Raw genomic sequence first — 57,671 nt, forward strand, 5'->3', positions numbered from 1 at the left:
AAGGGGCCATCACAGGGATGTGATGGATCGCAACGAGATGGAATCTCGGTTCCCCATAAACAGAAAAAGCAGCCTTTCGGCTGCTTTTTCATTAATTTGGAGCGGGATTAAACGCCGGGAGCGTTTAACGACGCGCTAGCGCCCGAAGGGGCCATCACAGGGATGTGATGGATCGCAACGAGATGGAATCTCGGTTCCCCATAAACAGAAAAAGCAGCCTTTGGGCTGCTTTTTCATTAATTTGGAGCGGGAAACGAGATTCGAACTCGCGACCCCAACCTTGGCAAGGTTGTGCTCTACCACTGAGCTATTCCCGCAATTTTTGTCCTACAAACACTAAAGTGTCTTACTTCTGAGCCTTCTTCGAAGGCTGAACTCGCGAGGCTTCCCGCCCAGCCCCAACCTCGTCAAGGTTGCGCTCTACCACTGAGCTATTCCCGCGTTTTTTGTCTCAAGAACACCAGTGCTCTCAAAACAGAAAATGGTATCCCGTAGGGGACTCGAACCCCTGTTACCGCCGTGAAAGGGCGGTGTCCTAGGCCACTAGACGAACGGGACACAGGCTCTCAGCTGGTTGCTGAAAGCGGGGCAAATAATACCAACTCATCATTTGAAATCAAGGATTTTCGGTTATAAATCAACGCCCTACCCTTATGCTTAGGTATTACTTGCTTCAAACGTCTTTTGTTCATGGCGCGAATACAGTGTCTCCCAGCGCTCGCATTGCGGGCAATACCACAACAGGGTGGTTGACTGGAAACCGCAGTGGGTACATTGGTATTGATCCGAGAGCCGCAGCTTGATCCGCTTCAGTGATTCTATCAGTACTGAGCGAGCGCGATCGCCAATGTCCTGACGTTGCTCGATCCAGCGCTGCATTAATTCGAAAGAGGCGCCGGAGTGCACAATTTGCTCGAACTCATTTTGCCATTGCAGGGCCCTGGGATCGTTCGGCCCAACCAAATCGAGCAATTCACTTAAAATGCGATGACTTGGGTGGCGCTGATACAGCGTTTCCAGATACTTGCGAAAATTCGCCTCGCCGCCGGTTAAACGGCTAAGCCGTTTTAACGCCGGGAGTATCACATCGATGCGTCGCACATCCCGGTCGAGACCATCACGCAACCACCGGATCGCCCGGTGATAGTTGCCCTGAGTGGTATCCAGTTCGGCACTGACCAGATAGGTTCTGGCACTGTCGGTAACCCGCCGAGCTTCTTTCAGCGCCTGACGCGCCTCAGCTGTCTGACCTTCATGGCTTAACTTGATCGCCAGTTCGCAATAGAAGTTTGCCAGCCGGATGCTGCCCGACCCTGCCTGGCCATATTTCTGCACCAGTTCGATCGCACGCTCCCACTCTTGCTCGCGCTCCAGCACTGCTAGCCACAGGCGAAATGCCCGGGCTGAATCGAGCATACCATCGCCAACAATCATCGATTCGAGTATGGATTCAGCGTGACCAAGGAAGCCGCCGGAGAAAAAATCCTGCGCCAGCTCTACCCGCACTCTGCTGGTATCCGATTCGGATAAATCGGCTTCAAGCATAGCCTCATGCACACGAATGGCACGGTCGATCTGGCCTCGCTTGCGAAACAGCTCGCCCAAAGCCAGATGGATTTCAAGGGTATCTTCGTCAACGGCCAGCCGTTCCAGCAACACATCGAGCTCACGATCCGGCTGAGCCGACAACGGTTCAAACGGATCCAGCTGAAAGCGGGGGCCGGACATGGGGTTAACCAGGCGCTGAAAGGCCTGTTTCAACAGGGATATCATGCTCTACTTCCGGGCTGCCTTGCGGCCAGCAAGACGTCCGAATACCAGACCGATCAGTATGCCCAGGAATAACGCCAGCACCAGCCAGACAAAGAGGGGCATCGCGGGGGTCATCCAACCCAGGAATGTCAGGGCAACGCTCTGGTTATTACCAAAGGCCAATAGCCAGGACATCACTAGCAGAACCAGCAGAATAATTAGTCGGAGTGATCGGGCGATCATGTTTAACGCAAGCCTCCCGGCTTAGGGATGGGGTACAGGGTAACTCGTTAGTCACTTTCGATGGCTATGTTGACCGATTCGCGCAATTCCTTACCTGGCTTGAAATGAGGCACGTACTTGCCTTCCAGAGTAACGGATTCGCCTGTTTTAGGATTGCGCCCTACGCGGGGTGACCGGTAATGCAGAGAAAAGCTTCCAAACCCGCGAATTTCAATGCGCTCACCATCCGCCAGACTTTCAGCCATGTGATCGAGCATTGTCTTGATTGCGAGCTCGACATCCTTGACTGACAGCTGATTCTGACGGTCGACGATGCGTTCAATTAACTCGGATTTGGTCATCTTCGAACCTCCCCGGTCGGGTCTTCCTTTACGGTCAATATTTAGACTAATTCACCCTTTGAGATAACACAAGTGTTTATTTTTTAACGTTTTTTTACGGCCCATCCTAATTCGAGCGTGCTCCCGGCAACCACGTCACCGACTACGCCCTCCCTTTTTATTCAAACCCTCTTTTTCACAGGCACAAAAAAACCGGCACTGGGCCGGTTTTTTCAGACAGCGCGAGTTATTAGTCGCCCTGCTCCATTTTCTGCTTGATCAGATCACCAATGGTGGTCGGACCAGAGGCTTCAACGGTCTTCTCTTTCAGGTCGCGAACCGCAACTTTCTCGTCCTGGACGTCTTTCGACTTCACAGACAGGGTAATCGCACGGTTCTTGCGGTCAACGCTGATGATTTTAGCTTCAACCGAGTCACCTTCTTTGAGTACGTTGCGAGCGTCTTCAACCTTGTCACGAGAAATTTCGGAGGCTTTCAATGTGCCTTCGACTTCGCCAGACAGCGTGATGATAGCAGCTTTGGCATCCACTTCCTTGACCGTACCGGTCACGATAGCGCCCTTGTCATTTTCGCTGACGTATTCGGCAAACGGATCGCTGTCCAATTGCTTGATACCCAGAGAAATGCGCTCACGCTCAGGGTCGATCGACAGGATGGTGGTTTCCAGCTCGTCACCTTTCTTGTACTTGCGTACGGCATCTTCACCGGATTCGTTCCAGCTGATGTCAGACAAGTGAACCAGGCCGTCAATGCCGCCTTCCAGACCAATGAAGATACCGAAATCGGTGATCGACTTGATTTTGCCGGAGACTTTGTCGCCCTTGTTGTAGTTGTTGGAGAAGTCTTCCCATGGGTTTACAACAGTTTGCTTGATACCCAGAGAAATACGACGACGCTCTTCATCGATGTCGAGAATCATGACTTCGATGTCGTCACCAACAGAAACCACCTTGGACGGGTGAATGTTCTTGTTGGTCCAATCCATTTCAGATACGTGTACCAGACCTTCAACGCCTTCTTCCAGCTCGGCAAAGCAGCCGTAGTCGGTCAGGTTGGTAACGCGAGCCTTAACCACAGACTCTTCCGGGTAACGGCCCTTGATGTCGACCCAGGGATCTTCACCCAGTTGTTTCAGACCCAGAGATACGCGGTTACGCTCACGGTCGAACTTCAGCACTTTAACGTCGATCTCATCACCCACCTGAACGATCTCGCTCGGGTGCTTGATGCGCTTCCACGCCATATCGGTAATGTGCAGCAGGCCGTCAACGCCGCCCAGGTCTACGAAAGCACCGTAGTCGGTCAGGTTCTTGACGATGCCCTTAACAACCTGGCCTTCCTGCAGGCTGGCCAGCAGCTCTTCACGCTCGGCGCTGTTGGAGGCTTCCAGTACGGCACGACGGGAAACGACGACGTTGTTACGACGACGGTCCAGCTTGATAACTTTGAAATCCAGCTCTTTGCCTTCCAGATGCGCGGTATCGCGAACCGGACGGATGTCGACCAGTGAACCTGGCAGGAAAGCGCGTACAGAGCTGATATCGACGGTAAAGCCACCTTTGACCTTGCCGTTGATGATACCTTTGACTACTTCTTCCGCTTCGTAAGCTTTTTCCAGCTCAGACCAGGCTTCTGAACGCTTGGCTTTCTCACGCGACAGGCGTGTGTCACCAAAACCGTCTTCTACCGCTTCCAGGGCCACTTTAACTTCGTCGCCCACGGCCACTTCCAGTTCACCTTCTTCGCTCAGGAACTGAGAGCGAGGGATAACACCTTCAGATTTCAGGCCAGCATGTACAGTTACCCAGTCAGAGTCGATGGCGACAACGACACCGGTAACAATGGAGCCTGGCTCCATTTCAATGGTCTTTAAGCTTTCTTCAAAAAGTTCGGCGAAAGATTCAGTCATTCGATTAAATGTCCCAATGATTAACGGCCTGTGGTGTGAGGAGTGCGACTCTCTCGTAAATACAGACCTTTCCGCACGCCAGCCCGCACGGGTCAACCCAACATATCCTGGAGCCGCTTTGCTGGAACTGCGGTCTGCCAGGGTCTTTGCTACGTCCAAATCCGGTCCGAAAACCGAGTCGAAAATAGCGGAAATCAGGAGCGCGTATTATACGGATTAAGCGCCCGGAACCAAGGGGTACAACCCTTTTTTTGGCCAGATCCGGGTTAAATTCGGCCTAATCCCTGTAAATTCTCGTTGATAAGCCGATTCAGCGGGCTCAACGACTCACCAGACCGCGGTCTGCTGCTTGCTGCAGAACGCGTTCGAGAACCGCCTCGATGCTCAGGTCGGTCGTGTCGATAACCAGCGCGCCTTCAGCTGGCTTCAGCGGGGCGACGGTGCGATTGCGATCGCGCTCATCCCGCTCGTTTATGTCTTGCAGCACCTGCTCGTACTCAACAACGTTTCCGCCCTGCTCCAATTGCAGCACCCGACGACGGGCCCGTTCGTCGCTGGTGGCAGTGAGGAATATTTTGAGCGGTGCATCGGTAAAGACCACCGTGCCCATATCGCGACCATCGGCGATCAGCCCAGGTTCGGTCCGAAAGGCCCGCTGGCGGCGCAACAGCGCGTCTCTGACCCGGGAAAAGGCGGCCACACGGGAAGCGTTCGAGCCGACTTCTTCAGTCCGAATTTGCCGGGTAACATCGTCACCTTCCAATAGAATTGTGACGGCGGCACCGTCTTCCTGCTGAAAACGAATGTCCAGGTGTTCGGCAATCACGGCCAGGGCGGATTCATTATCAAAATCAACGCCATGATTCATCGCCGCCAGGGCGGCCAGACGATACAGAGCACCGGAGTCGAGGTAGTGCCAGCCGAGGTGTTTGGCCAGCAGACCGCTGACGGTGCCCTTTCCAACGCCACCAGGCCCATCCAGGGTGATGACGGGAGCTTTGGATAACATAATCAATCCTCTACGGTCACCGAATAGCCAAGTGCCAGTGCATGCTCGGCAAAATCCGGATAGGCGCCTAATACGCGCCCTGAATTTCGAATAATGACGGGTCGCAACGCCGTCTGCGCAGCGACCACGTAGGCAAGTGCCACTCTGTGGTCACCGCCGCAATCAACAATACCGCCGTCCAGAGGTTGATCGTTCCGACCCCGGATAATGACGGCATCTCCTTTCAATTCTATGTCGGCACCCAGGGTGGTCAGTCCTTCCACCATGGTTTTCAGCCGGTCGGTTTCTTTGTATCGCAATTCGCGAACGCCGCTAAACCGGGAGACCCCTTCTGCCTGAGTCGCCAGAACAAAGAGCAGCGGGTACTCATCGATCAGTAGCCCGGAGACGTCCGCTGCCCCCTCGGTCGCGACAAGCGGCGCGTAGTTTACCTGAAGATCCGCCACAGGCTCACCCCCGAGGTCACGATTGTTGGTCTGTTCAATGCGGGCGCCCATACGCCCCATCACATCAAGCAGCCCGACGCGACTCGGGTTCACACCAACCCCGGACAAGGTGACTTCGGAACCGGGAACCAGGCTGGCCGCCGCCAGATGCACGGCCGCCAGGGAAAAATCACCGGGTACGTCGCACTGGAAGCCAGCCCACTGGGGGGTAGATGCCAGTTCAATGACCCCCGCCTCGGCGTGAACCGGACACCCCAGTCGGGCCAATAACACTTCGGTATGGTTCCGGCTGGGGCCTGCCTCCTGTAAACGCATCGAAACACCGGAACACAGCCCGGCAAACAGCAACGCCGTTTTTACCTGAGCACTGGCCATCGGCATTTTATAGTCGAGCGGTTTCAGCGCTTCGGCAGGATGAATAACGATGGGCGCTGTCTTTCGAGGCGACAGGTCGATGCGAGCGCCCATCGACTGCAAAGGCTGTTGAATTCGATCCATCGGCCGCTGGCTCAGCGAGGCATCACCAATCAGCTCGCTGCTGAACGACTGGGCACTGAGCACACCCGCCATCAGTCGCATTGAGGTGGCAGAATTCCCCATATACAAAGGGCTGTCCGCTGCCTTTAGCCCCCGGCGACCCACACCGGTCACCTGCACACAACCGGCATCGTCTGCCTCGATGCAAACGCCCAGCTTACGCAGGGCTTCCAGCGTGGTGCGGTTGTCATGGCCGTTGCCAAAGCCTCGGATCTCGCTCTGGCCTTCAGCCAGGGCAGCCAGAATGACAGCACGATGGGAAATGGAGCGATCGCCCGGCACGGCCACCGCTCCGGCCAGGCCCGCGCGAACCGGCGCCGCGATCAGATTCTTGCGGATGTCGTCGGTATGGCGCTGGCGGCTGCTGAGAATTTCAGTGAAATAGTCCCGGGCGGACTTGGCGCGACCGAACACGGACTTGAGCGTTGCGCCCTCCCGGTGCTCGATGGCGTTGGCCAGAACGTTCAGATCGGATTGGAATCGACGCAGGATGTTGAGCGTCGCCTCGCGGTTTGACAGGAACACGTCGTGCCACATGGTGGGATCCGAAGCGGCAATGCGGGTGAAGTCCCGAAAGCCACCGGCGGCATACCGGAATATCTCCCGGTTTTCGGATTCCCGGGCCAGCGTATCGACCAGCGAAAAGGCAAGCAGATGCGGCAGGTGGCTGGTAGCGGCCAGCACTTCATCGTGACGCGACACCGACATGGTCACCACATCCGCACCCACCGACTGCCAAAGACGGGTCAGTAACTGGACCGCCTCCGCAGACGAGGTTGGCAGGGGTGTCAGTATCAGCAGGTGATGGTCAAACAGATCGGATTTGGCAGCGGCCAGGCCGGAACGTTCGGCCCCGGCAATGGGGTGGCCCGGCACGAAGCCTGCAGGCAGCACTCCCAGCGCGCCGCGGGCGGCATCTACCACAGCCCCCTTTACGCTACCCACATCAGAAATGACGGTATCGGCACGGAGCCAGGGTTTCAGTTGGGTCAGCACAGGGCCCATGGCCAGTACCGGCACGGCGAGAATCACGGCATCAAAGGTGGTATTCAAATCGGGAAAAGAGACAGCTTCATCCACAATGCCCATGGCCCTGGCTTTGTCGGCGACGCCTGGCTGGGCATCCAGCCCAATCACCGTCGCCGCTTGCGACAGACAGAGGGCTTTGGCAAAGGAGGCGCCAATCATCCCCAGGCCAACAATCAGTACCCGGGGCTTCGCTGCGGGCGTCGTCATAACGCCACCCTCAGCCACAGACCACCTGTGCAGCTCATAGTGTCTCCTCTATTTCCCTGCAGAGCGACCAACACGCGAACACCAGCCCAGCGTTCAAACACTGCCAGTGAATTATAAAACCGCCTTGGGGTATGACCCGAGCACCTTGACTTCAACCGCCTTTTCACGAATCTCAGCCAGCGCCCGCTGAACGTTCTCGCTGCCAAGGTGGCCGGAAAAATCGATAAAGAACACGTAGGTCCAGTTACCCGAGGGCGATGGCCGGGTTTCCAGCCGGGTCATATCAACGTTGTGGTCATTGAAGGGCCGCAGCAAATGGTAGAGTGCACCCGGCTCATTACGCATCGAGACTACGATGGACGTTTTATCTTCACCGGAGGTGCCCACCTCTTCGGTGCCAATGATCAGGAACCGGGTCGAATTGTCGGGCGAGTCTTCAATCTTTTGCTCAATGATGTCCAGGTCGTAAAGACTGGCCGCCATTTCACCGGCGATCGCTGCCGAGTTCCACTCTCCGTGCACCCGACGCGCCGCCTCGGCATTGCTGTTAACGGCGATGCGCTCGGCCATCGGCATGTGGGCATCGAGCCATTTGCGGCACTGCGCCAGTGATTGCTGATGGCTGTAAATGCGTGAAATTTTACCGCGCTGGGTATTGGGCCCAACCATCAGGTGATGATGAATGCGCAGCTCAACTTCACCGCAAATTTTTAGATTTGAGTTGATGAAGGTATCCAGGGTGTGGTTCACCACGCCTTCCGTTGAGTTTTCGACCGGAACCACACCATACTTGCAGGCGCCGGCTTCGACTTCGCGGAAAACCTCATCGATGGCAGGCATGGGCTTGGATTGCACCCACTGGCCAAAATGCTTCAGCGTTGCTTGCTGCGTGAAGGTGCCTTCCGGACCGAGGTAGGCCACTTCAAGCGGCTTCTCAAGCGCCAGGCACGCTGACATAATTTCGCGAAACAACCGCGCCATGTCTTCATTACCCAGCGGGCCCTGGTTGCGCTCCATCACCCGGGTCAGCACCTGGGCTTCACGCTCGGGGCGATAAAAAACGGCATTGTCCGGATCGGCCTTGAGTTTCACATCGGCAACTTTTAACGCGCAATGCGCCCGGGCAGAAATACGCTCCAGAATTTCCAGATCGAGACGGTCAATGACCTCGCGCAACTGCGCCAGATCGAGCGAATCGATTTCATCAGCTTTGGGGGGACGTTGCTCAGCCATGACGTTGCTCGAACTCCTTCATATAAGAGACCAGCGCTTCAACGCCCGCCAGCGGCATGGCGTTGTAGATGCTGGCGCGCATACCACCCACACTGCGATGGCCCTGCAAATTGTAAAGCCCGGCTTCCTGAGCGCCAGCCAGGAAGGTATCGTTCAATCGCTCATCCGCCAGTATAAAGGGCACATTCATGCGCGAACGGTGCGGGGTCGAAATCGGATTGGAATAGAAACCGCTGTCATCGATGACCCGATACAGCAAGCCGGATTTTTCGGCATTCAACCGCTCAAATGCCTCGACTCCGCCCTGGCTCTCGAGCCATTCGAACACCAGATTCGCCAGGTAGATGGCGAAGGTCGGCGGTGTGTTAACCATCGACCCGTTCTCGGCCTGAGCCTGATAGTCGAGCAAGGAGGGGGTACCCGGCAACGCCTTGCCCAATAGCGAACGGCGCACTATCACCAGTGTCAGACCGGCCGGGCCAATGTTCTTCTGGGCGCCGGCGTAAATCAGATCGAAGTCGTTAACATCAATGGTTTTCGACAAAATGCAGGACGACATGTCCGCGACCAGCGGCACAGAACCCGAGTCCGGCACGTAATCGAACTCGACACCTCCAATGGTCTCATTGGGGGTGTAATGCAAATAGGCAGCATCCGGGCTTGCAGTGAATTCATCGGCGCGCACGGCCCGAAGATAGTTTTCGGTTTTTGTCGATGCCAGCACCCGGGCTTCACCGTAACGGGCGGCTTCTTTGATGGCCTTGACCGACCAGGTCCCGGTATCAAGAAACTCGGCTGCGCCACCACGCCCCATCAGGTTCATGGGCACACAGGAAAACTGCAAGGTGGCACCGCCCTGAACAAAGAGCACGGCAAAGTCGTCGGAAACGCCCAGCAAGCGCCGCAACCGGGATTCAGCCGAAGTCAGCACGCCGACAAACTCGTCAGACCGGTGCGACAACTCCATCACCGACATGCCGGTGCCCTGCCACTCCATCAATTCCTGTTGCGCCCGCTGCATCACGGCATCGGGTAGCATCGCAGGCCCAGAACAAAAATTGTATCCCCGGGTCATCGCTCGCGTTCCTGGTCTGATTAATCATGCCGTCTAACCGACGGCGTTGTTCACTATTATTGCGGATCTTCGGGATCCGTATCGTCCGCAATGTCACCTGCATCGTCCGGGTCATTACCATCCGGCTCGCCCGGTGAGGCGGCAACGATCTCTGAATCCGGCGTCTCGGCGACGTCGAGAACCGACTCGTCTTCAGCAGGCTCTTCAATGCGTTCGATACTGACCAGGTGCTCGTCATCGGCCAGACGAATCAGAGTAACACCCTGGGTGTTACGGCTGAGTACGGAAATGCCCTCAACCGAGGTGCGCACCAGCGTGCCCTGGTCGCTGATCAACATGACTTCATCGCCATCAAAGACCTGCTTCGCGCCCACCAGTGCCCCATTGCGTTCGCTGGTAACCATGGCTATCACACCCTGGGTACCGCGGCCCTTGGTCGGGAATTCGCTGATGTCCGTGCGCTTGCCATAACCACGCTCAGAAGCCGTGATGATGGTGCCACCCGCCTGTGGAATGATGAGTGAAATAACAGACTGGCCAGCACCCAAACGAATGCCGCGTACGCCGCGCGCGGTGCGGCCCATGGCACGAACATGATCTTCACTGAAACGGACCACCTTGCCCGCGTCGGACAACAGCATGACTTCTTTCTTGCCATCGGTCAGTGCGACTCCGACCAGGCGGTCACCCTCGTCCAGGGACAAAGCGATCAAACCGGCTGAGCGCGGCCGCGAGAACGCATCCAGTGTCGTCTTTTTAACGGTACCACTGGCGGTCGCCATGAAGATGAAGTGATCGGCATCGTAATTACGAATAGGCAGAATAGCCGTCACCCGCTCATCAGGCTCCAGCGGCAACAAATTCACCATCGGTCGACCGCGAGCGTTTCGACTGGCTTGCGGAATCTCAAAGACACGCAGCCAATACACCTTACCTCGATTGCTGAAACACAACACGGTGTCGTGGGTGTTGGCGACCAGCAAATGCTCAATAAAGTCGTCATCTTTCAGGGCAGACGCCGAACGGCCTTTACCGCCACGACGCTGTGCTTCGTAGTCAGTCAACGGCTGCGTCTTGGCGTAACCGCCGTGGGAAATGGTGACCACCATGTCTTCTTCGGTGATCAGATCTTCCATCGACAAATCGAGCCGGCTGGCGATAATTTCGGATTTCCGCTCGTCACCGTACTGGGCTTTCACTTCCAGCAATTCTTCGTGAATGACTTCCATCAGGCGCTCGTAGCTGTCGAGAATGCGCAGCAGTTCGCCAATGGTGTCGATAATCTGCTTGTACTCGCCAATCAGCTTCTCGTGTTCCAGACCGGTCAGCTTCTGCAGACGCATGTCGAGAATTTGCTGAGCCTGTTCGGGCGACAAATGGTAGCGGTTGTCGTGCACACCGAATTGCTCGTCAAGGTCCTCAGGGCGGGAAATATCGGAACCGGCACGCTCCAGCATGGCCGATACCTCACCCAGTTCCCAGCTTTGCGAGAGCATCCGTTCTTTGGCTTCCGCACCGGTGGCAGAACCGCGAATCAGCTCGATCATCCGGTCGATGTTGGCCAGCGCAATCGCCAGACCTTCCAGAATATGGCCGCGTTGCCGGGCTTTTCGCAGTTCGAAAATGGTCCGGCGCGTCACCACTTCACGGCGGTGACGGATAAAGGCTTCCAGCAGCTCTTTCAGGTTCAGAATGCGCGGCTGGCCATCGACCAGCGCCACGGTATTGATGCCGAATACGGTTTCCAGCTGGGTCTGGGCGTACAGGTTGTTCAGAACCACATCGCCGGACTCGCCGCGCTTCAGGTCGATGGCGATGCGCAAGCCGTCTTTGTCGGACTCGTCACGCAGTTCAGAAATGCCTTCAATCTTCTTCTCTTTTACCAGGTCGGCAATCTTCTCGATCAGCCGGGCCTTGTTCACCTGGTAGGGAATTTCATGAACGATGATGCTTTCGCGGCTGGTTTTCGGGTCAACAACGACTTCAGCGCGAGCCCGAATATAAATGCGCCCGCGACCGGTGCGGTAGGCTTCAACGATGCCCTTGCGACCGTTAATGATGGCGCCGGTCGGGAAATCCGGACCCGTAATGTGTTCCATCAGGTCATCGACCGTCAGTTCCGGGTTTTCCATCAGCGCCAGGCAGCCCGCAATCACTTCACTGATGTTGTGTGGCGGTATGTTGGTCGCCATACCCACCGCGATGCCCGATGAACCGTTAATCAGCAGGTTGGGCACGCGGGTCGGCAGTACTTCGGGGATCAGTTCGGTGCCGTCGTAGTTTTCAACGAAATCGACGGTTTCTTTTTCCAGGTCGGCCAGTAAGTCGTGCGCCAGCCGCTCCATCCGGATTTCGGTGTAACGCATGGCGGCGGCCGAGTCACCGTCGACCGAGCCAAAGTTACCCTGACCATCGACCAGGGTGTAGCGCATGGCAAAGTCCTGCGCCATCCGCACGATGGTGTCGTAGACAGCAGAGTCACCATGGGGGTGATACTTACCAATGACGTCACCGACCACACGGGCGGATTTTTTGTAGGGTTTGTTCCAGTCATTACCCAACACGCTCATGGCAAAGAGCACGCGGCGGTGCACTGGTTTCAGGCCATCGCGTACATCGGGCAATGCCCGCCCGACAATCACGCTCATCGCGTAGTCGAGGTAAGACTGTTTCAGTTCCTCTTCGATATTAACGTTGAGGATTTCTTTGGCTAGCTCACCCATGCGGTACCGTATCCTTTATGTTCAGTCAGTCGCTCTGCTGCGGCCTGAAGCCGGTGCCTGAGCGGCGTAAAACAGGGCGAAATCATACCACAAATCAATGAGATAGATAGCCATCCGCCGGGCAGAGAGACTGGTTGCCAGCCGCTGTGCAGGCTCGGATTCTGACCACCTTCCAGCCACCCACTGGTGATCGAACGCCCAAGCCACTAGAATGCCGCATTAATCTGACTCATCAGACAGGTCCCGGTCGGTGCCAGCAGCTCGCAACGACACAGGACACCGGGTCACCCGAGTCGAAACCACATCGAACTTCGCTAAACAGGCAGACCTTCATGCAAACAGTCGACACCCTTATCCACGCCCGCTGGATCATTCCCGTTAACCCGGCCCGCGACGTTCTGGTCGATCACAGCCTGGCGGTCAAAGACGGCAAGATCGCTGCCATACTCCCCACCGCAGACGCCAACGCCCAATACCAGGCCACCGATACGCTGGACCTGGGTGAACAGGCGCTGATACCCGGCTTTATCAATGCCCATGGCCACGCCGCCATGTCGCTGTTTCGCGGCCTGGGCGACGACCTGGAGCTGATGACCTGGCTCAACGATCACATCTGGCCGGCCGAAGGGGCCTGGGTGGGTGAAGATTTCGTGGGTGACGGCACCGAACTGGCCATCGCCGAGATGATTCGCTCCGGCACCACTACCTTTGCCGACAACTACTTCTTTCCGGATTCGGCCGCCCAGCGCGTCGAAAAAGCCGGTGTGCGTGCCCAGTTCTCGTTCTCTGTTATCGACTTCCCGACCAACTGGGCCAAGACTCCGGATGAGCACATTGATCTGGGCATGGAGCTGGTTGCCAAATACAAAGACAGCAAACTGGTCAAAATGATGTTCGGCCCGCATGCGCCCTACACCTGCTCGGATGAACCTCTGACCCGCATTCGTGATCTGGCCAAAGAACACCAGTTGATGATCCAGATGCACGTGCACGAGACCCAGACCGAAGTCGACGGTGAGATCGAAAAACGCGGCAACCGCCCGGTACGTCGCCTGCGCGAGCTCGGCCTGCTGACCGACCAGTTCCAGGCCGTTCACATGACCGCCCTCAATGAAGACGACATTAACGACATCGCTGAGACTGGCGCGCACATCATTCACTGCCCCGAATCCAACCTGAAGCTCGCCAGCGGTTTCTGTCCGGTCGATGCGTTGCAGAAACGCGGCGTGAACGTAGCGCTGGGCACCGACGGCGCAGCCAGTAACAACGACCTCGACATGATGAGCGAGATGCGCACCGCCGCCATTCTGGCCAAGGCCGTCAGCCAGAGCGCCACCGCCCTGCCCGCCTATGAAGCGCTGGCCATGGCTACCCTGAACGGCGCCAAAGCCATGGGCTGGGATCAGGACATCGGCAGCCTGGAAGTCGGCAAAGAAGCTGACATCACCGCCATTCGCCTCGATGATCTGGAAAGCCAGCCCATTTACGACCCGGTGTCACACATTGTGTATGCGTCCAGTCGCGACCAGGTCACCAACGTCTGGGTCAGTGGCAAGCGCCTGCTGAACGATCGTGAGCTGACGACGCTCGACAAGGACGCTATCATGGCCAACGCTCGTCAGTGGCGTGACCGCATCGCTGCCGGCAAATAAACAAGCCAGCGGCTTCGCCCCGTGCTGCACTCCTCAGGGTTCAGCGGCACGGACGCGACACTCGTAATCATCCCGCCGGATGGCTCCAGAAACCTGATGCAGGAAACACCGTGACGCACAACGTTGACCCGTCTGAAATCGCCAAATTCGAAGCCCTGGCCAGTCGCTGGTGGGATCCGGACTCTGAGTTCAAGCCACTGCACGCCATGAACCCGGTACGCGCCGGCTACATCGACGAACACCTGAACATCGCCGGTAAAACCGTACTCGACATCGGCTGCGGTGGCGGCATTTTAACTGAAGCGCTGGCTCACCGCGGCGCCCGGGTTACCGGCATCGACATGACCGATGCACCCTTAAAAGTCGCGCGCTTGCATGCACTCGACAGCGGACTCGAAGGCATAGACTACCGGCAAATGACCGCCGAAGCCCTGGCCGAGGAAGCCCCGGGCCAGTTCGACGCCATCACCTGCATGGAAATGCTGGAACACGTGCCCGACCCGACCTCGATCATGGCGGCCATTCAACGCCTGCTCAAGCCGGGTGGACATGCGTTTTTCTCGACCATCAACCGCAACCCAAAAGCCTGGTTGATGGCGATAGTCGGTGCCGAATATGTACTGCGGCTGCTGCCCAAAGGCACCCACGACTACAAAAAACTGATTCGACCGTCGGAATTGAAGCGCTGGGCGGAACAGCACGAATTGAAGGCGCTTGATCTGCGCGGCATTCATTACAACCCGCTCAGCAACCGTTTCAGCCTGAACACCGATGTGTCCGTCAATTACCTGATGGCCTGCCGCAAAGCGGAAGCCTCATGACGGCACGCAAAGGCCTGCTGTTTGATCTCGACGGCACCCTGCTCGATTCCGCACCGGCCTTCATGGCCGCCATGGATGCCTATGCGGATCAGGTCGGGTTACCGCGGCTGACCGAACACCGCGAGCACTTCGCTTCCGCCGGTGCCCGGGCCGCGATCCGCGAGATTCATCAGATGACCACCGAGCACCCCCGGTTTCATCAGCGGCGGGCCGACTTCCTGGCCCTGTTTCTGGACACACCGGTTACCCTGAACAGCTGGTACCCGGGCATCCGCGACTGGCTACTGGAGCTCAACCGCGACGGCATTCCCTGGGGCATCGTGACCAATAAACCGCGACCCCATACCGAGAAAGTGCTGGCGGAGCTGCTCGAACTGGAACCACCGGCCCTGGTGTGCCAGGGCGACCTGCCCACCATCAAGCCCGACCCGGCCATGCTCTGGGCCGCCAGCGACCAGCTCGGACTGGCACCGGAGCACTGCCTTTACGCCGGTGATCACGAGCGCGATGTTCAGGCTGGTCAGGCCGCCCGAATGCACACCCTGGCCTGCACCTTTGGCTATCTGCATGAAGAAGACCAACCTGATAGCTGGGGTGCTCACGGTCTGGTGCACACCCCGCTTGAACTGAAACACACAGCAACCCAATGGCTGACACAGACATGACACAACCGGAACCCGGCACACTGCTTTCCCGCACCGACCTCACTCTGGATCTCCTGCACCAGGCCCAAACCAGCGATGCCCTGGCCGGCCAGGTGATTGTTGTCACCGGAGCCGGTGACGGCATTGGCAAGGCCGCCGCCCTGGATTTTGCCAGCGCCGGTGCCCAGGTGGTGCTGATTGGCCGCACCCAGGAAAAACTCGAAGCGGTGTACGATCAGATTGAAGCCACCACCCAGACCGAACCGATCATCCTGCCGCTCGACCTGAATGAACTGACCACCGAGTCGGCTCAGGAACTGGCCCACGGCATCGAGCAAACCTACGGCCGGCTCGATGGCCTGTTGCTCAACGCCTCGTTGCTCGGCGATAAAATGTCCATCGCTCAGTACCCGCCGAAGGTCTGGAGCTCGGTGATGAACGTTAATCTTAACAGTGCCTTCCATATGACGCAGGCACTGCTGCCACTGCTCGAAGCTGGTCCGAACGGCCGCATTATCTACACCACCTCGAGTGTGGGTCGTGAAGGCCGGGCCTACTGGGGTGCCTACGCCGTCTCCAAATTCGCTACCGAGGGGCTGATGCAAACCCTGGCGGATGAACTGCAGAACACTTCCCGCGTTCGGGTGCACTGCATCAACCCCGGCGGTACTCGCACCGGCATGCGTGCCAAGGCTTATCCCGGCGAAGACCCCCAAACCGTGCCGACACCAGAGGTGCACATGCCGCTATACCGCTACTTGCTCAGCCCGAACAGCCAACCTTTCAACGGAATATCCTGGGACGCCAGGGATTTTCTGACCCAATAGCTAAGACCACGCGTCTGCCATGGCGGGGCATGACAGACGCGACAAAATCCCGCCACTGCCGCTAATCCAAATAGCGGCAACTCTTGTCCGATCCGCCAACGCACTGACGCCACCCGCCTCAAGCCCTTGTTTTATAAAGACTTTTAAACTTGGCACACTAATCGCTTAAGAAGCGTTAACTCCTGTAATCGGCAACGACATCATGCCCAGCAGCTTCAGCCAAACGCCAACCTGGCAAGAACGCAAGACCGTGAAATCGACAAAAGCCGGTTTATCAGCGGTCGATACGCCAACCGCGGACCAACTTAAGGATTTCCGGCTGCATTTGATGATGCACCTGCAAACCTCACTGGATACCGAGCAGTTGCTGCGTACCTTCTTCACCGAAGTTCAGCACCTGATTCCGCTGACCGGTTGCGACTACCTCAATGGCGATGCCGGTCTGTCCCTGCATCTGGGCACACCGGGTCGACACCGCTGCAACTATCAGCTCAGCCTGAATGACGAGCAGTATGGCGAGATAACCTTTACGCACCGGCTGCGCCTGGCCGAACAGGACCTGACCTTGCTTGAATCGATCATGGACACCCTGATCTACCCATTGCGCAACAGCCTCACGCACCGCAAGGCCATAGCCACCGCCATGATCGACCCGCTGACCGGGCTCAGCAATCGCGGCGCCATGGCCATCACCCTGAACCGGGAGATCGACCGCAGCCGCCGTCTGCAGCAAGACATGAGCGTGCTGATGATCGACATCGACCACTTCAAACAGCTGAACGACCGCTATGGTCACCTGGCCGGCGATGACGTGCTGCGCAACGTCGCCCGGGCACTGGAAGACTGCGTTCGCGCCTGCGATGCCTGTTTTCGGTTTGGGGGAGAAGAGTTTCTGGTGCTGCTGTCGAATTCCAACCTGCCGCTGGCACGTCAGGTCGCTGAACGCATCCGACAAACGATTCAAACCGTGTGCCGCTCGCCAGATCCGAAAAAGCCCATCACGGTCAGTGTTGGCCTGGCGCATTATGAAAACGAGAACGACTGGCCCGAGCTGGTCACCCGGGCCGACAAGGCCCTGTACCAGGCCAAAGCTGCCGGCCGCAACCGGGTAGTCGCCAGCCACGTCCGCAACCATGAGGGAGAGTGGGTCTAAGCTGGCCTTTAAGCCGCTTTATTTACGGCGAATGGCCCCACTCTTGCGCCGCGGCGCAGTGACTGAACGGCGCGTCCGTTGATTGGCGACCTTGCGTCGATTAGGATCGTTCTTGCCCTGCACAATCGACTTCCAGGGGGCCGGCTCCAGCTCGACCAGCCTGGCCAACTTGTCGATCTCGCTTTTTGGCAACTCTTTCCAGGTACCGGCCCGTACGTCGGAATCCAGAAACACCGAGCCGTAACGAACCCGCTTCAAACGCGACACTTTCAAGTCCTGACTTTCCCAGAGCCGGCGTACTTCACGGTTGCGGCCTTCCATGATCACCACATGAAACCAGGTGTTGGCGCCACTGCCCCCAAATTCCTGAATATCGGTAAAGCGCGCCGGGCCATCTTCCAGCTCAACGCCTTCGTGCATGCGCTGCAGGTGCTCGGGTTTTACCTCACCCAGCACCCGCACCGCGTATTCACGGTCGATCTGGCTGGAGGGGTGCATCAGGCGGTTGGCCAGTTCACCGTCGTTGGTGAACAGCAACAGGCCGGAGGTGTTCAAATCGAGACGTCCGACCACGATCCAGCGTTCACCGGGCAGCTCCGGCAGACGGTCGAACACCGTGGGGCGTCCGTCCGGGTCACGGCGGGTACAGACCTCGCCTTCGGGTTTGTTATAGACCAGTACTCGCCGGGCCCGGAGGTCTTCGACCTTAACCGGCCGACCGTCCAGTTCCAGGGTGTCGTTCAGCCCTACCCGGTCGCCCAGGGATACCGCTTCACCATTCACCTTCACCCGACCTTCCTCTATGGCTTTTTCCATATCGCGGCGAGATCCCTTGCCCGCTTTGGCCAGTACTTTCTGAATGCGTTCAGTGCTCATTATCATCGTCTCCGCCCGGCTGGTCGCTCTCACGACCGTCCAGCAAGGCTTGTTGTTGTTCCAGTTTTTCCTGAATGATGCGCCATTGCTCTGCTTCGCTCAGCGCCTCTTCTTCCTGTGGTGCCTGCTCCTGTTCCGATTGGCCGGAGCCTGACACATCGGGCTCAGGCCTGTCGTTTGCCTGATCGTCAGCTCCGGCGTCACCGGCTGCCTCCGATTGACCCTCTGGCGATGCCTCGTCGGCATCGCTCAGATCCAGACCCGGGTGATCGTGCCCAGCCCGCTGGGCTTCAAACGCCTGCTCTATGGCATCGTTAACGGCATCCATTTCCGACAGCTCATCGTCGAGCTGTTCGTCAATGAAGGTATTACCGGTCTTGCCGCTGCGCTCGCCCTCACGCAGCTTGTCGACCATGGTGCTGAAACTGATTTCTGCCTGGTCGTCCACGGCGCCAACCGAACGGTCGTCATCCCCTTCAAGACCCAGTTGCGGGTTGATGTCATCGAGATCCCGAATCTCACCCAGGCTGGGCAGCTGATCCAGACTGGTCAGCCCGAAATGATCAAGGAACTGACGGGTGGTGGCGTACATGGCGGGCCGTCCGGGCACGTCACGATGCCCGACCACGCGCACCCACTCACGCTCCAGCAGGGTCCGTACAATCTGGGTGCTGACCGACACGCCGCGCACGTCCTCGATCTCGCTGCGAGTAATCGGCTGGCGATAGGCGATCAGAGCAATCGTTTCCAGCAAAGCCCGCGAATACCGTTGCGGCCGTTCTTCCCACAAGCGGCTGACCCAGGCGCCGATCGAATGGCGCGTCTGAAACCGGTAGCCGCTGGCGACTTCTACCAGCTCAACACCACCGCCCTGATAGTCTGCCATTAACTCCGCCATCAGGGAGCGCAGGCTGCTGCGATGCGGCCGTTCATAGGGTTCGAACAAGGCGGCAATCTGCGCAATGGACAACGCCGTGCCGGCGGCAAACAAGGCCCCTTCGATGATCTGTTTGACTTCCTCGGGCGCATGACCGCCATAGGGGTCACCCGATTCCAGCTCCGGGTCGGTGTCATCGTCTTCGTCGACGAGTTCCGACTCGGGCAGTACCGGGTCGTCCAGTTGCTGGTCATCATGCGCCGCGGGGTCTGAATCCGGCTGACTGGTTGCTTCGTCAGACGCCTCTGCGGGTTCTGTACCCTGTTCGTCCGACGCCGGCAGCGGGTTGGCAGAATCGTCGGCCCCATCGGAATAGGCCCCGGTGGGCAACTCGGGTCCGGTGTTATCGTTATGTTCGTCCGTCATTCACTGCGAGCCTTGATGTGGATAGGCGCAAAGGCCTCGTTCTGAACCAGGTCGATCAGGGATTCCTTGGTCAGCTCCATAATCGCCAGAAAGGTCACCACCACGCCCAAGCGTCCTTCGGCGGCGTCAAACAGGGTGATGAAAGGTACGAAGGCGGTGCCGTTCAGTTTTTCCAGCACATCCGCCATGCGTTGCCGGGTAGACAACGTTTCACGCTGAATCTCATGCTCCTCGAACATGTCGGCCCGCGCCAGTACGTCTTTAAGCGCCAGCAAAATCTCACGCATATCGACATCCGGATGAATACGCGGTCGCTGGTAATCGGGCTGGTGTTCGTCGGTCGTGTAAATATCGCGCCCGACCCGGGGCAGTTCGTCGAGGTTTTCCGCCGCTGTCTTGAACTGTTCGTATTCCTGCAAGCGGCGGATCAGCTCCGCCCGGGGGTCCTCTTCTTCCTCGTCTTCGGCATCGCTGGAGCGCGGCAGCAGCATGCGACTTTTGATTTCAGCCAGCATGGCAGCCATCACCAGGTACTCGGCGGCCAGTTCAAGCTGCATGCTGTGCATCAGCTCAACGTATTGCATGTACTGCTCGGTGATCTGGAAGACGTTGATGTTGAGGATATCGAGGTTTTGCTTTTTGATCAGGTACAGCAACAGATCCAGCGGGCCTTCGAAGGCATCCAGAAAAACTTCCAGCGCATCGGGCGGGATGTACAAATCCATGGGGATTTGCGTCATCGCCTCACCATCGATAATGGCAAACGGCATTTCCGACTGTTCTGACTGGGCACGCTCGCGCAGACGTTGCAATGCCCGTTCTTTGGGTGTTGCGCCAACCTCCACCACCGGAGCTTCCGAGGGCGTAAAGAGTGCGCCAGGCGCAATCGGCCCTGCTACGCCGCTGTCACTCCCCGCGTTATCCAGTTCGGAGTTGTCGTTCGGATCAGCCATTGCGCCTTGCCATCCTGAGTCGGAGGTTAACCGGTCTGGTCATGGTCAGACCCGGAAGGGTTCCACATCACCCGCCCCTTCGCGCACGATGGTGACGGCATCTTCCAGAAAACTGATGATGCTGGATTCCTCGAAGCCGCAAAACCCGCCATCAATCACCAGATCCAGCTCGTGCTGAAGAATATCGCGGATTTCATAGGGGTCGCTCTGGGGCTCATCTTCGCCGGGCAGAATCAGCGTTGTGCTCATCATCGGCTCACCCAGCTCTTCCAGCAACGCAGCGGCAATACGGTTTCCCAGTACCCGCAAACCAATGGTACGACGCTTGGGGTGCATCATTCTGCGCGGGACTTCACGGGTAGCGTCGAGCAAGAAGGTGATCGGGCCTGGCGTGTTGTTCTTGATCAGCCGAAAGGCGACGTTGTCGACCTTGGCAAAAGTGGAGAGTTCGGACAGATCGCGACACACCAGCGTCATGGGGTGAGAATCGTCAATACGGCGTATCCGGCGGATGGTATCCAGCGCCTTTTTATCTTCCATATGGCAGCCAAGTGCATAGGCACTGTCGGTCGGATAGGCAATCACCCCACCCTCACGAACAATGGCGGCCGCCTGTTTGATCAGCCGTGGCTGGGGGTTTTCCGGATGTATTGCAAAAAACTGGCTCATATTGGCTCCCGCCAAGAGGGATTGTCAGAAGTTTGTACAACAAGCGCACTTTAGCACTAATGCAGGCCGATGCGGAACCGTTTGCATGGGCAAATGGAGGAACACACCGTCACTTAGCTGTTTAATAAACTGTCCACCAATTTTGGTCCCAAAGAAGGCCATTGCGGGTAGAAACCCAGTCTTGCCCAGGGCACCTCGGGCTGATGAAAATCGCTACCACCACCGATCAGGATATCGCGCTCACAGCAATGGTCGACCAGCCGTTGGCGCATCGGCGGTGGCATCGCCGGGCAGCTGACTTCCACGGCCTGGCCGCCGGCGGCGGAAAAATCATCCAGCAATTGCCCCAACTTGCGCCAGGTTAGCTTGTAGCGGTGAGGGTGAGCCAGCACCGCCCAACCACCGTTATCAACGATATCTGCCACGGCCTGTTCCAGCTCCGGCCAAGACTGTTTTACATCGCCCACTTTGCCATTCCCCAGCCAGCGTTTGAAGGCCTGGGCGCTGTCTTTTGCCTGACCCGTATCGACCAGGTAACGCGCTATGTGCGGGCGGCCCAAGGTGGCACCATCGGCCTGGGCGCGAATGGCAGATTCATCGAGCGTCAGTCCTTCACGCCGCAACACAAACAGCAGCCGCTCAAACCGGGATTCGCGGGCCTGGTCATAGCGGGCCTCAACGGCCTGCCAGGCGGGGGACATTACATCCATACCAATGCCAACGATATGCACAGAACGCTTCATCCAGACGGTCGACAATTCAGCCCCGGGCCAGAGTCGTAGCGATTCAGACAAAGAGCCGTGCTCGCGCAGCCAGCGGTAGCCGGCGGCTGTGTCGTGGTCGGTTAGCACCAGGTGTTCCAGCTGACGCTCCAGCGCAAGGTCATAGACTCCCTGAGCCGACAGGGTTCCATCCGAAAAGGTGCTGTGGCAGTGCATTTCCCAGGTGTGGGCAATGTTGGTCATAGGATCCTTAATTGTCAGGATTCAGGCAGGTGCCGTATGATGCCTGATTTATGGACGTTTGTCGGCCATCCCACTGTCTGAGGAGAAAGAACCATGTGGTTTTCCATCGTCTGTGAAGACGTTCCCGATAGCCTGGCACGCCGCCAGAGCGTGCGTGCTGACCACCTCAAGCGGCTCGAGTCGCTGAAAGACGAGGGGCGGTTGCTGATTGCCGGCCCCAATCCTGCCGTTGAGGCGAACGATCCGGGTGAAGCTGGCTTCACCGGCTCGCTGATTATTGCCGAATTTGATTCGCTGGCCGACGCCCGCGCCTGGGCCGAGGCCGACCCTTACATCGGCGCCGGTGTTTATGCCGAAGTCAGCATCAAGCCGTTTAAAAAAGTATTACCTTAACGCAACGTAAGGGGCCTGTTTTGTAACTGCCCACCGGGTGTAAACTGTTTCGACAGTATATGCATCTGTTAATAAACCATTTTTGTTAACCAACTTCGATATCATGGGAACTGAATTAATGACTGTGCTCTCCAAAACCCGCCTGATCCTCGGTCTGACACTGGTGCTGATGTTCAGTGGTACTGCCAGCAGTGCCACCTTGTGGCTAATCGATGAGCTTTGGGTCAATGTTCGAACGGGAGCGGGTGATCAGTTCCGAATTTTGAAGACCATTCCATCGGGCACCCGCATGGAAACCCTGCAAGACGAGCCGGAAAATGGCTATTACAACGTTCGCACCGAAGAAGGCATTGAAGGCTGGATCCCTGAGCGTTTTGTACAGGAAGAGCCCACCGCTGAGCTTCAGTTGGAAGCCCTGGTGGCAGAGCGCGACCGTTTGCAGGAACAGGTCACCGAACTCGACGAGCGCTACACCAGTCTGCTGGCCGACCGGGGCGATGTCACCGGTGAGCTTGACACCCTGCGCTCGGAAAACCAGCGTCTAACAACCGAACTGCGCGAGATCACCCAGATCAGCGAAGATGCCATCAACCTCGACCAGCGCAACCAGCAGCTATCGGAAGAAAACGCCAGTCTGCGCAATGAGCTCGACGTTGCCCGGCAAAACCTCTCCAACACTCGAGAAACCCGCGAAAGCCGCATGTTAATCGCGGGGGGCAGTCTTATCGTGCTGGGCCTGATCATGGGCGTATTACTCCCCAAGGTTCGCAGCAAGCGCCGCGATAGCTGGGCGTAACCTTTCGAGTCCAGGGCCACATGAACCGTGTGTGCCCTGACGATGAAATGATACACTGCAACAAATCTGAACGAGTGGTCCCATGGCCTGGTCCAGCACGCCCATATCCAAACCCCACACACTGTCAAACCTGGCTGATTTACTGAGCCAGGGCTTGTTGGGGTCAATGTCCCGCTTCAGCCATTTCCAGATTGTAGAGTGGTGCGCGCGCTTTGGTGACGATTTCGATCAACAGCCTGATGATCAGATTCCAGCCAGCCCGGAGCTTGCGCTGGATATCGCCGACGATGTTGTGGTTCAGTGGGAGCTGCATTTGGCCACCCAGTACACCCTTGAAGACCTTCAGCGGTTCTCGATGGATGATGTAGTTCTGCCCAAGCAACACTTTGAGCACTGGCTGAACCTGCTGCTGGATTTACCAGTGTCGCACTGACGCCGGGGACCATCGATATGAATAGCTTCAGCGCTGACCCGGACGCTGGATCAGACGACGCGCAGCAGCCAGCCATGGAACGCCCCGACCTGGTGTTTTCTGATACCGGTTCACCGCGCTCGGCTTCCTTCGACGACGTCTATTTCTCAACCGACAACGGTTACGCCGAGACCGACTACGTGTTCCTGCAAGGCAATGGGCTTGCCCAGCGGTTCGCCCAAATGGCAGAGCACCGTCATTTTACCGTGGTTGAAACGGGCTTCGGCACCGGACTGAGCGCCCTGGCTACCTGGGACCTGTTTGAACAAACGGCGCCTGCCAGTGCCCGCTTAACCTTTATCAGCACCGAACGTTACCCCTTGTCGAAACACCAGATTCGGCAAGCATTGCAGGCCTGGCCCACCTTGTCGGGTCGGGTTGAACGGCTGGTTGCAGAGTACCCGCCCCGTTTGCCGGGTTTTCATGTGGTGGAATTGAGCGACCGGGTCGATTTGTTGCTGTTATTCGGCGACGTCCAGGACACCCTGAGCGATCTGAATGCCCGGGTAGACGCCTGGTTTCTCGATGGCTTCACACCCAGCCGCAACCCGGGCATGTGGCAACCACCCCTCTTTCAATCGATGGCCCGCTTAAGCCATGCAGACACAACCTTCGCGACCTTTACTTCGGCGAGCCCGGTTCGCGCCGGTCTGCAGGGTGCCGGTTTCACGGTGGCCCGGCGGCCCGGGTTTGGCAAGAAACGCGAAATGCTGCACGGGCGCTTTGCCGGCATGGAAGGGCCACCCCGGCCGGGCTTATGGCCGCAAAACGAATGGCACTGGCCCGCATCCAGGATAAACCCCAGTAACCGCACAGCCATCGTGGTTGGCGCCGGGCTGGCCGGTGCTCATACCGCCCGGGAACTGGCGAAGCGCGGCTGGCAGGTGACGGTACTGGAACAGGCGGGGGAGATCGCGGCAGGCGCCTCCGGCAATCTGCAGGGTGCCGTTTATGCCCGACTGTCTCACGATGACACTCCGGTGAACCGCTTTTACACGGAGGCTCTGCACCTGGCACAACGACGACTGGCCATCCTGCCTGAAAGCGTTCCGCACCAACAATGTGGCTTATTGCAATTGAACCAGGGCAACAAGGAAGCCCGGCGCTTCAAGCACTTGCACCAGCGAAACCCTTTTGCCGGGGAGTTGGCTGACTGTGTCAGCCAGTCGCTGGCCAGTAAACAAGCGGGTGTGGCTCTGCCCTGCGAGGCGCTGTTTTTTCCGGCTGGCGGCTGGGTTCAGCCGCCGGCGCTGGTGCAATACCGGTTGGCTCACCCGCTTATTCAGGTACGTACCCATCATCGAGTCACCACGCTGCACCAGGGTGAAGACGGCCACTGGCAGGTTCATTGCGAAACCGACGGCGGCGAGCATACCCTGGTAGCCTCACAGGTTGTTCTGTGCAACGCCTGGAACGCCCTTTCACTGTCGCAGAGCCAGTACTTGCCATTGAAACCCATCGGTGGCCAGGTCACTCGCATTGAGTCGACCCCGGCCCTTGCGAAACTGAAAACGGTGATCTGTTCAGACCGCTACCTGGTGCCAGCCTATGACGGAGCGCACAGCCTGGGCGCCAGCTTTCACGTTGGTCAAACCGAGCCTGCCCGGCATGAGCAGGACGATATCGACAATCTGAACAATGCCCATCAGCGATTGCCCGGGCTGATCAGCGGCGGCGAGTCAGTTCGCGATGCACGCGCCGGCCAGCGCTGCGCCTCACCCGATTATTTTCCGCAAGTGGGTCCGCTGGCCAATGCCGAAGGCTTTGCTAGGGCCTACCAAACCGGCCTGACCAAACGGCTGACCCACCGTTTGCCAGAGCCGCCATACTACCAGGGCTTGTGGGCCAACCTGGCCCATGGCTCAAAAGGCCTGTGCTCGATACCGCTGGCGTCGCGCGCACTGGCTGCCTGGATCAACGGCGAGCCACTGCCTGTCGCCCAGAGCGTGGCCAATCACCTGAACCCGAACCGCTTTATCATTCGCCAACTGATACGAGGACAACGATGAGCCGCTACCGACCGCCGCGTCCGCGGAGCAGCCCCTACATCACGCCGGAAGGCGAAGCCAGAATGCGCGCCGAGCTGCATGAACTGTGGCATGTGGAGCGCCCGCTGGTGACGCAGGAGGTGTCAGACGCGGCCAAACAAGGGGATCGATCTGAGAACGCCGAATACATTTACGGCAAAAAACGATTGCGACAGATCGATAGCCGGGTGCGCTTTTTAACCAAGCGACTGGAATCGTTGCAGGTGGTGGCCACGCTGCCCGATGATCAGAGCCGCATCTTCTTCGGTGCCTGGGTACGAGTGGTCGATGAAGATGAGACCCCCCGGGTAATGCGCCTGGTTGGCCCGGATGAGTTCGACCTGGACCCGCGCTACATCAGCATCGATTCGCCGATGGCACGGGCTCTACTGAAAAAGACCATCGACGATGAAGTCCGGGTGCAAACGCCAGCCGGTGAGAACGAGTACTGGGTGACGCACGTCAGCTATCAGTCTCCTCCTCAAGGGGAGGCTTAGGCAGTGCCTTGCTGCTGTCGGGCAGTGGCAGGGCTTCGCGCAAGGCGCGCATGCTGCGGATAATCTCATCGGCGGCCAGGTAGGAATAACCCAGGCTTTTGCGCATTTCCCGCGCTTTCAGCCCGGCTTCAAGCCAAGGGTCGACTTTTTTCACGGCAGATATCCCGGAAGGTTTGCAGAAAGTTTAGCCAACAACAGTCACGGTTGCGAGATTTTACAGATACCGTCTTCCACCCCGGCGCTATAAATGCAGACCACCCTCCCCTCAGGCCTGGCAAGCTGCTAAAATACGCGACCCTTTTCGCGACCGGATCCATAATGAGCCGCCTTTTCGTAGACAACCTGACCGTACTCGACTTCAGCTACTTTCACCCAACCCGGGGTGTGGTGGGCGAAAGCTGGATTGTTGACGTCGAGCTGGTGGGCGATCTCAACGATGAAGGCATGGTGTTCGATTTTGGCCACGTCAAGAAGCTGCTCAAGGCCGCACTTGACTCAGGCATGGACCACACCCTGGTACTACCGGCAAAACTGCCCGGTTTGACGCTGCAGGAAACCGACAACGGCGAACGCATTCAAGCGGAATTTCGTAATTCCCGGGACGCACGCCGGTTTCACTATGAATCGCCGCGTGAAGCGGTTTATCTGGTGGAAACCGACGACATCAGCATCGACTCCGTGCGCCCAACACTGGAAGCGCACCTCAATACCCTGGTGCCCGATAATGTCTCCCAGGTCGTGTTGCGCCTGCGCAGCGAACTGATCGACGGCCCCTTCTATCACTATTCGCACGGCCTGAAAAAACATCAGGGCGACTGTCAGCGCATCTGCCATGGGCACCGGTCGCGCATTGAAATATTTCGCAATGGCCAGCGTGATTCTGAGGTCGAGCGAGACTGGGCAGAACGCTTTCAGGACATCTATCTGATCACCGAAGAGGATATAGTGCCCAACCAGCCCGCTGAGTCGGACCTGGTCCATGTCGGATACGACGCCGAGCAGGGCCGGTTTGATGTCTGGTTACCAGAGGCAAGTACCGTGATCCTCAAAACCGACACCACCGTTGAGCTGATCGCCGCGCATCTGGCGAACAGCCTGGCGGAGGAATACCCGCGCGACCGGTGGCGTGTGCGCGCCTTTGAAGGCGTGATGAAGGGCGCCATCGCCGAATCCGGCTCATGACCCCATGACGCGGCGGTGTTACACTGACGCCACGGCTATCCATTCAATGATTCACTCAAGAGAGCTTCGGAACCGCAGATGACGCTGACTGTTTACAACACCCTGTCCGGCAAAAAAGAACCCTTTGTACCGCTCGACCCGAACAGAGTGACGTTTTACGCCTGCGGCCCTACCGTCTACAACTACATTCACGTCGGCAATGGCCGTTCGGCCGTGGTGTTCGACTTGCTGTACCGGGTGTTGAAAACCCAGTTTTCAAACGTCATTTTCGCTCGTAATCTGACGGACATTGACGACAAGATCAACGCCAGCGCCAAAGCCGAAGGCGTCGATATAAAAGCCTTTGCCGACACATACGCCACGGCCTATCAGGAAGACATGGCCGCACTGGGCAATCTCGAACCCACGCTGCAACCCCGCGCGACTGAACACATCCCGCAGATCGTCGACATCATTGAGCGGCTGATCGACCGCGGCCATGCCTACGCCGCCGAAGGCCATGTTCTGTTTGCCGTCGACTCCATGAAAGACTACGGCCAACTGTCGCGTCGCAACATTGACGATATGCTGGCAGGCGCCCGGGTCGACGTCGCCACTTACAAGCGCCACCCGATGGACTTCGTGCTGTGGAAGCCTTCCAGTAACGACCTGCCCGGCTGGAACAGCCCCTGGGGTCGTGGTCGCCCCGGCTGGCACATTGAATGCACCGCCATGATCATGGCACATCTCGGCGATACCATTGATATTCACGGCGGCGGCAGCGATCTGATTTTCCCGCACCACGAGAACGAAATGGCTCAGGGCCTGTGCTGTGTGCCGGACAGCCAGGGCTATGCCCGTTATTGGGTGCACAACGCGATGCTCGATGTCGAAGGCGAAAAAATGTCCAAGTCGCTGGGCAATTTCACGGTGCTGCGGGACGTACTGAACGAGCATCCCGGTGAAGTGGTTCGGCTGACGCTGTTGTCGGCGCATTATCGTTCGAACCTGAACTGGTCGGAGCAATTGCTGAGCCAGAGCCGTCAGACACTGGACCGGCTCTACACGGTGTTACGCGACAGTCAGGATATCGAGACTGTTGAGCCTGACGACCTGTCGTCACTAGAAGCGGTTCAGGCGCTGCTGGACGACCTGAACACGCCCAGGGCCATTGCTGCGCTTTATGAATTGACCGGTCAGTTCTTCAAGACGACCGATAACACCGAACGGGCCCGGCTGAAAGGCGAGTTAATCGCCATTACCAGCATTCTGGGCATTGCCCAACAAGACCCATTGAGCTGGTTTCATGGCGAGCAACAAGACGGCATGCAACCCGAAGCGATTGAAGATCTGATTCAGCAACGGCAGGACGCCAAAAAAGCCAAAGACTTTGCCCGGGCCGATGCCATCAGAGATGAACTGAAGCAGGCGGGCATTCTCATTCAGGACACCCGTGAAGGCACACAATGGTCTCGCGAGGCCTGAACCCGGCGGGGTCTGCACTGTGCTGAAATGGCCGTTGATCGCCCTGGTGAAATTCTATCGGCTGGCCATCAGCCCCCTGCTCGGGCCACGTTGCCGGTATTACCCGACCTGCTCCGAATATGCCCTGATCGCTTTGCAACACCACGGAGCGTTCAAAGGGAGTTGGCTGGCCATAAAACGCATTGCCCGTTGCCACCCGGGGTGCGAAGGCGGCATCGACCCGGTACCGGGCGTACCACTACCAGACTATGATGAGCCGCCAGCGGATGATACCCGTCCGCAAGACACCAAACAGAAAACGGACTGCAGCCACGAGGGCCACCGCAATGATGATCGATAAACAAATGCTGAACATTCTGGTCTGCCCGGTCACCAAGGCGCCGCTGCAAATAGACCGGGAAAAGGAAGAACTGATTTCAACCGCCGCCAAACTTGCCTACCCCATTCGCGACGGCATTCCCGTCATGCTGGAAGACGAAGCCCGGGCGTTGAATCAGGAAGAATATGAACATTGGTTGTCAAAGAAAAGTTCTTTGGCCTGATAGATTCCAGTAACACAAGTTTCGGAGTTTGGTTCATTTCCCAGGCAATGGCTCGCACAGGATACCGGGTATGCCTCTGTGGGGTCGGCGTAGATCCGTCCATGGAGCCTAAGCCGCAGGATATGAATCCCCTCCATAGGATTCACCCTTCGGGTTCGCTGCGCTCATGCTAAGACGCTCCCGGCGTTTTAGTCCCTGCTGCGGACTTCCCCACAGAGGCATACCCGGCACCCAGTGCTAACTGGTAGGGCAAACTCCGAATTTAAGTAATTAAACTATCGAATGCCGGCAATTGCCCCATCCACATCCATGCCAATTTCCCGCATCCTGGCCAGTTTGTAACGCAAGGTCCTGGCTGAAATACCCAACTTGTCCGCCGCCCGGTTTTTACGACCTTGAGTGACCCGCAGCGCGTCCAGAATAATCTCGAACTCACGATGCTTCAGGTCAACCTGCATGGATTCATGCACAGCCGCTTCCGGTTCATCAGACTCACTGGCGTGTTCGGCGATGCTATTCGACATTGCCTCTGACTGATGTGCCATGGCTTGCTGCCGGGCCGGTTCAAAATCGATCAGGTGCTCGCCTTCCAATCCGAGATCCTGAGCAGTCACCCATTGACCGGACTGTAAAATCAGCGCTCGCTGCAAGGCGTTGTCGAGCTCACGAATATTGCCGGGCCAGTCATAAGTCAGTATGCGAGCGCGAGCAGAATCGTCGAGCATGACTCGTGGTTTATGCATTTTCTTGGAATGCTTGGCGAGCAGGTGGTTGGCCAGCGGTATCAGGTCGCCCCGGCGGGCGCGCAATGGCTGCCATTGCAACGGGAAGACGTTCAACCGGTAGTAGAGATCTTCGCGGAATCGACCGGCCTGCACTTCGCGCATCAGATCGCGGTTGGTGGTCGCCAGTACACGAACATCGAGTTCAACCACTTTACGACCACCGATGCGCTCAACTTCGCGCTCCTGCAATACGCGCAACAGTTTCGCCTGCAAGCCCATGTCCATTTCGGAAATTTCATCCAGCAACAGTGTGCCACCGTTAGCCTGCTCAAACTTGCCGGGCTGACTGGCAATAGCACCAGTAAAGGCGCCTTTTTCATGACCAAACAGCGTCGCTTCCAGCATGTTTTCCGGTATGGCGGCGCAGTTGATGGCAACAAAAGGCTGCTGCGCCCGGGGCGAATGCTGGTGTATGTACCGTGCCAGCACCTCCTTGCCCGTCCCGCTCTCACCGCTGATCAGGGTGGTGCTGTCCGTTACCGCCACCTTCCGGGCCAGCATCAACACCTGCTGGCTTGAGGTTTCATTGGCAATAGGCTCATCAATGGCGGAATTGGGCTGGCTACCATGGCGCTCCAGCAGTTCGATCAGTTGCTCTGGCTGAAAGGGTTTGACCAGGTAATCAACGGCACCCGCATGCAAGGCAGACACCGCTTTTTCGACCGTGGCGTAGGCGGTCACCAGCAGGAACGGAATCTGGGGCTGGTGTTGGCGCACATAGGCCAGCAATTCATGGCCATCCATACCCGGCATGTTCACATCGCTCACGATAAAGTCGACCTGGTTTTCGTTCAGCCGCACGATGGCCGCTTCACCACAGTCGGCCTCAATGACCTCGTAGTCAGACAACTTCAGCGTATCGCTGACCGCCTCTCTCAGGCTGGCATCGTCTTCAACAATGAGTACTCGCATGCATTTCTCCTCATATCTGACGGCGATTTGCCGCGCGCCAGGTCACGCTGGCGATTAGCCTTTAACCGGAAAAGACAGGGCAACCTGAGTGCCCTCTCCCGGCCGACTGTTAATATGAAACTCACCCTGGTGTGCCCGGGTGACGGCCATAACCACCGGCAAACCCAGCCCGGTACCATGGCTTTTAGTCGTGAAAAACGGTTCGGTGACCTGATTGAGGGTCGCCTCGTCCATGCCCGGTCCGTTATCCGAAATGGTCAGCAACAGCCGGCCAGCATCTTCGCGGGCAATGATGGAGATATTGGGGTTGGACCGTATCGCTTCGAAGGCGTTGGTGACCAGGTTACTCAAGGCACTGACCAGCGCATCTTTCTGGCACTGCAGCTCGGCACCGTGGCTCAGGTCTCGCCACTCCAGAGCGTCCGGGTGCTGCTGAATCAGTACCGAAAGATTGTCCTGCATGGCTGAATACAGGTCTGCTACGGTGACTTTGTGAATCAGCTTGCACTCGCCCTTCACGAACACCAGCATGTCCTGCACCTGCTGTTCAAGATGGTGTAACCGCCCAAGCAATTTATCGACAAATTGCTCACGTACCGGCTGACTGACCCGGGGGTTTTTCAGATTGGAGGCATACAACATGGCGGCTGACAGCGGTGTGCGGATCTGATGCGCGAGCGAAGCGACCATGCGCCCCATAGCCGAGAGCCGCTCATGACGCGATAGCTGCGCCTGCAGCGCTCGGGTTTCAGTCTGATCGGTGAGCAGTATCAGTTGGCCCGCGTTATCGAGCGCGCAGGTTTCAATGCTGACCAGGCGGCCGTCGACCAGTGAAATCTCATGGCCATCGTCCTGGCGGGGTTTGAAGGCGTTACGGATGATGCGAACCCAGGGCTCGCCGATCAATCGGGTGTTGGCTTCGTTGCGCAACAACGCCTCGGCGGCCGGGTTGATCCGGCCAATGCGACCGGTATTGTCGATAACAATGACCCCGGCCGGCAGCAGATTCAGCAAGCTTTCCAGCTGATCGGCCAGGCGTTCTTTTTCCGACAACTCCTGCATGCGTTGTTCACTGACGGTCGCCAGCTCACCACTGAGCTCGACAACACGGCTTTCCAGCATCTGGTAGCTTTCGGTCAGTTGCTCGGAAACCTGGTTAAAGGTCGCAAACGCCTGCTTCAGATCAGCAAGCGATTGCTCGGACATTTCGGCCGAGCCTTGCTGCTGATTCAGGTTGTCAAATTGTGGCACACCCATGCCTTCTCCCAGTGACCATTTATTGGCGCTTTACAGGGGTTTAGCAAGAGGGGTGCCAATTTGAGCTGCGAGCTACGAGCTGTTAGCTGTTAGCTCGAAGCTCGAAGCTCGAAGCTCGAAGCTCAAAAACTCTAAACTGATTCACGCTTGTTGATTTTGTATTTGCGCATCTTTTCAACCAGTGTGGTCCGGCGAATGTGGAGCTTTTCAGCCGCGCGCGCCACCACGCCCTGAGCATCGTCGAGCGCCTGCTGAATCAGGTTGCGCTCAAGCTCGGTCAGGTACTCCTTCAGATCCAGTCCATTCACCGGCAGTAACGCCGCCTGCTCTGAATGGGTCATACTGAACGATTCAGACTCTGGTAAGGCAGGCAATGGCAGAACCGATTCATCATCATCGTCAACATGCCGGTATTTCAGGGGAAGTTCCTGAACCCCCACCACACCGTAAGGATGCATGATCGCGAGCCGCTCAACCAGGTTCGCCATCTCCCGAACGTTACCAGGCCAGTCATGTCGTACCAACGACATCACCGCTGCCGAGTTAAAGCGAATAGACCCTCGCTTCTCATTCTCCAGACGTGCGATCAGCTCGTTGAGCAATACAGGGACATCTTCGGAACGTTCGCGCAGAGGCGGCATTTCGATCGGGAAAACATTCAGCCGGTAATAGAGGTCTTCCCGAAAAGTATTCTCCTCAATCATCTGCTCAAGGTTCCGGTGCGTCGCCGCAATAACCCGAATATCGCAGTTGAACGTCTTGTTGCCACCGACTCGTTCAAAGGTTCGCTCCTGCAACACTCGCAGCAGCTTCACCTGCATGTTCAGCGGCAAGTCCCCAATTTCATCGAGAAACAGGGTGCCACCCTCGGCCATTTCAAAGCGGCCGGCCCGGGAGGTAATAGCCCCGGTAAAGGCGCCCTTTTCGTGGCCAAACAGTTCGCTTTCAATCAACTCGGCCGGAATGGCCCCGCAGTTGACCGGTACGAAAGGCTTATGACGACGGTGGGAATTGTAATGCAGGTTACGCGCAACCACTTCTTTACCAGTGCCACTTTCGCCCTGAATCATGACAGTGACTTCTTTGTCAGCTACCTGAGTCATCATTTCACGAACCTGCTGAACGCCTCTGCTGGTGCCTACCAGTGAGCGAAACAAATTCACTTCCCGACGCTGGCCACGGCCACGCGTCAGATCAAACTGTTCGCGGTACATCTGGGCGCGGTGCAGGGTATCGAGCAACTTGTTGTAAGTCGGAGGCATCGACAGCCGGGCAATAACCCGGTGGCGCAGACTGTCGTCGAGCAATTCATACTCCGGATGTTCGGACATCAGAATGACGGGCAAGCCTTCATCCCAATCCGCAACGGCCTGAACCATTCGAGTCAGCGACAGTTGGGTTGAACCCACCACTACAGCCACCAGCTCATCGGTTCCACCCAGTTCAGCGACAGCCTGCTCCTGCCAGTTGTCGCTACTCAGGGTAACGTTAACTTCACCCAAAAAATCCAGAATAACCTTAATGTCCCGACGACGTTGATCATCATCGTCTACTACCAGGAGCTTAATTTCACGCCACATTGGGAACATTTCCTCACATCAAAACAGCTGAGATGGCACCAGGCCCGACATTCCACGTCAGGAATTTGACTGTATTGAAACAGTAAAGACCGAGACTCACGCCCTGTCAAACTCACGGCGGTTCCGGAGAAAACGCGCCAAAAACCCGATAATGCCTTTATTTTCAGTCGCTTACCATAGAAAAACGCTGAGTTCCATGCAGCAGAACACAGAATGCAACAGAGGATTAACGAATTCAGGATGGAAACCGACAGGAACACGCTTCTATAAGCGCTCAAGAGTGGCCAACGTCCCGCTGCCGGGACTGATGACCCTTGAAATCTTCAATATTAATCCGATAAAGCCATGGCAGCCCTAACCAGCGACAGGGCCGGCGATCACCCGTCGTTGTTGCCGCAATTCTGTCGCCTGAACGGTACGGCTTTGCTGCAGCTCCGACAGGCTGGCCAGCACAGACACATAAAGTTCTAGCAGACATTCGACGCGCCGCTTCAGAGCAGGACTTGCCAGGCCGGCGTTCAGCACCTGATCATTGATACGTTTCAGGACGTCGTTGACAGCATCGTCCCAGCGCTCCAGATCATCCAGCGATTGCATGTCCTGCAGCTCAAAGCCCTGAACAATCAGATCGTTGGTCTGGGCCAGCAGGGTATCCTCCGACACCCTGAACGGACCTATGGCTGTGGTTTGCAACATCGCCATTTTATTCACCTGGCCGGTTCTGAGCCAGGGTTTCATCGCGTATGGCATCCCAAGACGATTTGATCTGTGACAGCAATCCGGCGACTTCGTCCAGAATCGCCTCATCATTGCGCGCATTGGCTTCAAACAGGCGACGCAGCATGTAGTCGTACAACCGCTCAAGGTTCAGCGCTAACTCACCGGTATCAGTGTTCAGGCTGTCCTGCAGACCACCGACAATGTCGATTGCAGAGTTGATCATTCTGGATTTCTTGTCGTATTCCTTGCGAGCCATATGCCCCTTGGCGGTGGATATCCGGGCAAGTGCACCTTCGAAAAGCAGTTGAATCAGCTTATGGGGGTCGGCGTCCATAATGGAGGTTTCAGTACTGACCGACTGGTACTGCTTAATCCCCTGTGCGTACATAGTGTTTCCTCTCAGACCACTGGATGTTTTTTTCACCACAGCCTCCCCGGTAAACATTGATCTGCCTTGCCCCAGGGAGAGCATCTGGATACTCCCCCGCGTGGCTCTGCGCGCATCACTGATCGCCGAACAAGCTTAATCCATGTAGCGGCACTGTGCCGGAATTGTTGAGTGTTTTTTTGAGATGCGATACCTGCTATCGAGCAACGCCGGGTAACGACCGATGTAAAACTGGCACACCCTTGGCAATACCTCTGTCAATGAACGAAAAAACGGCCAGTCTCGCGCCAAACCGGAGACTCATTGCCGCTTTTTCACGACCGGCGGCTACATTTTGACCGCCAGACACTGGCAGCGGCCTGGCCGCTCACCCTTAAAGGTGCGTTATGAGACACTCATCGCAGGCGCTGGCGACACCGGGGCAGACATCGGCTCTGTCGACGGCGACACCAACCGACACCCTGGCTGAACTGGATCAACAGGCGCGGCACTATTACGAACTGAGCCTGAGCGACCGGGTGAGCAATGAGCACACGGCCCAGTACCGGGGTCAGGCTCGGGCGATCGCCCAACAGTTGCTCGACCGTCAGTCTACTTATTCGCCAGCGCTCAACCTACTGGGGCGTATTGCCCTGGACGAGGGCTTTTACGAGCGAGCCGAGCACTACCTGCAATTTGCGTTGAACCAGACGCCGGACGATGCCGGTTGCTGGTATTCTCTAGGCCATGTAAAGCTGGCTACGGGGCACTACGACGACGCGCTCGCCCACTTCAGCCGCAGCCTGGAGCTGGCTCCCGAAGAAACCCGGGCCGCCACCTCTCTGGTATACACCTTTGCACGCCAGGGCAATGTGGTGCAGGCGTTCAACGGCTATCGCCAACTGTTTCAGCTGCACCCCAACGACGCGCACATCCGCGCGAAACTGTTTGAGGTGTCCCGGCATATTCAGGCCGACAGCTACCAGCCTGCGCTGGCAGACGACGTTGTTCGCTGGCTGAAACTCGACAAAGTCGATCACGATGGGCTAGCACCGTTAACCGCGTCGCTGCTGCGGCACAAATATCAGCTCGACGACCCCAATGCCGTTGTAGACCTGCAGGATCTTGCACGGGACGATATGCTCGGTCTTGCACTGAATACACTGTATTTCAGCCAGGCAGAGCTGGAGGACTTTCTGATCCAGGTGCGCAAGCAGGTGTTGCTCAATTGCCTTGCCCAGCAATTCTCCGACCCGGCGTTGTTGCGCCTGGCAGCGGCGTTTGTGGTTCAGGGCATCCACAATGAGCACGTCTGGGCGCAGGATGACGAGGAGCAATCTCTGCTTAGCGCCCTGAGGGAGTTGCTGGACACCGCCCTGTCTACCCCCGAGCCGCAACCAGCCGATCTGACCAGCGCATTGCTGATGTATGGCATGTATGAACCACTGCACCAGCTAGCACACAGTGAACAGCTCGCTCGCATTGCCTTGAACCGGTGGCCAAGCTATGTCCGGCCGATCATTCGTCGCTGCGTGATAGAACTGCAGGAAGAACTGACTCTGGCAATGGACATTGAACAGCTGACGCCGATCCGCGATAGCATTTCGCGCGAAGTGCGTCAGCAATACGAAGAAAACCCCTACCCGCGCTGGCTGCATCTGGGTTACAACACCCCAACCAACTACGGTCGGGCACTTGAAGCAGAGCTGGAAGGCTTCAGAGCACCGCAGTTCTTTAATATGGGGACGATAAAGATTCTGGTCGCCGGTTCGGGCACAGGCCGGCATGCTTTGCATGTGGCCCGCTATTTTCGCAACGTTGAAGTGACCGCCGTGGACCTGAGTGCGCGCAGCCTGGCCTATTCAAAGCGTATGGCCGAACGCCATGGCATCCATAATGTTCGCTTTCTGCAGGCCGACATTCTTGAACTGGATCAGCTCGACGAACGCTTTCATGTGATTGAATGCTCAGGTGTACTGCACCACATGAGCGACCCGGAACAAGGGCTAAAAGCGCTGCAGCGCCGGCTGGAAGCCAATGGCCTGTTGAAAATCGGGCTATACAGCGAGCGCGCCCGGAGAATTGTTAGCCAGGCTCAGAGGCAAATAGCGCAATTGGGGTATACCGCCCGTCAGGCAGACATCCGTCGCTTTCGCGAGCACCTGCTGCAAAAACGGCTGGAAGGAGACTACAGCGCTCTGCTAAAAAGCCGGGATTTTTACTCCACCAGCGGCTGCCGGGATCTGCTGTTTCACGTTCAGGAGCATTGCTACTCGCCCGCCAGCATAAAAACCCTGCTCGATCAGAATGCGCTCAAATTTTTGGGGTTTGTGCTGTCACCCGACGCCCGGCGGATGTTCTTGGCCAGCGTAAACAACCAGCGCCCTGCCCTGACCAACCTGAACGACTGGGAGGCGTTTGAGAAAACCCATCCGGACACCTTCGCTGGTATGTTGCAATTTTACGTGCAGGCGCAGGACTGAACATGAGCAGCCCGCTCGGAGGCGGGCTGGCGGCAACGGCCATCAGTTACTTTGCTGAGGTTCCGGGCCGGCTTCTGACTCGGCTTCGGCCATATGAATGGTGTGTGTCGGGAAGGCAAACTCGGCCCCATGGCCCTCAACGATATCGATGATTTTCAGCAGGATATCCTGCTTGATTTCATGAAATTCCTTCCACACTACCGTTTTGGTAAAGGTATAGATGAAGAACTCAATCGATGAAGCGGCAAACTTGTTCAGATGCACCATAAGCAACTGATCCTGATCAATCGCCTCGTGTTCTTTCAACATGGCTTCCACATCGGCAACAATGGCGGCTACTTTTCCGGCATCGCAATAACGCACCCCAATGTTTTCATTGATACGGCGGTTGAACATCCGCGACGGGTTTTCAACCGTGATGTTGGCGAAGGTGGCATTGGGCACATAGATCGGTCGCTTATCAAAGGTTCTGATGCGGGTGAGACGCCAGCCGATATTCTCGACCGTTCCTTCAATATCCTGGTCCGGCGACCGGACCCAGTCCCCCACCCGAAAGGGCTGATCCAGGTAAATCATCAGGCCACCAAAGAAATTGGCCAGCAAATCCTTGGCGGCAAAACCCACCGCGATGCCGCCAATACCGCCAAACGCCAGCACACCGGATACGCTGAACCCCAGGCTCTGCAGGACGACGAGTGCAGAAGTGATGAGCACGGAAAGCCGCATCAGCTTGCCAAGTGCGGAGGCCGTCGTGGCATCCATGGGCTTTGAAGCATGGTTCGGGTCCTGAACCATTTCTTCGCCCTTGCGGATGAAACTGACCATAAACCAGGCAAACACCAGTACAAAGGTCACCGACCGCACCGGTTCGACAAAATCGAAAATGGGCTCGTTCGACACTCGACGAACCACATCCGTCGCCAGTAACAAGCCGTTCAACCAGATGAAAAGCCTGACCGGCTTGCGCGCCGCGCCAATCAGCAGATCGTCCCAGAAGGTGTTCGTCCTCTTTGACGATTTTTCCAGCTTGTCGAACACCTTCTTGATCGCAAAACTGACCAGTGTGGTCAGCAACACAATCACAAACACCTGGATGATCCAGGTATGCTCCTTACCGATATTCAACGCGCTGGTCACCCAACCGACCAGAGTTTCCATGTCCATCTGACGTCAGACCTCTAAACCGAATATTGACTAAAACAGACCCGACAAGGCGAGCCCGCCACAGGCGTCGCAATGTACCGGTTAATCGAATAAATGTGTAGGTTGGAATTGAGCAGGAACTGCTATGCGGCGGCTTTGCGAACCGTTGGCAGCCAGCCTGTCATCAGCTTGATCCAGGCATAGGCTGAAATTGAGCCGAACAATATGACGGTGGACATCTCGAAACCGGAATCAACCAGCAGAACAATCAGCCCCAACTGAACAGCATACCCGCTGAGCAGGGCGCACCAGCGGCAAAATATGGAGGAACGCGACCATTCGTACCAGCAAACCAGCGGCACAAACAGGAAGGCGACGCCCCATTGGCAAGCCTGAAAGAAAGAGACTAATGAGAAAGATTCAATCATCGAAACATTCTAACGCCTTTAGGCCCGCCGTTACAGGCCCGCAGCCAATCTTTAACGTTAACTGACGCACAGTTCAGCCATTACCAGGTACTATTGACTCATTGGCATTTCCAAATTGTGACGTAAATCACCGTTAGTACCCCTCTGCTCAGCAATCGGATGGGCATCGATCAAAGACAGGGCATGTGCAGGCTCACCAGAAACGCCGGGGCATGATAATATTACCGGGGAAATACATGAGCGCTGCAAAGCGGAGTCAACCGGAAAACCACGTGAACCTCTGATGAAATGGCATTTTGGACACAAGCTCGCCCTGATCATGACCATGCTGGTCTTGCTGGCTTCGTGCATTCTTGGCTATACACTGGTGTACCGGCAGTTTTCAATGATGCAGACACAGTTTGTAGACACCGGGAACAGCTTGTCATCACAGCTGGCCGCCGCCTCGGTTGAGCTTGTATTCACCGAAGACCAGCTCAGCCTCGCCAGCCTGGTATTTTCACTCAGCGACCAACCCTCTGTCGTCGCCGCTAGCGTGGTCAACCGGGATGGTGAAGTGCTGGCAGAAGCGGGTTATTCACTGCCTGCCATGAACGCAGACCAGGCTTATCGTAGCCAGGGCCAGGTAGAAACCAACGAAGAAACGGTATGGTTCTATTCACCTGTCGTGTTCCGGGGTGTCAGCGGAGGTGCCGCCTGGGTAGGTCTCGACCGGTCCGAGATGATTGCCGGCCAGCGTTCAATTATTCGTTCCGGCATCGTCGTCGTCCTTCTGCTGGTGTTATCCATTACCCTTATCGCGATTCGACTGGGCCAATCACTGGCCAAGCCGGTGCGCGATCTGATTGAGGGTACCCGCGCTATCGAGTCTGGCCACTACGGCTTTCGAATTCGTGGTCAGCACCAGGGAGAATTCAGCGACCTGACCCAGTCGTTTAACCACATGTCAGCCGAACTGGAACAAAAACAACGGGTTGAACAGCTGTTTTCCCGCTTTGTCAGCGATCCGGTCGCCGCCCGCTACATGGCTCAGGATAATGTTGAACTGGCCCGGGAAGGCAAGCGCGTCGACGCCAGCATTCTCTTTGTCGACCTGGTGGGGTATACCGCGTTCAGCGAGGGGCGCCACCCGGAGGAAACCGCCGAGGTGCTCAACCTCTACTTCACCGAATTTGCCAACACCTGCCACGAATTCCATGGCAACGTCGATAAATACATCGGCGATTGCGCAATGCTCGTATTCGGCTGCCCGCAATCGGACCCCGAACATCGCTTCCACGCCATGGAGTGCGCCCTGCAAATACGCGATCGAATCACTGCCATGAACCGGGAGCGCGCACAGGCCAATCAACCCTGCCTTACGATTCGCATTGGAGTGAGCGGCGGCACGGTACTGGCGGGTTTGCTCGGCTCTCATGAACGAATGCAATATACGGTCATTGGTGAGCCCGCGAACCTGGCCTCCCGCCTCTGTGACCTGGCAGACTCAGGCCAGGTGGTTACCGACGGAAATTTCTATTCAATGCTCAATCAGCGGCACCCCTTGCTTACCCATGCCAATGAATCGCATCAGATCAAGGGCTTGCAAAGCAGTGTGGACGTATTAACCGTCAATGCCTGGGCCGACACGCCAGCCAAAAACGCCCGCGATGAAGCTGGCGCGGATTCGGTTCCCGAGCCCAGCGCCAGGGAGCCACAGTCATGATCCGCCTGTTTCTGACGTTGAGCTTCGCCCTTCTGCTGGCTGGCTGCGCCCAGTTTTACGCACAACAAAGCAATGTAAACGAACAAGTCGATACCTGGGTTGAAGACCACCAGTACGATAAAGCCCTGGCAACCATCAATGCCATGGACCCCGATCATGAGGCCTACCTTGAGCTACGCCAGCGCTCAAGCGTTATTGAACAAAGACGATCCGACTACATCGACGAACAACTCGACAGCGCCAGCCGCCACGAAGCCAATAACGACTGGGCAGGCGCCATTGCGGTGCTGGACGAGGCCCTGGCCAATCTGCCGGAAGCGCCAGAATTGCTGTCACAACGCCGCGAATATGATCAACGCCGCCTAAATAGCATTAACCGCAGTGAAAATGCCATACTGCTGGCCCGCGCCCGCTACTTGCTGGCCATTCGCGACAGCGAAGAGAGCCTGCTGAAAGCAACGCCCAATAACTTTTTTACCCAGCAACGCTATCGAACGTTTCAACAAGAGCTGAAAACCATCTCACGGCGACTTTATGCCTCCGGCCGGCAAGCGCTGTATGAAAACGACTCTTTCCGTGCTGTGCAGGCATTAACCCTGTCAAACCGGCTGTCGCCCAACGAGTTGAGTCAGGAATTGCTGAATAGCATTCAGCAAGCCCAGCAGACGGAACGCCAGGAAGCCAGAACCCAAGAGGCTGCTGTCGCCGAACAACAGTGGCCGCAACTGAAAGAAGCCTTTGCATTGAGCATGTCTCTGAACGATCTGACGGGTGCAAGACGCCTGCTCAATGAAATGATGGAACTCGACCCTGAAAAAGCGGAGCCGATGCGTGAAGAGCTCGATATCCGCCTGGCCAGTGAATCCGCCCTGCTCAAGGAACGGGGCGAATTGCTCTATAGTCAGGGTTTTCTGGGCGAGGCGCTGGATGTCTGGGAAGAAGCCCTGACCCTGACGCCCAACGACACCGAGCTGCAAGCCAATGCCGAGCGGGCCAGAACCTTCCTGACGAACTTGGATCGCTGGTCGAACTAGTGGCTCAACGGGCCTTAACCTGAACCTCCCCACAGCGACTGCACCGGTACCGGGTGACCAGTTTTCCAGCTTTCACATCGAACTGAGGCTGGTTATCAACCTCCCAGCGATGATGGCCGTGCTTGCACAGGGTAGTAGCTTTGGCTTTGTTCTTTCGCGCTTGCTTGCGAGCGGCGTCCAGCGAGCGAATATCGGCCATGACTGGCTCCTCGAATTTTACCAGCATAGCTTATCAAAAAGCCGGCTGTTTCCGGTATACTGCGCGCCCACAACGAAATGCGAACCCGATTCAGGTCCTCTATGCTCGATGCCAAAGCCCTCGCCCAGCTTCAATCTTTGAAAAGTGACATCAAGTCCACCACGCCCGAACCCCAGGTCATGCGCGGTACCATTAAGGGCACCGGTCGCAGTTTCGGCTTCGTGATCGCTGCCGACGCCACCGAGTATTTTCTGCCACCCGATGCAATGTCCAAAGTGTTCCCGGGCGATGAGGTCGAGTTCACTATTGAGGAAACTGCTGAAGGCAAGGTCAATGCCGATCTCGTCAAGCTGGTGTCGTCGTCACTGACCGAGTTTATGGGTCGCTATGTCGTGCGCGGCAAAGCCCAGGGTGTTGAACCCGAAGTCATCGGGCATGCAAAATGGCTGTTTGTACCACCTAAAAAGACCGCTGACGCCGCCAATGGCCAATGGGTTAAAGCCAAGGTAACCCGCCATCCCTGGGAAACCGGCAAAGCCCAAGCCGAAGTTGTCAATGTAATCGGCAGCGAAGAAGAGCCCGGCACCTGGCACGCCATTGCCATTGAAAAGCACCAGTTACCCGGCGACTTCTCCGCTGAAGCTCTGGCTGCTGCAGACGCGCTCGATGAAAGCCTGATCGAAGCAGCCAGCGAAGGCCGAACCGACTTGCGCGACATTCCATTTGTCACCATCGACAATGCCTCAACCAAAGACATGGACGATGCCATCTATGCCGAGGAAACCGACGATGGCTGGCTATTGCGCGTCGCCATTGCCGACCCGGCAGCCTGGTTTACAACCGACTCACCGCTTGAATCCGAAGCCCGGCAACGCCTGACCACCACCTACCTGCCCGGCCGCCCGATCAGCATGCTGCCCGAACGCCTGGCCAACGAACTGTGTTCCCTGACCCCCAATGCAGACCGTTTGGCACTGGTGTTTCACATCCGCGTCGCCACTGACGGCAGCCTCAGCAAACTGGCCATCACCCCATCGGTGATTCGCAGCAGTGCCAAGTTGAGCTATCAGGAAGTCAGCGAATGGCTCGATGGTGCTGCCCCAATACCGGCCGCCCACTGGCACCTGGAAACGCTCAGGCAATGCTGCACAGCCCTGTTTGACTGGCGCAAGAACAACGCCCTGATCATGCAGGAACGGCCCGATTACCGGGTGAAAGTCGATGAACAATTGAATGTTACCGGCGTGGTGAAAGAAGAACGCAACACCGCCAACGGCCTCGTCGAAGAAAGCATGCTGGCGGTCAATCGCATTGCCGCCGCCTGGCTGGCCGAAGACAGCGCCCTGTTCATGACCCACGCCGGCTTTCGACCCGACCGCGAAGAAGAACTCAAGGGCCTGCTGCGCGAATTCGCCAAAGACGTCGCCGATACCGACGGCCATGACCCGGAAGGTTTCAAGTCTATTTTGCGCGCTGCACGCACGGTCGAAGACTTCCCATTGCTCAGCGTACTGCTAAAGCGGCTGGAGCGCGGAGCCTGGTCCAACACCACAGCGCCCCACTTTGGCCTCGGTTTCGACCACTACACCACCGTGACCAGCCCGATCCGCAAATACACGGATCTCGCTCTGCACCGGCTGATCCACGCCAAACTGGCAGGCAAGCCGTTCACCCTCCCAGTAGAGCTGACCGACGACCTCAACGAACGCCTCGGCAACAGCCGTAAAGCCGCCAACGAAGTGGAAAACCGCCTGCGTCTGGATTGGCTAAGCCAGCAACCTGAACAAACCTGGCAGGCCACCGTTGTCCACATCAACTCGGGCGGCATCATCGCCCAACTTGACGACAACGGCGCCGCGGGCTTCATCGATCTGCGCGGACAGAAGAAAAAACTGAGCTACGACCCGCTGCGCATGATGATGAAGGGTGAAAGCCAGAGCTTTATGCTAAACCAACCGGTGACAGTGACCATCACCAAAATTGAGGGTGACAAGTTAGAGCTGAGTTTGGTGGAAGACGGCCAGGTGGAACCTAGCGCCTCGAAATAATCAATAACAATGAGCCGCATCAGTCAACAATCAGGGCTCGGCACCCACCCTACTATTCACGCCATGAATACAGGGTATAAGGTACCATTACTTAACTTTTGCGGCGTTTTTCACTAAACTGCGCCTCGCTTATGCTCAGCCAGTCCCGGTTGTTGGCGCAAGCGTCCGGTGTTTCAGGCAACCCATTGCCCTGCCGGCTCAGCCGCGCTGCAACCCCTTCACTGTTGGAGAATTAACCGTGCTAGAAGCCTATCGTAAACATGTCGAAGAGCGCGCCGCTCTTGGCATCCCCGCCAAGCCGCTGACTGCCGACCAGGTAACCGCGCTGGTGGAGCTGCTGAAAAACCCGCCCGCGGGCGAAGAAGCCTTCATCAAAGATCTCATCGTCAATCGGGTACCACCCGGCGTTGACGAAGCTGCCTATGTAAAAGCCGCTTTCCTGTCTGCTGTGGCCAAAGGCGAAGCCGAGTGCCCGCTGATTGACGCCGCAGAAGCCGTACAACTGCTGGGCACCATGCAGGGTGGTTACAACATTGAAACCCTGGTTGGCCTGCTGACCGACGACAAACTGGCTGAAGCCGCTGCCGAAGAGCTGAAACACACACTACTGGTGTTCGATGCCTTCCACGATGTCGACGAGCTGGCCAAAGCCGGTAACGCCGCTGCCAAGAGCGTCATGCAATCCTGGGCCGACGCCGAGTGGTTCCTGAACAAGCCCGACGTCCCTGAAAAACTGACCCTGACCGTGTTCAAAGTCACCGGTGAAACCAACACCGATGACCTGTCACCGGCCCAGGACGCCTGGTCGCGCCCGGATATCCCGCTGCACGCCCTGGCCATGTACAAAATGAGCCGCGATGGCCTGACTCCCGATAAAGAAGGCGAGATCGGCCCAATTCAGCAAATTGAAAAGCTGAAAGAAAAAGGCCACTCCATTGCCCTGGTTGGCGATGTGGTCGGTACCGGTTCTTCACGTAAGTCGGCCACCAACTCCGTACTGTGGCACACCGGTGAAGACATGCCGTTCGTGCCGAACAAGCGCACCGGTGGCTTCGTGCTGGGCAACAAGATCGCCCCCATCTTCTTCAACACCATGGAAGACTCCGGCGCCCTGCCAATTGAAGTTGACGTCAACGAACTGAACATGGGCGACGTTATCGACGTCTACCCTTTCGCCGGCAAAGTCGAGCGAGATGGCAAGGTCATCGCCGAATTCGAACTGAACACCCAAGTGCTGCTCGATGAAGTACGCGCCGGTGGCCGAATTCCGCTGATCATCGGCCGTGGCCTGACCGACCGTGCCCGCGAAGCCATGGGCCTGGAGCCCAGCACCGTCTTCCGTCGCCCTGGCGCCGTAGCCGACAGCAAAGCCGGTTACACCTTGGCCCAGAAGATGGTCGGCAAGGCCTGTGGTCTGGAAGGCGTTCGCCCGAACCAGTATTGCGAACCGAAAATGACCACCGTCGGCTCACAGGACACCACCGGTCCGATGACCCGTGACGAACTGAAAGACCTGGCCTGCCTGGGCTTTTCAACCGACCTGGTGATGCAATCCTTTTGCCACACCGCCGCTTACCCCAAGCCGGTCGACATCGAAACCCAACACAGCCTGCCCGACTTCATCAAGAACCGTGGCGGTGTGTCTCTGCGCCCGGGTGATGGCATCATCCACTCCTGGCTCAACCGCATGCTGCTGCCCGATACCGTGGGTACCGGTGGCGACTCCCACACCCGCTTCCCGATGGGCATTTCCTTCCCGGCCGGTTCCGGCCTGGTGGCCTTTGCCGCAGCCACTGGCGTTATGCCGCTGGACATGCCGGAATCGGTCCTGGTGAAATTCAAAGGCAAGCGTCAGCCTGGCATCACCCTGCGCGACCTGGTGCACGCCATTCCTTACGCAGCCATCAAGGAAGGCCACCTGACCGTTGAGAAGAAAGGCAAGAAGAACGTCTTCTCCGGCCGGATTTTGGAAATTGAAGGTCTGGAAGAACTGACCGTTGAGCAGGCCTTTGAACTGTCTGACGCTTCTGCTGAACGTTCTGCCGCTGGTTGTACCATCACCCTGGGTGAAGACTCGGTCGCCGAATACCTGCGCTCCAACGTCGTTATGCTGCGCTGGATGATCTCCAACGGTTACGGCGATGCCCGTACCCTGGAGCGCCGCGCCAAGGCGATGGAAGAGTGGCTGGCCAGCCCGAACCTGATGCGTGCCGACAAAGATGCCGAGTACCACACTGTCATCGAAATCGACATGGATGAGATTAAGGAGCCGATTCTCTGCGCCCCGAATGATCCGGACGATGCTCGTACTTTGTCTGATGTCGCTGGCGAGAAGATCGACGAAGTGTTTATCGGCTCTTGCATGACCAACATCGGTCACTTCCGCGCCGCCGGCAAGCTGCTCGATGCGCACAATGCGCCGATCGCCACTCGCTTGTGGGTCTCTCCGCCGACGAAGATGGACCAGGCGCAGTTGATGGAAGAAGGTTACTACAACATCTTCGGCCGTGCCGGTGCCCGCACCGAAATGCCGGGTTGTTCACTGTGCATGGGCAACCAGGCACGGGTAGCCGCCAAGTCGACCGTGGTTTCCACCTCAACGCGGAACTTCCCGAACCGCCTGGGTGACGGTGCCAATGTGTACCTGGCCTCCGCCGAACTGGCCGCCATTGCCGCCCTGAACGGCAAGCTGCCAACGGCTAAAGAGTACCTGGAAATCGCCAACAAGATCGACAGCATGTCAGCGGATATTTACCGCTACCTGAACTTCGACAAGATGGAAGATTTCATTAAAGCAGCCGATTCGGTGATTGCGACCTCAGCGGCCTAACCCGCCGCCTAAAACCAAAAAACCCGCCTAGGCGGGTTTTTTTTGCGTCGTCAAAAAGCGCTTACCGGTTATTTTTTCCCGGAAGCTCCGGCCGCCATGATTTCAAATTGCTGGACCAGAAAATCCTCTGTTGTGTTCAACTGACTGATAATCTTATCATTGAACAGAAATTTGGCCTTAAGACGTTGTTCCTGAGCTTCCAAACGAGCATCCAGACGCTGGCGATCTTCTGCTAGATTATCCAAGTCACGTTCAAGTGATGTTTCCCGGTTACCGAGTAAACCATTGCTGCTCATAAGGTCGTCCAGCGATTTATCGAGCCGGGAGAATATACCCTCAATCAGAGTAACGCTGCCACGATCTCCTGTTGCGGTGCCGGATACCCGAAGCACCAAACCAGCGGCCGGGTCACGCTCTCCGGACGCTTCTTTGCCTTTCACGCCTTGAGTGGAAGTTGTAAACCCGAAAATATCGATGGCGTTCGTATCGATACCAGAAATACGAACGGTTGAGTCGCTGCCACGAGTAACCGAAAAGATGCCGAAGATAGCGGTGTCGGGATCATACTGAACATCGACTGCCTTATTCGCCGAGGCGAGTGCGGGATCTGCATTTATGGCTCGTTTCAATTCGTTGGCAAGCGCATTCCCAGTGGTGTAAACGCCTTCTGTCAGCTCAATTTCTCCGGATGCAATGCCATCAACGACTATTTCCATCGTGCGATTGGTTGAATCAATCACTATCGGAGCGGTGAAGTCGGCACCCGGGCCACCAAGAAGGTAACCATTGGTCGCTGCCTGATTTCCCTCGCTGGCGGTCAATAACTGCCCCCTGCCTGTGGCTTGCACACCATTGATGGATCCTTCTACGTCAACACCGGTGACGGCGTCTGGCAGCTCACCATCGTTGATAGAAAAGCCTAGCTGTGCCGCCGAGGTCAGATTCAACCCTTCAATGGTGACTCGGGTGTCGTTACCAAAAGAAATCGAAAAGCCACCATTGCCAGCTTCGTTTTGCTGGTAAAGAACTTCTGCCTGGCTATCAAAGCCCTGATACTGGCCGAGGCTCAACCCAAATTCATCCGCACCATTAAACAAGGGACCCTGGTTCGCAAGCCCTAGGGATGTACCCTGAACGTCGGACATCTCAATGGAGGCGTCGCTACCAAAGGTGGCAAGCGTCGGCTCACCCAGTTTAGAGCGTGTTTCAAAGAACAGCTGGTTGTTGTCGTCCAGTCGGGCAAGCACATCACCCGCCTGAAATTCACCCCCGCCATTGGCCTCTGTCAGCGCGGTGTCCAAGGCTTGCTGAACGGCAGCCAGATTGGATTGAGCATCGTTTGTACCGGTCGTGGCATCAGTGTCCACTGTTACGTCAATGGCTACGCCATCTACTGTCAGTGTAAAACTGGTTGGGTCCGCACTGAAATCGATGCCAGTGGAGAGATCCTGAGACCCAGCTGCGGTGGTGGCACCCTGCCCGTCTTTGGTGATATCCAGAAGCTGGGCCGAGCCCGTGGCAACGGTCGACAGCACCAGCCCACCGCTGTCCAGGGAGGCTTCCAGATTACCCGCCAAGCCGGGTGTATTGGCAATGGCTTGCTGGATGCTGTCCAAAGTGCTGGTTCCGGTCATATCGTCAGCGTCTACCCGCAACGTATAGTCGGTACCATTTAATGTCAGCTCAATTTCAGCTGGGCTGGCGGCAAAATCGACATTGCTGCCCAGGGCGCGCGAGCCTTTCGTGGTTTCTGCACCCGCGGCACCCGCCTGCACATTGGCATCCGCGTTAATTTGATCCTGTATTGCCTGCGCCAGGTCTTCGGGTGTCTCGTACGTGCCCGCTGGCACGGTGATCAGACCGGAGGTTCCTTCAGACAGTCGATTGGAAAAGCCCACCACCAACTCGGCATCCGACGACAGAGTGTAGCCACTATTACTGGTACCTGTTTGCAGGCCTAGCCGGTCGGCTCCCGCCAATACAACGTTGTCAACGGTGATCGACTGGCTACCGGCGGCCGGTTCAGTGCGGAATATTAACCGATTCGCACTGTTGAATTCTGCAGTCACGACACCGTTCAACCCGGCCGAGTTCAATTCAGACTGAATATACGTCAGCACGTCGTTACGATCACGTTCGGTTGCTACTTCTCCTTCCGTGTTCAGGACATCCGACCAGTCTTCATCCAAATTGATGGCATAGGTTCCATCAGCGGCAGTGCCAGCAACGGTCAGGTCAAAGACAACCCCGTTGGTGCTGAAATCGATGCCACTTTCGGGCTCGACCGATAAGCTACCAGGTAAGGTTGATGCGGCAAAACCGGCGTCATTCAAACTCGAGAAGTTCTGACCGCTGACACCGCCCGTTCCGCCTGGTGCCAGGCCTAACGTTTGGCTGATGGTCGGATCTACTTGCGTAATATTGAGTGAGGATGCCGAACCAAAAGACGAAGATGTCAGAGAGAATTTCTGTTCAACTGGATCAAAGTTCACCGTTGCAGTGCGACCAGTACCGTTAAAGGCACTGTTGATGGAAGTCTGCAACATCAATGCTAAATCGTCACCGTTTGCATAACTGCCCTGCTGCAAATCGACAGCTCGCAGGGTGCCATCAAGAGAAAGCGAAAAGGAATCGTTGCTGCCACCAATCTGCACCGGGCTGGCGAAGCTTAGTGCGTCGGTTTTAAGACCCTGCCAGACCGCTTGAGTAGCCGCCTTGTCGATCACGACGTCGTACTCACCCGGCTGGGTTTTGGCACTTTGGGTTACGTATCTGACTTGGCTGTCACTGACCACTTGCTGCGTGGCCAACAATCCAGACATAGCCTCTGCATTGGCCGTCAATGCCTGTTCGAATTTTGAACGGTTAAACTGCAGTTCAAAGCCTTTCGTCTGATCCGTTTGCAGACCAACGTCGGCCAGGCTTCTGAAATTGGCGCCCACCAGATTCTCTACAATGGCATTTAAACCACTGCGAACCTGGCTGTAGGTTGACCTGAGTGCCGAATCCCCGAGCAACAACCCACCCTCATTGTTGTCTGGGTTAAACTTGTTGACTTCGTCATAGATAAACTTGAATTCATTGTAAGCGGCGACAAATGCCTCCATCTTGTCCGCAACTTCACCGGTGCTTCTCGCTACATTCAAGTTTATGGTACCAGTCGTCTCCTGGTTGACATTCAATGTCACACCACGAATCACTTCGTTAATCTGGTTTGATGCAGACGTTACTTCCAGTCCGTTTACACGGATAACGGCATCGCTACCTCTCTGGGTTTCTTGCATATTATTATCGGGATCGTTCTGGCTGGCGTTGTAGGCCAGCGATTGCAGGCCAGCGTCACCCGTTGCCACTATCTCGAGGCTGTTGTTCTTGCCTGTCTCTTCGCTGGCAAGCAGCAAGCGGTAGCCGGTTCCATCGAACACCAGGTTCGCGGTTACCCCTTCAACATCTTTGTTAATGGTATCTCTCAATCCGGCCAGGGTATTGTTACCCGATGTAATATCGATGGTAAAAGACGCACGACCCGCGTCTTGTTCAAACCCTGTATAGTCTCCGGAGCCCTCATCATACTCGGTTGTGCCAAAGCTAAAGGTCAGCGACCCGGTTCCGACGGTGTCATTAACCGATGCATAGGCTTTACTGGCGAGGGTATGGGAACTGGCGACTTCGTCTACGGCGATTCGATAATTGCCCGGCTCCGCAGTGGAGCTGGTGGTGGCCGACAAGGCACTGGAATCACTGCTGGTGACCGTGGTCTTTCTGATCAGAGCACCACTGGACAGTGAGCTGGCTGCACTTTGAACTTTATCCAGTGCACTGCGAATTTCACCATAGGCTGTGATTTTGGCTTCAACTTCCGCCTGGCGACGGTCCAGCCGAAGTTCGGTCGGCTTACGCTCGGCAGCGATGATCTGGTCGACCAGATCCGCCGTGAGCAGACCCGAACCGACACCTAAAGATTCAATATTCGCCATATCACACCTATATCAAATGAGTACCCGGCATTTTGCTGTATCAATCCTGCAGAAACAGAAAAACAGGGCTGTTCAAATTATCGGCTTTCAACCAGATAACTTGAACCCCTGTTTGTAACGTTCTGTTGTTTCAGTTCAGCTATGAGCCGCGGGCTTTGGGCTGTGAGCATCAAGACAGATGATTTGATCTTTCACTCAAAACAAACAACCCTCAGCTAACCGCTTTCTTCTCACACCTGTGCTGAAAACAGCAACAATGGCTCTTCTTCATTCAATTTCTGGGCCAACGATACCGCCTCTTCGTTTGGAATTTGCCGGATCAACTCATCAGTAGCCTTATCATAAACCCTGATGATGGTTAGCCCTGCGTCTTCATCCAACTGAAAGTTCAGCTTTCGCTCCGTGTTTTGAACGTAATCGTTCAGTTTAGACACGGCCTGCTCTAACTCTTCAGCGCTAGAAGGTAGGGTGGGCAACCGTCCACCCTCTTCCTCTTGTGCTTTAGTGTAGAGGCCTGCCGGTGTTGATGGACTAACACCCGCCTGGTTCACATCCTCTGCCGGTAATAACTTGCCGCTTTCTGGGCGGTTCGCCACCGGACTAAGTTCAGGTGTGGAAGGCCGAGCATTCAGGGCGCTTGTAAAGCCGCTAAATTCACTCATAAAACACCTCCGATCACACTTGATTAATCCGAAAGAGTGGTTGGTAGTGGTACCGGGCGCTGTCTGAAGCCACCTGTCTGCCGCTACCGGAGGGACTGAAGCCTAGTCTCTAAGCTACAGCCCTCCTTCTAAACACCCTCAAAATTACCGGATTAACCCAGCAGTGACAGCACCTGCTGCGGCCGCTGGTTAGCCTGCGCCAGGATCGAGATACCGGCCTGTTGCAGTACCTGAGTCCGAGCCAGCTCAGCCGTTTCGGCTGCGAAGTCAGCATCCCGAATACGGGAGTTTGCTGCTGCCAGGTTCTCAGACGTTACCTGCAAGTTGGCAGTCGTTGACTCAAACCGGTTTTGCAAGGCACCCAGCTCGGCCCGTTGACTGGCGACCGTCTTCAGTGCGTTGTCAATCGCGGTGATCGCATCCTGAGCACCCTGGAAGGTGGAAATATCCAGGTCCTTCAGGAAAGTACCGTCAGTACCGCCACCAAACTTACCAACCTTGAAGCCAAGGCCTTCCAACTCATCCTTACCACGAGTACCAGCCGAGACTTCAATCTGGCTCGCAGCGTTCAGAGTTACCGTTGAGAAGGTCGTTTCATAAGCAGCGCCTTCAGTGGTCGTACCACGTGCACCGGCAACGTTGGAGGCAGTAGCTGTACCGATATCTGCTTCACCAATACCATCCAGCGACGAATCCAGGCCAATCAGGGCACCGAAACCGGTGGCTGACGGGTCAGCAATGCCGTTGTTGTTATTGTCGTTGTCGATGGCAACGGAGATATTCCGACCGTCGGCAGCGTTGAGTGTGATCGACTCACCATTGTCTTCAGCAGACACCCCTGTCAAGCCAGCTTTGGCGTTGATCAGGTCAACTGCAGCCTGACGCGAGCGCTCGGTATCAATGCCACCAGAGCCATCATCAACCAGCGAAATAACACCCAGATCGACACCGTTGATATAAATCTTGCCGGTATCGCCAGAGCTGTACAACGCTTCTGCTGCGGTCACGTTCGCATCGTAGGTGTCGCCACTGGAGCCTACAACAACCGTAGAGTTGACCTCGGCGGTCACACCCGTTTCGCCAGCCACCGAGTTGATGGCCGCAGCGACAGCTATACCAGAGCGCTCTTTCGAGGCGGACTGGATCGTACCACCATCGCTAGCCAGTGCCGCAGAGGCACGGTCTGTCAACGGGTCAGCGGCAGAGATAGCAACACCGTTAACCACCAGGTCGCCGTCTTCCAGACCGAACGTATTGCTAACAACACTAACGTCCAGTGAGTTGGTTGAGGAGAAATCGGCAGCGGTGGTACCGCGGCTAAAGAAACCCGACAAACCAGTCGTATCGGTCGCATCACGGCTGGAACTGATGCTCACTTTGTCCAATGCGCTGTCGTTAGAGTCAACATCGTTGATGTAGCCGTATGCATAACGCACATCGGTGTCATCGGAGATGTCGATCAACGCGCCATCGGCAGTACCTGTCGCGGTCAATACCTGAGCCTGGACGGTGCCCGCTGTTACAGCAGTAGACATTGCCATGGCCAGTGTATTGCCATCAACATCGGTCAGAGTGATTTGACCATCGGTTGTGTTGAACGTAGCTACAATGCTGGTGAAGCTGGCATTGATGGCACCGGCCAACTGTTCGACCGATTGCCCGGAGCTGAAGTTAATAGCACCGAGAACAGTCCCTGCGGTATTGGTGTCATAAATTTGAATCACACCTGCAGTAGCAATACCTGTGGTTGCGTCACCGCCATCAAATTCCAGAACCACACGGGTTTCAGCAGAGACATTCAAATCATCGCCACCGGCAGAATTAATAGCCGCTGCCAGCGTATCCGCACCGAAATCAGTAGAAGAGTTCGCCATGGTCGCGCTGTTGTTGCCAACCGTAACGGTAACAACTTCTGCAACGGTACCGAAAATGGCGGTTACGCCTGCACTGGTCAGGTTCAGAGCGATGTCCGAACCGGTGTTCAAAGAACCGGATGCGCCAAAGATGCCGCGTGAACCAGTTGCATAGAGCCCGCCTGAAGTTGCCAGTTCGAAACCGACACCGCCAGTAGACGAAGTCGCGGTCGATGCCAGTTGAGCAGCACCACGTTCATAGGTACCAGCCGTCAGGCCTGAATTGCTCAGGTCTCCGTTACCGGTACCGTCGCCACCACTAACCTCGATCGAGCTGACGCCGCTGTTGGCAACCAGTGTGTAGCCGGCCTGATAGGTATCAGAACTGGCCAAACCGGTGCTTGCCGCAGAGGCGGTGCCGCTGTCAAAGGAAACCGTGATGTTACGACCGTCGGCTGCTGTCAGAATAACACCGTTGGCGTTAGAGCCTGAGTCAGTTGCCAGAACGCCTGTTTGATCTGATGCCGCATTGATGGCTTCGATAACAGATGCACGAGAAGTCGCGCCGTCTGTGGTGGTCTGAACTTCAATCGCCACACCATTGACTGAAATGGTGCCCGACGTAGACGTCGGAGTCATTTCGGAGCCGCCGACAATGTTCTCATTGGCGTACGCGGTCACACCGGTTTCATCAGAAACACGATTCACAGCGGCTGCCTTGGCAATCGCACTGGTGTCACTTTCAGCAAAAGAGGCTGTATCGTCACCGGCGCGAGACGGAGTAACCGCCACACCGTTGATGACCAGATCACCATTGCCGATGGCACTGTCTGTACCTACCGCGCTAACGCCGACGGCATCTGAAGCACCCAGCTTCTCAGCAGTCAGTTCAGCGATCTTGACATCAACAACCTGACCGGCGTTCGCACCAATCTGGAAAGTGCCCTGGAAAGAGCCGTCGAGGAGGTTCCGGCCGTTAAAGTTGGTTTCAGACGCTGTCCGGGTTACCTCAGACAGCAGCTGATCAACTTCCGCCTGCAAGGCCACACGGTCGTCGTCGGAGTTGGTCGCGTTCGAGGACTGCACCGCCAGCTCACGAATACGCTGCAGGTTTTCAGTCATGGCGCCAAGAGCACCTTCCGCGGTCTGCGCCAGCGAAATGCCGTCGCCCGCGTTACGAATCGCGACGTTCAAACCCTTAACCTGGGATTCGAACTTGGTTGAAATGGCCAGGCCGGCTGCATCGTCCTTGGCGCTGTTAATGCGCAGACCAGAGGACAAACGCTCAAGAGCGGTGCTGTTGGCGTCCTGGGATGAATTAAGGTTGCGTTGAGCGGTCAGCGACGCAATGTTGGTGTTAATAATCTGGGGCATGATTTCATCTCCTTCGCTCACCACAACCGCACTATTGCGGCCAAGTTCAGCGAGTTGCTCATTTACAATCAAGTTATCGGCGATGAAATGACTTTCTTTTAGAACATTAAGTTATTTTAAATAAGCTTTTTATAACAAACACCCCTATTCCGCGCTCCCCACAGTCGGTATGATGGCCCAAATCATGCTATACCCACACCCTGAGTCAAAAAGGTGTCATCTATGTGGAAGTTTGCTCCTCCAGCCTTGCAACAGCGGTTCGACCGCAATATGGCGTTCTTTAAAGAGAGTATGCCCGCCTTTCACAAGCGTTTGTTGCAAATTGAGCTGAAGAACGTGACGTTGTCGGTCAATGGTACGACCGAGAAGATTGATGTATTCAACAAAAGCCAGTCTCTTTACCTGGGTGATGCTGAACGCCAGGTTGAAGCGGAACTGTCTGAATTTCTAAACAAGTTTCAGACCGGTGCCCCTATTACCACTATTATCCCGATTGCACCCAATAACTACAGCGGTCCGCGCTTCTTCCACAAACACCTGAACACGACCATCAACAAGATGAACCATGAGGCCATTCACCCGCGTGATCATCTACTGCCCGAGACGATGCCCATGGTTTTCTTCTCTGGTGTGGGGTGTGGATTGCATATTCAGCGTTTTGTTGAACGCAAGGAAAGTCAGATTCTGGTCGTCCAGGAGTCCAATCCAGAGCTGTTTCTGGTATCGCTCTATCTAACCGACTGGTACGACTTCATTCCCCAGTTTCGCAAAGCCAATCGCAAAAACTTTAATATCATCCTCACTGATTCAGACAACGATGAAGATATCTTTAAGGCGAACTGGAACGAACTGATACGCTACACACCCCTCTTCCCTTCATTAACGGTATTCTACAATCATCGCCGTCAGGCCAGCCATGACCGGGCGATCAGTAGAATGCAGTCAGAATTCAAGGTATTCATGACGGCCTGGGGCTTCTACGACGATGAGGTCAATCAATTTAACAATGCCCGACATAACTTGCATAACCTGGTGCCCATTCTACACAGACGCCTCTCTCCTGCCCTGAGTATCGCCAATATTCAAATGAACGCGGTTGTGGTGGGCGCCGGCCCCTCACTCAACGATCGTATTGACTGGATCATCGAACATCGCGACAAGATCGTGTTGTTTAGCGCAGGCACAGCTTTGTCTGTTTTGAAACACCACGGCATCGTTCCTGACGTACATGTTGAGATCGAATCAGATTACGCCACCGTGCTGCATTTGGAACACACGCTCAGCAGCGACTATCAGGTTCCGTTACTGGTCGGTGCAATACAGCTCAACCCCCGTGTCTTTCAAATGGTCAAACACCGACTGATGTTCTTTAAGGATTCGACCGCGCTGTTCGAATTGTTTGGAAAATCAAACTCAGCCCAGCTACAAGGCATGACTCCAACCTGTACCAATGCGGCAACTGGCCTGGCAATACAGCTCGGTTTCCAGAATGTGTTTCTGTTTGGTACCGACTTTGGATACAAGGACCCACAGTCCAGTCATGCTACCGGCAGCGTTTATTTTGACGAATCAGCGCCCAGCTACCTACGCCAGGTTGGTCAGACCCGTGCGGGCAAGATGACGGTTCCGTCAGTTGACGGAGAACCGCTAACTACCGAGCCCATTTACAACTCCGCGCGGGACCGAATCGAGAAACTGCTTGAACTTCACCAGAAGCGTTGTTCAATTTATAACTGCGCAACAGGGGCGGACATCAAGTACACCCATGTCATTCGAAGTGCGGAAGAATTCGAGAGCTGTCTGGGAGAGCGCCCGGTTCACCCGGGGTTCGCCCAGCGATTGCTTTACGAGAGCACACTGGTACCCGACGCTGAGCTTACACGCGGTTCCGAGCTACTGCTCGATTTCCTGAGAGATGTATCCGAATTTACCATTGCGCGATTGAACGACATGGAACCGAACCGGGCTGGCCTGGTCCATACGGTGCTGCAACTCGCCTTCTGGCGTGAAGACTATTACCGGAACACCCGAAGTTCACTGTACTTCTTTACACGGGGCACGCTCTGGCACTACATCAATGCCGGAGTATCCGCTGCATTTTCTACTACCGATGAAGCTGAAATCCAGAAGCACATCGAACTATGGCGCGATGGTTTCATCGACTTTCTGGAAAAAATGCCCAGGCACTTTGATTGGGCTAGACAGCGAAAAGACAGTATCGAAGAAGACAATTGGCTGGAAAAACGCATCACCGAGTATGTTGAAGATCCGTTTGTGGAGGAAGAGTCACAATGAAGCTGCAGGTTAACAATGAATTGTGGGTGCCTTCATCAGCACTAGAATATGCGCTACTGGTAATAGCAGACCGGGTACCCGACACCCTCGATGATTCAGACCCAGCGTCGCTCACCTCTCCACAAATTAACGCGATAAACGATTTGGTCAGTGAGCCGGATATAATCAGACCCGAACTGAATTACCTGGTTAGCATCTACCAGGCCTTGTTGTCTGGTGAGGGCAAGGTAGCACCCGCGAATACACACTGGATTACGGGAATCTCGGCAGGCGAAAACC

Annotated in this window: 47 protein-coding genes and 2 tRNA genes (1 of these 49 cut by a window edge); 21 read left to right on the plus strand and 28 right to left on the minus strand. The window is 56.4% G+C overall.

The genetic code is table 11. The annotated features are described in order from the left end of the window. Positions 1–242 precede the first annotated feature (242 nt). From ACHUE7_RS07905 to gyrA, 11 genes are all read right to left on the minus strand, one after another. Positions 243–317, minus strand: a tRNA-Gly gene (locus ACHUE7_RS07905). Between the two features lie 165 nt (positions 318–482). After that, a tRNA-Glu gene (locus ACHUE7_RS07910) sits at positions 483–558 on the minus strand. A 99-nt stretch (positions 559–657) separates the two neighbouring features. After that, positions 658–1,773: a hypothetical protein gene (locus tag ACHUE7_RS07915; RefSeq protein WP_348475459.1), complete on the minus strand. Its 1,116-nt coding sequence runs from the start codon at positions 1,771–1,773 to the stop codon at positions 658–660. A gap of 3 nt (positions 1,774–1,776) precedes the next feature. Beyond that, positions 1,777–1,947: a LapA family protein gene (locus ACHUE7_RS07920; RefSeq protein ID WP_394169485.1), complete on the minus strand. Its 171-nt coding sequence runs from the start codon at positions 1,945–1,947 to the stop codon at positions 1,777–1,779. A gap of 95 nt (positions 1,948–2,042) precedes the next feature. After that, positions 2,043–2,336, minus strand: a complete 294-nt coding sequence (ihfB, locus tag ACHUE7_RS07925; RefSeq protein WP_127555208.1) for an integration host factor subunit beta — start codon at positions 2,334–2,336, stop codon at positions 2,043–2,045. 229 nt (positions 2,337–2,565) lie between these two features. Further along, complete coding sequence (gene rpsA, locus ACHUE7_RS07930; protein ID WP_127555207.1) at positions 2,566–4,245, minus strand: 30S ribosomal protein S1; 1,680 nt, start codon at positions 4,243–4,245, stop codon at positions 2,566–2,568. A gap of 319 nt (positions 4,246–4,564) precedes the next feature. Further along, entirely contained in the window at positions 4,565–5,254 is a 690-nt protein-coding gene (gene cmk / locus ACHUE7_RS07935; protein ID WP_394169486.1) for a (d)CMP kinase, read from the minus strand. A 2-nt stretch (positions 5,255–5,256) separates the two neighbouring features. Then, positions 5,257–7,473 (minus strand): 3-phosphoshikimate 1-carboxyvinyltransferase, encoded by a 2,217-nt coding sequence (aroA, locus tag ACHUE7_RS07940; RefSeq protein WP_394169487.1) that lies wholly within the window; start codon positions 7,471–7,473, stop codon positions 5,257–5,259. 111 nt (positions 7,474–7,584) lie between these two features. Next, positions 7,585–8,706 carry a prephenate dehydratase gene (gene pheA, locus ACHUE7_RS07945; RefSeq protein ID WP_394169488.1) on the minus strand — a complete coding sequence of 374 codons (1,122 nt, stop codon included), beginning with the start codon at positions 8,704–8,706 and terminating at the stop codon, positions 7,585–7,587. Beyond that, positions 8,699–9,781, minus strand: a complete 1,083-nt coding sequence (serC, locus tag ACHUE7_RS07950; protein WP_394169489.1) for a 3-phosphoserine/phosphohydroxythreonine transaminase — start codon at positions 9,779–9,781, stop codon at positions 8,699–8,701. The genes pheA and serC overlap by 8 nt, the downstream gene beginning before the upstream one ends. A gap of 56 nt (positions 9,782–9,837) precedes the next feature. Beyond that, positions 9,838–12,504, minus strand: a complete 2,667-nt coding sequence (gene gyrA / locus ACHUE7_RS07955; RefSeq protein ID WP_394169490.1) for a DNA gyrase subunit A — start codon at positions 12,502–12,504, stop codon at positions 9,838–9,840. A gap of 332 nt (positions 12,505–12,836) precedes the next feature. Here gyrA and ACHUE7_RS07960 point away from each other — a divergent pair, with 332 nt between their 5' ends. The 5 genes from ACHUE7_RS07960 to ACHUE7_RS07980 all read left to right on the plus strand — a co-directional run bounded on the left by ACHUE7_RS07960 (position 12,837) and on the right by ACHUE7_RS07980 (position 17,601). Continuing rightward, the gene (locus tag ACHUE7_RS07960) at positions 12,837–14,156 is read left to right on the plus strand and encodes a TRZ/ATZ family hydrolase (protein WP_394169491.1); all 1,320 of its coding nucleotides are present in this window, start codon (positions 12,837–12,839) and stop codon (positions 14,154–14,156) included. A 110-nt stretch (positions 14,157–14,266) separates the two neighbouring features. Further along, the gene (gene ubiG / locus ACHUE7_RS07965) at positions 14,267–14,977 is read left to right on the plus strand and encodes a bifunctional 2-polyprenyl-6-hydroxyphenol methylase/3-demethylubiquinol 3-O-methyltransferase UbiG (protein WP_394169492.1); all 711 of its coding nucleotides are present in this window, start codon (positions 14,267–14,269) and stop codon (positions 14,975–14,977) included. Next, positions 14,974–15,642: an HAD family hydrolase gene (locus tag ACHUE7_RS07970; protein ID WP_394169493.1), complete on the plus strand. Its 669-nt coding sequence runs from the start codon at positions 14,974–14,976 to the stop codon at positions 15,640–15,642. Before ubiG ends, ACHUE7_RS07970 begins: the two co-directional genes overlap by 4 nt. Beyond that, on the plus strand, positions 15,639–16,448 hold the full coding sequence (locus ACHUE7_RS07975; RefSeq protein WP_394169494.1) for a YciK family oxidoreductase: 810 nt from the start codon (positions 15,639–15,641) through the stop codon (positions 16,446–16,448). Before ACHUE7_RS07970 ends, ACHUE7_RS07975 begins: the two co-directional genes overlap by 4 nt. A gap of 250 nt (positions 16,449–16,698) precedes the next feature. After that, complete coding sequence (locus ACHUE7_RS07980) at positions 16,699–17,601, plus strand: GGDEF domain-containing protein (RefSeq protein ID WP_394169495.1); 903 nt, start codon at positions 16,699–16,701, stop codon at positions 17,599–17,601. A gap of 18 nt (positions 17,602–17,619) precedes the next feature. On the opposite strand, the gene rluB is transcribed toward ACHUE7_RS07980, so the two are convergent. The 5 genes from rluB to ACHUE7_RS08005 all read right to left on the minus strand — a co-directional run bounded on the left by rluB (position 17,620) and on the right by ACHUE7_RS08005 (position 22,367). Next, positions 17,620–18,483, minus strand: a complete 864-nt coding sequence (gene rluB / locus ACHUE7_RS07985; protein ID WP_394169496.1) for a 23S rRNA pseudouridine(2605) synthase RluB — start codon at positions 18,481–18,483, stop codon at positions 17,620–17,622. Then, complete coding sequence (scpB, locus tag ACHUE7_RS07990) at positions 18,467–19,780, minus strand: SMC-Scp complex subunit ScpB (RefSeq protein WP_394169497.1); 1,314 nt, start codon at positions 19,778–19,780, stop codon at positions 18,467–18,469. The genes rluB and scpB overlap by 17 nt, the downstream gene beginning before the upstream one ends. Further along, a complete protein-coding gene (locus tag ACHUE7_RS07995; RefSeq protein ID WP_394169498.1) occupies positions 19,777–20,733 on the minus strand; it encodes a segregation and condensation protein A in 957 nt (318 codons plus the stop codon). The genes scpB and ACHUE7_RS07995 overlap by 4 nt, the downstream gene beginning before the upstream one ends. A gap of 45 nt (positions 20,734–20,778) precedes the next feature. Then, positions 20,779–21,402: an L-threonylcarbamoyladenylate synthase gene (locus ACHUE7_RS08000; RefSeq protein WP_394169499.1), complete on the minus strand. Its 624-nt coding sequence runs from the start codon at positions 21,400–21,402 to the stop codon at positions 20,779–20,781. A 113-nt stretch (positions 21,403–21,515) separates the two neighbouring features. Then, entirely contained in the window at positions 21,516–22,367 is an 852-nt protein-coding gene (locus ACHUE7_RS08005) for a phosphatase (protein ID WP_394169500.1), read from the minus strand. 93 nt (positions 22,368–22,460) lie between these two features. Between ACHUE7_RS08005 and ACHUE7_RS08010 the strand changes: the two genes are divergently transcribed. The 5 genes from ACHUE7_RS08010 to greB all read left to right on the plus strand — a co-directional run bounded on the left by ACHUE7_RS08010 (position 22,461) and on the right by greB (position 26,552). Continuing rightward, on the plus strand, positions 22,461–22,760 hold the full coding sequence (locus ACHUE7_RS08010; protein WP_394169501.1) for a YciI family protein: 300 nt from the start codon (positions 22,461–22,463) through the stop codon (positions 22,758–22,760). Positions 22,761–22,878: 118 nt separating this feature from the next. Then, positions 22,879–23,556, plus strand: a complete 678-nt coding sequence (locus ACHUE7_RS08015; protein WP_348475476.1) for a TIGR04211 family SH3 domain-containing protein — start codon at positions 22,879–22,881, stop codon at positions 23,554–23,556. Between the two features lie 82 nt (positions 23,557–23,638). Next, positions 23,639–23,989 (plus strand): hypothetical protein, encoded by a 351-nt coding sequence (locus ACHUE7_RS08020; protein WP_394169502.1) that lies wholly within the window; start codon positions 23,639–23,641, stop codon positions 23,987–23,989. 17 nt (positions 23,990–24,006) lie between these two features. Further along, on the plus strand, positions 24,007–26,037 hold the full coding sequence (mnmC, locus tag ACHUE7_RS08025) for a bifunctional tRNA (5-methylaminomethyl-2-thiouridine)(34)-methyltransferase MnmC2/FAD-dependent 5-carboxymethylaminomethyl-2-thiouridine(34) oxidoreductase MnmC1 (protein ID WP_394169504.1): 2,031 nt from the start codon (positions 24,007–24,009) through the stop codon (positions 26,035–26,037). Beyond that, positions 26,034–26,552, plus strand: a complete 519-nt coding sequence (gene greB, locus ACHUE7_RS08030) for a transcription elongation factor GreB (RefSeq protein WP_394169505.1) — start codon at positions 26,034–26,036, stop codon at positions 26,550–26,552. The genes mnmC and greB overlap by 4 nt, the downstream gene beginning before the upstream one ends. Here greB and ACHUE7_RS08035 read toward each other — a convergent pair. Next, positions 26,518–26,706 (minus strand): hypothetical protein, encoded by a 189-nt coding sequence (locus tag ACHUE7_RS08035; protein ID WP_394169506.1) that lies wholly within the window; start codon positions 26,704–26,706, stop codon positions 26,518–26,520. The two genes, greB and ACHUE7_RS08035, sit on opposite strands and share 35 nt — an antisense overlap. Before the next feature lie 164 nt (positions 26,707–26,870). On the opposite strand from ACHUE7_RS08035, the gene ACHUE7_RS08040 reads away from it, so the two are divergent. The 4 genes from ACHUE7_RS08040 to ACHUE7_RS08055 all read left to right on the plus strand — a co-directional run bounded on the left by ACHUE7_RS08040 (position 26,871) and on the right by ACHUE7_RS08055 (position 29,740). Next, positions 26,871–27,734, plus strand: a complete 864-nt coding sequence (locus ACHUE7_RS08040; RefSeq protein WP_394169507.1) for a 6-carboxytetrahydropterin synthase — start codon at positions 26,871–26,873, stop codon at positions 27,732–27,734. A 78-nt stretch (positions 27,735–27,812) separates the two neighbouring features. Further along, a complete protein-coding gene (cysS, locus tag ACHUE7_RS08045; protein WP_394169508.1) occupies positions 27,813–29,198 on the plus strand; it encodes a cysteine--tRNA ligase in 1,386 nt (461 codons plus the stop codon). A 19-nt stretch (positions 29,199–29,217) separates the two neighbouring features. Beyond that, positions 29,218–29,538: a membrane protein insertion efficiency factor YidD gene (gene yidD / locus ACHUE7_RS08050; protein WP_394169509.1), complete on the plus strand. Its 321-nt coding sequence runs from the start codon at positions 29,218–29,220 to the stop codon at positions 29,536–29,538. Then, the gene (locus ACHUE7_RS08055) at positions 29,528–29,740 is read left to right on the plus strand and encodes a Trm112 family protein (RefSeq protein WP_425470007.1); all 213 of its coding nucleotides are present in this window, start codon (positions 29,528–29,530) and stop codon (positions 29,738–29,740) included. Before yidD ends, ACHUE7_RS08055 begins: the two co-directional genes overlap by 11 nt. 275 nt (positions 29,741–30,015) lie before the next feature. Here the strand turns inward: ACHUE7_RS08055 and ACHUE7_RS08060 are convergent, their stop codons facing one another. From ACHUE7_RS08060 to fliS, 5 genes are all read right to left on the minus strand, one after another. Next, positions 30,016–31,437, minus strand: coding sequence for a sigma-54-dependent transcriptional regulator (locus ACHUE7_RS08060; RefSeq protein ID WP_394169510.1), 1,422 nt, complete (start codon positions 31,435–31,437; stop codon positions 30,016–30,018). A 54-nt stretch (positions 31,438–31,491) separates the two neighbouring features. Continuing rightward, positions 31,492–32,694: a sensor histidine kinase gene (locus ACHUE7_RS08065; RefSeq protein WP_394169511.1), complete on the minus strand. Its 1,203-nt coding sequence runs from the start codon at positions 32,692–32,694 to the stop codon at positions 31,492–31,494. Positions 32,695–32,825: 131 nt separating this feature from the next. Beyond that, on the minus strand, positions 32,826–34,274 hold the full coding sequence (locus ACHUE7_RS08070; RefSeq protein WP_394169512.1) for a sigma-54 dependent transcriptional regulator: 1,449 nt from the start codon (positions 34,272–34,274) through the stop codon (positions 32,826–32,828). Positions 34,275–34,628: 354 nt separating this feature from the next. After that, a complete protein-coding gene (locus ACHUE7_RS08075) occupies positions 34,629–34,976 on the minus strand; it encodes a hypothetical protein (protein ID WP_394169513.1) in 348 nt (115 codons plus the stop codon). A gap of 1 nt (position 34,977) precedes the next feature. Continuing rightward, positions 34,978–35,382 carry a flagellar export chaperone FliS gene (gene fliS, locus ACHUE7_RS08080; RefSeq protein ID WP_127555179.1) on the minus strand — a complete coding sequence of 135 codons (405 nt, stop codon included), beginning with the start codon at positions 35,380–35,382 and terminating at the stop codon, positions 34,978–34,980. Positions 35,383–35,768: 386 nt separating this feature from the next. Here fliS and ACHUE7_RS08085 point away from each other — a divergent pair, with 386 nt between their 5' ends. Continuing rightward, positions 35,769–37,844: a methyltransferase domain-containing protein gene (locus ACHUE7_RS08085; protein WP_394169514.1), complete on the plus strand. Its 2,076-nt coding sequence runs from the start codon at positions 35,769–35,771 to the stop codon at positions 37,842–37,844. A gap of 42 nt (positions 37,845–37,886) precedes the next feature. Here the strand turns inward: ACHUE7_RS08085 and ACHUE7_RS08090 are convergent, their stop codons facing one another. Continuing rightward, positions 37,887–39,008 (minus strand): mechanosensitive ion channel family protein, encoded by a 1,122-nt coding sequence (locus ACHUE7_RS08090; protein WP_394169515.1) that lies wholly within the window; start codon positions 39,006–39,008, stop codon positions 37,887–37,889. A 122-nt stretch (positions 39,009–39,130) separates the two neighbouring features. After that, positions 39,131–39,415 (minus strand): hypothetical protein, encoded by a 285-nt coding sequence (locus tag ACHUE7_RS08095; protein WP_348475489.1) that lies wholly within the window; start codon positions 39,413–39,415, stop codon positions 39,131–39,133. Between the two features lie 283 nt (positions 39,416–39,698). Between ACHUE7_RS08095 and ACHUE7_RS08100 the strand changes: the two genes are divergently transcribed. Beyond that, positions 39,699–41,120 carry an adenylate/guanylate cyclase domain-containing protein gene (locus tag ACHUE7_RS08100; protein ID WP_394169516.1) on the plus strand — a complete coding sequence of 474 codons (1,422 nt, stop codon included), beginning with the start codon at positions 39,699–39,701 and terminating at the stop codon, positions 41,118–41,120. Then, a complete protein-coding gene (locus tag ACHUE7_RS08105) occupies positions 41,117–42,154 on the plus strand; it encodes a tetratricopeptide repeat protein (protein ID WP_394169517.1) in 1,038 nt (345 codons plus the stop codon). Before ACHUE7_RS08100 ends, ACHUE7_RS08105 begins: the two co-directional genes overlap by 4 nt. Positions 42,155–42,158: 4 nt before the next feature. On the opposite strand, the gene ACHUE7_RS08110 is transcribed toward ACHUE7_RS08105, so the two are convergent. Further along, positions 42,159–42,353: a hypothetical protein gene (locus ACHUE7_RS08110; protein ID WP_394169518.1), complete on the minus strand. Its 195-nt coding sequence runs from the start codon at positions 42,351–42,353 to the stop codon at positions 42,159–42,161. Positions 42,354–42,454: 101 nt separating this feature from the next. Here ACHUE7_RS08110 and ACHUE7_RS08115 point away from each other — a divergent pair, with 101 nt between their 5' ends. Both ACHUE7_RS08115 and acnB read left to right on the plus strand, forming a co-directional pair. Continuing rightward, on the plus strand, positions 42,455–44,401 hold the full coding sequence (locus ACHUE7_RS08115) for a ribonuclease R family protein (protein WP_394169519.1): 1,947 nt from the start codon (positions 42,455–42,457) through the stop codon (positions 44,399–44,401). 238 nt (positions 44,402–44,639) lie between these two features. Then, positions 44,640–47,231, plus strand: a complete 2,592-nt coding sequence (gene acnB, locus ACHUE7_RS08120; RefSeq protein ID WP_394169520.1) for a bifunctional aconitate hydratase 2/2-methylisocitrate dehydratase — start codon at positions 44,640–44,642, stop codon at positions 47,229–47,231. A gap of 68 nt (positions 47,232–47,299) precedes the next feature. Here the strand turns inward: acnB and fliD are convergent, their stop codons facing one another. The 3 genes from fliD to ACHUE7_RS08135 form a co-directional block, all read right to left on the minus strand. Then, positions 47,300–51,208, minus strand: a complete 3,909-nt coding sequence (gene fliD / locus ACHUE7_RS08125) for a flagellar filament capping protein FliD (protein ID WP_394169521.1) — start codon at positions 51,206–51,208, stop codon at positions 47,300–47,302. Between the two features lie 230 nt (positions 51,209–51,438). Next, on the minus strand, positions 51,439–51,870 hold the full coding sequence (locus tag ACHUE7_RS08130) for a flagellar protein FlaG (RefSeq protein ID WP_394169522.1): 432 nt from the start codon (positions 51,868–51,870) through the stop codon (positions 51,439–51,441). A gap of 152 nt (positions 51,871–52,022) precedes the next feature. Next, positions 52,023–55,097 carry a flagellin N-terminal helical domain-containing protein gene (locus ACHUE7_RS08135; protein ID WP_394169523.1) on the minus strand — a complete coding sequence of 1,025 codons (3,075 nt, stop codon included), beginning with the start codon at positions 55,095–55,097 and terminating at the stop codon, positions 52,023–52,025. A gap of 222 nt (positions 55,098–55,319) precedes the next feature. Between ACHUE7_RS08135 and ACHUE7_RS08140 the strand changes: the two genes are divergently transcribed. Together ACHUE7_RS08140 and ACHUE7_RS08145 are read left to right on the plus strand one after the other, a co-directional pair. Next, on the plus strand, positions 55,320–57,392 hold the full coding sequence (locus tag ACHUE7_RS08140) for a motility associated factor glycosyltransferase family protein (RefSeq protein ID WP_394169524.1): 2,073 nt from the start codon (positions 55,320–55,322) through the stop codon (positions 57,390–57,392). Next, positions 57,389–57,671 carry the 5' portion of a hypothetical protein gene (locus tag ACHUE7_RS08145; protein ID WP_394169525.1) on the plus strand. Its footprint extends 656 nt past the window's final position, so the window shows 283 of its 939 coding nt (coding positions 1–283); it begins with the start codon at positions 57,389–57,391; its stop codon lies off the right edge, out of view. The genes ACHUE7_RS08140 and ACHUE7_RS08145 overlap by 4 nt, the downstream gene beginning before the upstream one ends.

Origin of the sequence: Saccharospirillum alexandrii, from assembly GCF_043641555.1 — a bacterium.
GTDB lineage: Bacteria > Pseudomonadota > Gammaproteobacteria > Pseudomonadales > Natronospirillaceae > Saccharospirillum > Saccharospirillum alexandrii_A.

What these genes read in the sequence shown, in the direction of transcription:
- ACHUE7_RS07995 (WP_394169498.1), bottom strand. Translation starts at nt 20,733, where the DNA reads ATGGCTGATCCGAACGACAACTCCGAACTGGATAACGCGGGGAGTGAC.
- ACHUE7_RS08130 (WP_394169522.1), bottom strand. Translation starts at nt 51,870, where the DNA reads ATGAGTGAATTTAGCGGCTTTACAAGCGCCCTGAATGCTCGGCCTTCC.
- ACHUE7_RS08140 (WP_394169524.1), top strand. Translation starts at nt 55,320, where the DNA reads ATGTGGAAGTTTGCTCCTCCAGCCTTGCAACAGCGGTTCGACCGCAAT.
- serC (WP_394169489.1), bottom strand. Translation starts at nt 9,781, where the DNA reads ATGACCCGGGGATACAATTTTTGTTCTGGGCCTGCGATGCTACCCGAT.
- ACHUE7_RS08100 (WP_394169516.1), top strand. Translation starts at nt 39,699, where the DNA reads ATGAAATGGCATTTTGGACACAAGCTCGCCCTGATCATGACCATGCTG.
- ACHUE7_RS08020 (WP_394169502.1), top strand. Translation starts at nt 23,639, where the DNA reads ATGGCCTGGTCCAGCACGCCCATATCCAAACCCCACACACTGTCAAAC.
- rpsA (WP_127555207.1), bottom strand. Translation starts at nt 4,245, where the DNA reads ATGACTGAATCTTTCGCCGAACTTTTTGAAGAAAGCTTAAAGACCATT.
- ACHUE7_RS07975 (WP_394169494.1), top strand. Translation starts at nt 15,639, where the DNA reads ATGACACAACCGGAACCCGGCACACTGCTTTCCCGCACCGACCTCACT.
- fliS (WP_127555179.1), bottom strand. Translation starts at nt 35,382, where the DNA reads ATGTACGCACAGGGGATTAAGCAGTACCAGTCGGTCAGTACTGAAACC.
- fliD (WP_394169521.1), bottom strand. Translation starts at nt 51,208, where the DNA reads ATGGCGAATATTGAATCTTTAGGTGTCGGTTCGGGTCTGCTCACGGCG.
- ACHUE7_RS08010 (WP_394169501.1), top strand. Translation starts at nt 22,461, where the DNA reads ATGTGGTTTTCCATCGTCTGTGAAGACGTTCCCGATAGCCTGGCACGC.
- cysS (WP_394169508.1), top strand. Translation starts at nt 27,813, where the DNA reads ATGACGCTGACTGTTTACAACACCCTGTCCGGCAAAAAAGAACCCTTT.
- ACHUE7_RS08075 (WP_394169513.1), bottom strand. Translation starts at nt 34,976, where the DNA reads ATGGCGATGTTGCAAACCACAGCCATAGGTCCGTTCAGGGTGTCGGAG.
- ACHUE7_RS08085 (WP_394169514.1), top strand. Translation starts at nt 35,769, where the DNA reads ATGAGACACTCATCGCAGGCGCTGGCGACACCGGGGCAGACATCGGCT.
- ACHUE7_RS08015 (WP_348475476.1), top strand. Translation starts at nt 22,879, where the DNA reads ATGACTGTGCTCTCCAAAACCCGCCTGATCCTCGGTCTGACACTGGTG.
- ACHUE7_RS08115 (WP_394169519.1), top strand. Translation starts at nt 42,455, where the DNA reads ATGCTCGATGCCAAAGCCCTCGCCCAGCTTCAATCTTTGAAAAGTGAC.
- pheA (WP_394169488.1), bottom strand. Translation starts at nt 8,706, where the DNA reads ATGGCTGAGCAACGTCCCCCCAAAGCTGATGAAATCGATTCGCTCGAT.
- ACHUE7_RS07920 (WP_394169485.1), bottom strand. Translation starts at nt 1,947, where the DNA reads ATGTCCTGGCTATTGGCCTTTGGTAATAACCAGAGCGTTGCCCTGACA.
- gyrA (WP_394169490.1), bottom strand. Translation starts at nt 12,504, where the DNA reads ATGGGTGAGCTAGCCAAAGAAATCCTCAACGTTAATATCGAAGAGGAA.
- ACHUE7_RS08055 (WP_425470007.1), top strand. Translation starts at nt 29,528, where the DNA reads ATGATCGATAAACAAATGCTGAACATTCTGGTCTGCCCGGTCACCAAG.
- ACHUE7_RS08070 (WP_394169512.1), bottom strand. Translation starts at nt 34,274, where the DNA reads ATGTGGCGTGAAATTAAGCTCCTGGTAGTAGACGATGATGATCAACGT.
- mnmC (WP_394169504.1), top strand. Translation starts at nt 24,007, where the DNA reads ATGAATAGCTTCAGCGCTGACCCGGACGCTGGATCAGACGACGCGCAG.
- aroA (WP_394169487.1), bottom strand. Translation starts at nt 7,473, where the DNA reads ATGACGACGCCCGCAGCGAAGCCCCGGGTACTGATTGTTGGCCTGGGG.
- ACHUE7_RS08040 (WP_394169507.1), top strand. Translation starts at nt 26,871, where the DNA reads ATGAGCCGCCTTTTCGTAGACAACCTGACCGTACTCGACTTCAGCTAC.
- ACHUE7_RS07970 (WP_394169493.1), top strand. Translation starts at nt 14,974, where the DNA reads ATGACGGCACGCAAAGGCCTGCTGTTTGATCTCGACGGCACCCTGCTC.
- scpB (WP_394169497.1), bottom strand. Translation starts at nt 19,780, where the DNA reads ATGACGGACGAACATAACGATAACACCGGACCCGAGTTGCCCACCGGG.
- ACHUE7_RS08135 (WP_394169523.1), bottom strand. Translation starts at nt 55,097, where the DNA reads ATGCCCCAGATTATTAACACCAACATTGCGTCGCTGACCGCTCAACGC.
- ACHUE7_RS08090 (WP_394169515.1), bottom strand. Translation starts at nt 39,008, where the DNA reads ATGGACATGGAAACTCTGGTCGGTTGGGTGACCAGCGCGTTGAATATC.
- ACHUE7_RS08065 (WP_394169511.1), bottom strand. Translation starts at nt 32,694, where the DNA reads ATGGGTGTGCCACAATTTGACAACCTGAATCAGCAGCAAGGCTCGGCC.
- cmk (WP_394169486.1), bottom strand. Translation starts at nt 5,254, where the DNA reads ATGTTATCCAAAGCTCCCGTCATCACCCTGGATGGGCCTGGTGGCGTT.
- ihfB (WP_127555208.1), bottom strand. Translation starts at nt 2,336, where the DNA reads ATGACCAAATCCGAGTTAATTGAACGCATCGTCGACCGTCAGAATCAG.
- ACHUE7_RS08110 (WP_394169518.1), bottom strand. Translation starts at nt 42,353, where the DNA reads ATGGCCGATATTCGCTCGCTGGACGCCGCTCGCAAGCAAGCGCGAAAG.
- ACHUE7_RS08095 (WP_348475489.1), bottom strand. Translation starts at nt 39,415, where the DNA reads ATGATTGAATCTTTCTCATTAGTCTCTTTCTTTCAGGCTTGCCAATGG.
- ACHUE7_RS08000 (WP_394169499.1), bottom strand. Translation starts at nt 21,402, where the DNA reads ATGAGCCAGTTTTTTGCAATACATCCGGAAAACCCCCAGCCACGGCTG.
- greB (WP_394169505.1), top strand. Translation starts at nt 26,034, where the DNA reads ATGAGCCGCTACCGACCGCCGCGTCCGCGGAGCAGCCCCTACATCACG.
- ACHUE7_RS08005 (WP_394169500.1), bottom strand. Translation starts at nt 22,367, where the DNA reads ATGACCAACATTGCCCACACCTGGGAAATGCACTGCCACAGCACCTTT.
- ACHUE7_RS07915 (WP_348475459.1), bottom strand. Translation starts at nt 1,773, where the DNA reads ATGATATCCCTGTTGAAACAGGCCTTTCAGCGCCTGGTTAACCCCATG.
- ACHUE7_RS07960 (WP_394169491.1), top strand. Translation starts at nt 12,837, where the DNA reads ATGCAAACAGTCGACACCCTTATCCACGCCCGCTGGATCATTCCCGTT.
- ACHUE7_RS08105 (WP_394169517.1), top strand. Translation starts at nt 41,117, where the DNA reads ATGATCCGCCTGTTTCTGACGTTGAGCTTCGCCCTTCTGCTGGCTGGC.
- ACHUE7_RS08060 (WP_394169510.1), bottom strand. Translation starts at nt 31,437, where the DNA reads ATGCGAGTACTCATTGTTGAAGACGATGCCAGCCTGAGAGAGGCGGTC.
- rluB (WP_394169496.1), bottom strand. Translation starts at nt 18,483, where the DNA reads ATGATAATGAGCACTGAACGCATTCAGAAAGTACTGGCCAAAGCGGGC.